Annotated in this window: 55 protein-coding genes (1 of these 55 running past the window's edge); 23 read left to right on the top strand and 32 right to left on the bottom strand. The window is 55.3% G+C overall.

Translation table 11 applies throughout. From position 1 onward, the window contains the following. The 4 genes from RT340_RS02315 to RT340_RS02330 form a co-directional block, all read left to right on the top strand. A partial coding sequence (locus tag RT340_RS02315) for a cytochrome o ubiquinol oxidase subunit III (RefSeq protein WP_313373826.1) occupies positions 1-556 on the top strand: 556 nt, incomplete at its 5' end. Beyond that, positions 556-885 carry a cytochrome o ubiquinol oxidase subunit IV gene (locus RT340_RS02320; protein ID WP_034828092.1) on the top strand — a complete coding sequence of 110 codons (330 nt, stop codon included), beginning with the start codon at positions 556-558 and terminating at the stop codon, positions 883-885. The genes RT340_RS02315 and RT340_RS02320, both read left to right, overlap by 1 nt. Positions 886-898: 13 nt before the next feature. Next, entirely contained in the window at positions 899-1,786 is an 888-nt protein-coding gene (gene cyoE / locus RT340_RS02325) for a heme o synthase (protein ID WP_034828090.1), read from the top strand. 256 nt (positions 1,787-2,042) lie between these two features. Then, complete coding sequence (locus RT340_RS02330; protein WP_034828088.1) at positions 2,043-3,407, top strand: MFS transporter; 1,365 nt, start codon at positions 2,043-2,045, stop codon at positions 3,405-3,407. Positions 3,408-3,468: 61 nt separating this feature from the next. On the opposite strand, the gene adhP is transcribed toward RT340_RS02330, so the two are convergent. Both adhP and RT340_RS02340 read right to left on the bottom strand, forming a co-directional pair. Further along, complete coding sequence (adhP, locus tag RT340_RS02335) at positions 3,469-4,509, bottom strand: alcohol dehydrogenase AdhP (protein ID WP_034831060.1); 1,041 nt, start codon at positions 4,507-4,509, stop codon at positions 3,469-3,471. A gap of 30 nt (positions 4,510-4,539) precedes the next feature. Beyond that, entirely contained in the window at positions 4,540-6,060 is a 1,521-nt protein-coding gene (locus RT340_RS02340; RefSeq protein ID WP_313373830.1) for an aldehyde dehydrogenase family protein, read from the bottom strand. Positions 6,061-6,351: 291 nt separating this feature from the next. On the opposite strand from RT340_RS02340, the gene RT340_RS02345 reads away from it, so the two are divergent. Next, complete coding sequence (locus RT340_RS02345; RefSeq protein ID WP_313373832.1) at positions 6,352-8,124, top strand: sigma-54-dependent Fis family transcriptional regulator; 1,773 nt, start codon at positions 6,352-6,354, stop codon at positions 8,122-8,124. Here RT340_RS02345 and RT340_RS02350 read toward each other — a convergent pair. Further along, positions 8,121-8,612: a YajQ family cyclic di-GMP-binding protein gene (locus tag RT340_RS02350; protein ID WP_034831052.1), complete on the bottom strand. Its 492-nt coding sequence runs from the start codon at positions 8,610-8,612 to the stop codon at positions 8,121-8,123. The two genes, RT340_RS02345 and RT340_RS02350, sit on opposite strands and share 4 nt — an antisense overlap. A gap of 125 nt (positions 8,613-8,737) precedes the next feature. Here RT340_RS02350 and panE point away from each other — a divergent pair, with 125 nt between their 5' ends. After that, on the top strand, positions 8,738-9,658 hold the full coding sequence (panE, locus tag RT340_RS02355; RefSeq protein WP_045833921.1) for a 2-dehydropantoate 2-reductase: 921 nt from the start codon (positions 8,738-8,740) through the stop codon (positions 9,656-9,658). Next, the gene (yajL, locus tag RT340_RS02360) at positions 9,612-10,223 is read left to right on the top strand and encodes a protein deglycase YajL (protein WP_097117495.1); all 612 of its coding nucleotides are present in this window, start codon (positions 9,612-9,614) and stop codon (positions 10,221-10,223) included. Before panE ends, yajL begins: the two co-directional genes overlap by 47 nt. 121 nt (positions 10,224-10,344) lie before the next feature. On the opposite strand, the gene thiI is transcribed toward yajL, so the two are convergent. Then, entirely contained in the window at positions 10,345-11,793 is a 1,449-nt protein-coding gene (gene thiI / locus RT340_RS02365) for a tRNA uracil 4-sulfurtransferase ThiI (protein WP_160832682.1), read from the bottom strand. A gap of 233 nt (positions 11,794-12,026) precedes the next feature. On the opposite strand from thiI, the gene xseB reads away from it, so the two are divergent. The 4 genes from xseB to RT340_RS02385 all read left to right on the top strand — a co-directional run bounded on the left by xseB (position 12,027) and on the right by RT340_RS02385 (position 16,090). Next, a complete protein-coding gene (gene xseB / locus RT340_RS02370) occupies positions 12,027-12,269 on the top strand; it encodes an exodeoxyribonuclease VII small subunit (protein WP_034831045.1) in 243 nt (80 codons plus the stop codon). Next, positions 12,269-13,168 (top strand): (2E,6E)-farnesyl diphosphate synthase, encoded by a 900-nt coding sequence (ispA, locus tag RT340_RS02375; RefSeq protein WP_034831043.1) that lies wholly within the window; start codon positions 12,269-12,271, stop codon positions 13,166-13,168. Before xseB ends, ispA begins: the two co-directional genes overlap by 1 nt. Positions 13,169-13,187: 19 nt before the next feature. Continuing rightward, positions 13,188-15,053, top strand: coding sequence for a 1-deoxy-D-xylulose-5-phosphate synthase (gene dxs / locus RT340_RS02380; RefSeq protein WP_211728030.1), 1,866 nt, complete (start codon positions 13,188-13,190; stop codon positions 15,051-15,053). Positions 15,054-15,115: 62 nt separating this feature from the next. After that, the gene (locus RT340_RS02385) at positions 15,116-16,090 is read left to right on the top strand and encodes an aldo/keto reductase (RefSeq protein WP_097117498.1); all 975 of its coding nucleotides are present in this window, start codon (positions 15,116-15,118) and stop codon (positions 16,088-16,090) included. Between the two features lie 149 nt (positions 16,091-16,239). Here RT340_RS02385 and pgpA read toward each other — a convergent pair whose 3' ends face one another. The 6 genes from pgpA to nrdR form a co-directional block, all read right to left on the bottom strand. Next, positions 16,240-16,728: a phosphatidylglycerophosphatase A gene (gene pgpA, locus RT340_RS02390; protein ID WP_211728028.1), complete on the bottom strand. Its 489-nt coding sequence runs from the start codon at positions 16,726-16,728 to the stop codon at positions 16,240-16,242. Then, a complete protein-coding gene (gene thiL, locus RT340_RS02395) occupies positions 16,718-17,695 on the bottom strand; it encodes a thiamine-phosphate kinase (protein ID WP_034831036.1) in 978 nt (325 codons plus the stop codon). Before thiL ends, pgpA begins: the two co-directional genes overlap by 11 nt. Before the next feature lie 47 nt (positions 17,696-17,742). Continuing rightward, positions 17,743-18,162 (bottom strand): transcription antitermination factor NusB, encoded by a 420-nt coding sequence (gene nusB, locus RT340_RS02400; protein WP_038648596.1) that lies wholly within the window; start codon positions 18,160-18,162, stop codon positions 17,743-17,745. 19 nt (positions 18,163-18,181) lie between these two features. Next, a complete protein-coding gene (gene ribE / locus RT340_RS02405) occupies positions 18,182-18,652 on the bottom strand; it encodes a 6,7-dimethyl-8-ribityllumazine synthase (RefSeq protein WP_160867938.1) in 471 nt (156 codons plus the stop codon). A gap of 93 nt (positions 18,653-18,745) precedes the next feature. Continuing rightward, on the bottom strand, positions 18,746-19,849 hold the full coding sequence (ribD, locus tag RT340_RS02410; protein ID WP_211728027.1) for a bifunctional diaminohydroxyphosphoribosylaminopyrimidine deaminase/5-amino-6-(5-phosphoribosylamino)uracil reductase RibD: 1,104 nt from the start codon (positions 19,847-19,849) through the stop codon (positions 18,746-18,748). A 3-nt stretch (positions 19,850-19,852) separates the two neighbouring features. Further along, positions 19,853-20,302 carry a transcriptional regulator NrdR gene (gene nrdR / locus RT340_RS02415; protein WP_034831027.1) on the bottom strand — a complete coding sequence of 150 codons (450 nt, stop codon included), beginning with the start codon at positions 20,300-20,302 and terminating at the stop codon, positions 19,853-19,855. Between the two features lie 172 nt (positions 20,303-20,474). On the opposite strand from nrdR, the gene lysM reads away from it, so the two are divergent. Then, positions 20,475-20,912 (top strand): peptidoglycan-binding protein LysM, encoded by a 438-nt coding sequence (lysM, locus tag RT340_RS02420; RefSeq protein WP_045833917.1) that lies wholly within the window; start codon positions 20,475-20,477, stop codon positions 20,910-20,912. A gap of 15 nt (positions 20,913-20,927) precedes the next feature. Then, positions 20,928-21,491, top strand: a complete 564-nt coding sequence (locus RT340_RS02425; RefSeq protein WP_313373852.1) for a DUF3251 domain-containing protein — start codon at positions 20,928-20,930, stop codon at positions 21,489-21,491. 59 nt (positions 21,492-21,550) lie between these two features. Here the strand turns inward: RT340_RS02425 and secF are convergent, their stop codons facing one another. Genes secF through queA form a run of 5 tightly spaced genes read right to left on the bottom strand, consistent with a single transcriptional unit; the run spans position 21,551 to position 26,994 of the window. Further along, a complete protein-coding gene (secF, locus tag RT340_RS02430) occupies positions 21,551-22,519 on the bottom strand; it encodes a protein translocase subunit SecF (RefSeq protein WP_038648607.1) in 969 nt (322 codons plus the stop codon). A gap of 10 nt (positions 22,520-22,529) precedes the next feature. Next, on the bottom strand, positions 22,530-24,377 hold the full coding sequence (gene secD, locus RT340_RS02435) for a protein translocase subunit SecD (protein WP_160867942.1): 1,848 nt from the start codon (positions 24,375-24,377) through the stop codon (positions 22,530-22,532). A gap of 25 nt (positions 24,378-24,402) precedes the next feature. Next, positions 24,403-24,735: a preprotein translocase subunit YajC gene (gene yajC, locus RT340_RS02440; RefSeq protein WP_034831018.1), complete on the bottom strand. Its 333-nt coding sequence runs from the start codon at positions 24,733-24,735 to the stop codon at positions 24,403-24,405. A 25-nt stretch (positions 24,736-24,760) separates the two neighbouring features. Continuing rightward, the gene (gene tgt, locus RT340_RS02445) at positions 24,761-25,885 is read right to left on the bottom strand and encodes a tRNA guanosine(34) transglycosylase Tgt (RefSeq protein ID WP_313373855.1); all 1,125 of its coding nucleotides are present in this window, start codon (positions 25,883-25,885) and stop codon (positions 24,761-24,763) included. A 38-nt stretch (positions 25,886-25,923) separates the two neighbouring features. Beyond that, the gene (queA, locus tag RT340_RS02450) at positions 25,924-26,994 is read right to left on the bottom strand and encodes a tRNA preQ1(34) S-adenosylmethionine ribosyltransferase-isomerase QueA (RefSeq protein ID WP_313373857.1); all 1,071 of its coding nucleotides are present in this window, start codon (positions 26,992-26,994) and stop codon (positions 25,924-25,926) included. Positions 26,995-27,099: 105 nt separating this feature from the next. On the opposite strand from queA, the gene RT340_RS02455 reads away from it, so the two are divergent. From RT340_RS02455 to RT340_RS02465, 3 genes are all read left to right on the top strand, one after another. Beyond that, positions 27,100-27,681 carry an ACP phosphodiesterase gene (locus tag RT340_RS02455; RefSeq protein ID WP_097117505.1) on the top strand — a complete coding sequence of 194 codons (582 nt, stop codon included), beginning with the start codon at positions 27,100-27,102 and terminating at the stop codon, positions 27,679-27,681. Between the two features lie 164 nt (positions 27,682-27,845). Beyond that, entirely contained in the window at positions 27,846-28,655 is an 810-nt protein-coding gene (locus RT340_RS02460) for an inositol monophosphatase (RefSeq protein WP_160833999.1), read from the top strand. A gap of 282 nt (positions 28,656-28,937) precedes the next feature. Further along, the gene (locus RT340_RS02465; RefSeq protein WP_313373862.1) at positions 28,938-30,890 is read left to right on the top strand and encodes an acyltransferase family protein; all 1,953 of its coding nucleotides are present in this window, start codon (positions 28,938-28,940) and stop codon (positions 30,888-30,890) included. Positions 30,891-31,017: 127 nt separating this feature from the next. Here the strand turns inward: RT340_RS02465 and proY are convergent, their stop codons facing one another. From proY to phoB, 6 genes are all read right to left on the bottom strand, one after another. Continuing rightward, positions 31,018-32,373 (bottom strand): proline-specific permease ProY, encoded by a 1,356-nt coding sequence (gene proY, locus RT340_RS02470; RefSeq protein ID WP_313373864.1) that lies wholly within the window; start codon positions 32,371-32,373, stop codon positions 31,018-31,020. Positions 32,374-32,440: 67 nt separating this feature from the next. After that, entirely contained in the window at positions 32,441-33,760 is a 1,320-nt protein-coding gene (gene brnQ / locus RT340_RS02475) for a branched-chain amino acid transporter carrier protein BrnQ (protein ID WP_160834002.1), read from the bottom strand. A 402-nt stretch (positions 33,761-34,162) separates the two neighbouring features. Then, on the bottom strand, positions 34,163-35,266 hold the full coding sequence (locus tag RT340_RS02480; protein WP_160834003.1) for a cobalamin-independent methionine synthase II family protein: 1,104 nt from the start codon (positions 35,264-35,266) through the stop codon (positions 34,163-34,165). Positions 35,267-35,439: 173 nt separating this feature from the next. After that, positions 35,440-36,360, bottom strand: a complete 921-nt coding sequence (locus RT340_RS02485) for a phosphate ABC transporter substrate-binding protein PstS family protein (protein ID WP_313373867.1) — start codon at positions 36,358-36,360, stop codon at positions 35,440-35,442. 92 nt (positions 36,361-36,452) lie between these two features. Further along, on the bottom strand, positions 36,453-37,763 hold the full coding sequence (gene phoR / locus RT340_RS02490) for a phosphate regulon sensor histidine kinase PhoR (protein ID WP_313373869.1): 1,311 nt from the start codon (positions 37,761-37,763) through the stop codon (positions 36,453-36,455). 15 nt (positions 37,764-37,778) lie between these two features. Beyond that, complete coding sequence (phoB, locus tag RT340_RS02495; protein WP_034830536.1) at positions 37,779-38,468, bottom strand: phosphate response regulator transcription factor PhoB; 690 nt, start codon at positions 38,466-38,468, stop codon at positions 37,779-37,781. Positions 38,469-38,665: 197 nt separating this feature from the next. Here phoB and sbcD point away from each other — a divergent pair, with 197 nt between their 5' ends. From sbcD to RT340_RS02510, 3 genes are all read left to right on the top strand, one after another. Continuing rightward, the gene (sbcD, locus tag RT340_RS02500) at positions 38,666-39,877 is read left to right on the top strand and encodes an exonuclease subunit SbcD (RefSeq protein ID WP_313373871.1); all 1,212 of its coding nucleotides are present in this window, start codon (positions 38,666-38,668) and stop codon (positions 39,875-39,877) included. Next, on the top strand, positions 39,874-43,551 hold the full coding sequence (locus RT340_RS02505) for an AAA family ATPase (RefSeq protein WP_313373873.1): 3,678 nt from the start codon (positions 39,874-39,876) through the stop codon (positions 43,549-43,551). Before sbcD ends, RT340_RS02505 begins: the two co-directional genes overlap by 4 nt. A gap of 192 nt (positions 43,552-43,743) precedes the next feature. Next, positions 43,744-44,163, top strand: coding sequence for a cell envelope integrity TolA C-terminal domain-containing protein (locus tag RT340_RS02510; protein ID WP_160834007.1), 420 nt, complete (start codon positions 43,744-43,746; stop codon positions 44,161-44,163). Here the strand turns inward: RT340_RS02510 and RT340_RS02515 are convergent. After that, positions 44,123-45,184 (bottom strand): AraC family transcriptional regulator, encoded by a 1,062-nt coding sequence (locus tag RT340_RS02515; protein WP_160834008.1) that lies wholly within the window; start codon positions 45,182-45,184, stop codon positions 44,123-44,125. The genes RT340_RS02510 and RT340_RS02515 overlap by 41 nt on opposite strands. Before the next feature lie 352 nt (positions 45,185-45,536). After that, a complete protein-coding gene (locus RT340_RS02520; protein ID WP_313373876.1) occupies positions 45,537-46,541 on the bottom strand; it encodes a phosphotransferase enzyme family protein in 1,005 nt (334 codons plus the stop codon). A gap of 270 nt (positions 46,542-46,811) precedes the next feature. Between RT340_RS02520 and eat the strand changes: the two genes are divergently transcribed. Next, positions 46,812-48,176 (top strand): ethanolamine permease, encoded by a 1,365-nt coding sequence (gene eat / locus RT340_RS02525; protein WP_034830527.1) that lies wholly within the window; start codon positions 46,812-46,814, stop codon positions 48,174-48,176. A gap of 65 nt (positions 48,177-48,241) precedes the next feature. Here eat and mak read toward each other — a convergent pair whose 3' ends face one another. Continuing rightward, entirely contained in the window at positions 48,242-49,153 is a 912-nt protein-coding gene (gene mak, locus RT340_RS02530) for a fructokinase (RefSeq protein ID WP_058961461.1), read from the bottom strand. A 145-nt stretch (positions 49,154-49,298) separates the two neighbouring features. Here mak and rdgC point away from each other — a divergent pair, with 145 nt between their 5' ends. Continuing rightward, positions 49,299-50,210, top strand: coding sequence for a recombination-associated protein RdgC (gene rdgC, locus RT340_RS02535; protein WP_034830523.1), 912 nt, complete (start codon positions 49,299-49,301; stop codon positions 50,208-50,210). Between the two features lie 105 nt (positions 50,211-50,315). On the opposite strand, the gene ppnP is transcribed toward rdgC, so the two are convergent. The 7 genes from ppnP to aroL form a co-directional block, all read right to left on the bottom strand. Further along, positions 50,316-50,600: a pyrimidine/purine nucleoside phosphorylase gene (gene ppnP, locus RT340_RS02540; protein WP_034830521.1), complete on the bottom strand. Its 285-nt coding sequence runs from the start codon at positions 50,598-50,600 to the stop codon at positions 50,316-50,318. A 104-nt stretch (positions 50,601-50,704) separates the two neighbouring features. Then, positions 50,705-51,382, bottom strand: coding sequence for an AroM family protein (locus RT340_RS02545; protein WP_313373891.1), 678 nt, complete (start codon positions 51,380-51,382; stop codon positions 50,705-50,707). 2 nt (positions 51,383-51,384) lie between these two features. Continuing rightward, positions 51,385-52,317: a DUF1177 domain-containing protein gene (locus RT340_RS02550; RefSeq protein ID WP_313373881.1), complete on the bottom strand. Its 933-nt coding sequence runs from the start codon at positions 52,315-52,317 to the stop codon at positions 51,385-51,387. Positions 52,318-52,332: 15 nt separating this feature from the next. Continuing rightward, entirely contained in the window at positions 52,333-53,892 is a 1,560-nt protein-coding gene (locus tag RT340_RS02555; protein WP_058961463.1) for an OPT/YSL family transporter, read from the bottom strand. A gap of 170 nt (positions 53,893-54,062) precedes the next feature. Further along, on the bottom strand, positions 54,063-54,815 hold the full coding sequence (locus RT340_RS02560) for an IclR family transcriptional regulator (protein WP_034830515.1): 753 nt from the start codon (positions 54,813-54,815) through the stop codon (positions 54,063-54,065). 290 nt (positions 54,816-55,105) lie between these two features. Further along, a complete protein-coding gene (locus RT340_RS02565) occupies positions 55,106-55,297 on the bottom strand; it encodes a YaiA family protein (RefSeq protein ID WP_034830514.1) in 192 nt (63 codons plus the stop codon). 111 nt (positions 55,298-55,408) lie between these two features. Next, positions 55,409-55,933 carry a shikimate kinase AroL gene (aroL, locus tag RT340_RS02570; RefSeq protein ID WP_097117520.1) on the bottom strand — a complete coding sequence of 175 codons (525 nt, stop codon included), beginning with the start codon at positions 55,931-55,933 and terminating at the stop codon, positions 55,409-55,411. A gap of 286 nt (positions 55,934-56,219) precedes the next feature. Here aroL and RT340_RS02575 point away from each other — a divergent pair, with 286 nt between their 5' ends. Further along, positions 56,220-56,924: a DUF2076 domain-containing protein gene (locus RT340_RS02575; RefSeq protein WP_058961466.1), complete on the top strand. Its 705-nt coding sequence runs from the start codon at positions 56,220-56,222 to the stop codon at positions 56,922-56,924. Here the strand turns inward: RT340_RS02575 and RT340_RS02580 are convergent, their stop codons facing one another. After that, positions 56,925-57,368 (bottom strand): YaiI/YqxD family protein, encoded by a 444-nt coding sequence (locus RT340_RS02580; protein ID WP_034830508.1) that lies wholly within the window; start codon positions 57,366-57,368, stop codon positions 56,925-56,927. A gap of 141 nt (positions 57,369-57,509) precedes the next feature. Between RT340_RS02580 and proC the strand changes: the two genes are divergently transcribed. Continuing rightward, on the top strand, positions 57,510-57,671 hold the start of the coding sequence (proC, locus tag RT340_RS02585) for a pyrroline-5-carboxylate reductase (RefSeq protein WP_034830503.1). It continues 651 nt past the right edge of the window; 162 of the gene's 813 nt are visible here — the first part of the coding sequence; it begins with the start codon at positions 57,510-57,512; the stop codon falls past the right edge of the window.

A 57,671-nucleotide genomic window follows, 5' to 3' on the forward strand; every position in this document is an offset into this window, starting at 1 on the left:
TGCAGGAGCCAATAAAGTCTTTGGCTTCTGGATCTACCTGATGAGCGACTGCATTATCTTCGCTACGCTGTTTGCGACCTATGCAGTTATGGTCAATAACACTGCCGTTGTTCAGGCAGGTAAAGACATCTTTGAACTGCCGTTTGTGCTGGTTGAAACCGCGCTGCTGCTGCTCAGCTCCATTACTTATGGAATGGCAGTGATCGCGATGAACAACCAGAACAAGGGTTCAGTCATCAGCTGGTTGGCTCTGACCTTCCTGTTTGGTGCTGGATTCATCGGCATGGAAATCTATGAATTCCATCATCTGATCCTGGAAGGCTTCGGTCCTGACCGCAGTGGTTTCCTGTCCGCGTTCTTTACGCTGGTCGGTACCCACGGTCTGCACGTGACCTCAGGCCTGATCTGGATGGCAGTGATGATGTTCCAGATTTCTAAACGTGGTCTGACTGCAACCAACCGCACCCGCATCATGTGCCTGAGCTTGTTCTGGCACTTCCTGGATGTGGTTTGGATCTGCGTATTCACCGTTGTCTATCTGATGGGAGCCATGTAATGAGTCATTCAGTTAACGAACATGGCGCTTCTCACGGTAGCGTGAAGTCTTACATGATCGGCTTCATCCTCTCTATCATCCTGACCGGTATTCCGTTCTGGATGGTAATGGATGGCGGCGCATCACACGGCACGATTCTGGGTGTGGTTCTGGTGTGTGCGGTGGTTCAGGTGTTAGTGCACCTGGTCTACTTCCTGCACTTAGACAGCAAGTCAGAGGGTGGCTGGAACATGGTGGCGATAGTCTTCTCAGCACTCATCATTCTGATTGTTGTTGTCGGCTCACTGTGGATCATGTGGAACCTCAACTACAACATGATGGCCGACTAAAGAGTCACACGTAATGATTAAGCAATACCTGCAAGTAACAAAACCAGGAATTATTTTCGGCAACTTAATTTCTGTGATCGGTGGATTCTTGCTGGCTTCGAAAGGCAGCATTGATTACCCCCTGTTTCTCTATTCACTGGTGGGCGTTTCGCTGGTTGTCGCATCGGGTTGTGTATTCAACAACGTGATTGACCGCGATATCGATATCAAAATGGAGAGAACGCGGAACCGTGTTCTGGTCAAAGGCCTGATCTCGGCGAAAGTAAGCCTGGTTTATGCAACCGCATTGGGTATTGCTGGCTTTGCGTTGCTGTATTTCGGCGCTAACCCGCTGGCCATGTGGCTGGCGGTGATGGGCTTCGTTGTCTATGTGGGCATTTATAGCCTGTATATGAAACGCAACTCCGTGTATGGCACGCTGATCGGTAGCCTCTCTGGTGCAGCACCGCCAGTGATTGGCTACTGCGCAGTGACCAACCAGTTTGATGCTGGCGCCCTGATCTTATTGGCTATCTTTAGCCTGTGGCAGATGCCGCACTCGTACGCGATTGCGATTTTCCGCTTCAAAGATTATCAGGCGGCTAACATCCCGGTTCTGCCTGTCGTGAAAGGTATCTCGGTAGCCAAAAATCATATTACGCTATACATCCTGGCGTTCATGATTGCTACGCTGATGCTGACACTCGGCGGTTACGCGGGTTACAAGTATCTGGTGGTCGCCGCGGCAGTGAGTGTGTGGTGGTTGGGCATGGCGCTTTCAGGTTACAAAACCTCAAACGATAAAGTTTGGGCGCGTAAACTGTTTGTGTTCTCGATTGTCGCTATCACAGCATTGAGCGTGATGATGTCGGTTGATTTTATGACGCCGGCCTCTAAAGACCTGCTGACTTACGTCTGGTAATACAGCTCCGCAACACCAGAAAGGGCGCGAATTTCGCGCCCTTTCTTTTTGTTACCACTGCTTAACAACAATTGTTTTACCCGCCCTGCCCTGCTCCCTAAAATGAGAGCTAAATGCCCGGAATAATTCGAGATGCAGGAAGGCGGCAAGTGCATGAATCCCTGGGAGCTGACTAAAGTAAGTGACCTGGGTGAACGTGCGCAGCCAACGCATCTGCGGCTTGAAGTATAAAGGGCATAAACTTACAGAGGTTGGAATGAACGACAATAAAATGACGCCAGTAGAGCTTCGGGCTACATGGGGTTTAGGCACAGTTTTTTCCCTGCGCATGCTGGGAATGTTTATGGTCCTGCCGGTACTCACCACGTACGGTATGGCGTTGCAGGGAGCCAGTGAAACCTTAATTGGTCTGGCAATTGGCATCTATGGTCTGGCGCAAGCCGTATTCCAGATTCCGTTTGGTCTGCTGTCCGATCGCGTCGGTCGCAAACCGCTCATTGTTGGCGGGCTGTTAGTGTTCGTGCTGGGCAGTATTATCGCAGCGATGACCACCTCAATCTGGGGCGTGATCCTGGGTCGTGCTTTACAAGGCTCTGGCGCAATTGCCGCTGCCGTGATGGCGCTACTCTCAGATCTCACTCGCGAACAAAACCGCACTAAAGCAATGGCGTTTATTGGCATCAGTTTCGGTGTGACCTTTGCTATTGCGATGGTGGTAGGCCCAATTGTCACCCATGCTCTGGGTTTGCATGCACTGTTCTGGATGATCGCTATTCTGGCCTCGCTGGGCATTGTTATCACGCTATTGGTGGTGCCGAGCGCACCGAATCACGTGCTGAATCGTGAATCCGGCATGGTAAAAGCCAGCATTCGTGAAGTGTTAGCCAACCCTAAACTCCTGAAATTAAACATCGGTATTCTTTGCCTGCATATCCTGCTGATGTCGAGTTTTGTGGCTTTGCCAGGCCAGTTTGAACAAGCGGGCTTCCCGGCATCTGAACACTGGAAAGTCTATCTGGTCACCATGCTGGTCGCTTTCGTTCTGGTGGTGCCTTTCATCATCTATGCCGAAGTGAAACGCCGCATGAAGCGCGTTTTTGTTACCTGCGTGGCACTGATCATTATCGCGGAAATCGTACTGTGGGGTGCGGCTGGTCATTTCTGGACGCTGGTGATTGGCGTGCAGCTATTCTTCCTCGCCTTCAACCTGATGGAAGCCATTCTGCCTTCGCTGATCAGTAAAGAATCACCGCCGGGCTACAAAGGTACAGCGATGGGCATTTACTCCACCAGCCAGTTCATTGGCGTGGCGATTGGCGGCAGCATGGGCGGTTGGATCTTCGGTCACTTTGATGCGCAGACGGTGTTTCTGGTGGGTGCGATTGTCGCGGCAGCCTGGCTGTTTGTGGCGATGTCGATGCAGGAGCCACCTTACGTCAGCAGCCTGCGCATGGTACTCAGTGATGCCGTATTAGCGGTGCCTAACCTTGAGAAGCGTTTAAAAGCGCAGCCGGGTGTCTCTTCAGTATTTATCGTGCCGGAAGAGAAAAGTGCTTACATCAAGATCGACAGTAAAGTGACGAGCCGCGTCGAAATCGAAGCGCTGCTCGCCAGCTGTTAGTTAGTAGTCACACACTCTGTGGCGGCGCGATTAACCGCTCCGCCACAAACCATCACGCTAATTAAAGCGACATATCCACCACGATACGCCCTTCAATTTTTCCCGCATGCATACGCGCAAAAATGTCGTTAATGTTGGTCAACGGTTCAACCGCCACGTTGGCTTTCACTTTGTGACGACCGGCGAAATCCAACGCTTCCTGGAGATCTTTACGCGTGCCCACAATTGAACCGCGCACCGTAATCCCGTCCAGCACCATATCGAAAATCGACAAATCAAATTTGCCCGGTGGCAGACCGTTCAGCACCATGGTGCCGCCACGGCGCATGGTGCCAATCGCCTGCTCAAACGCTTTAGGTGATACGGCCGTAACCAGCACACCATGCGCGCCGCCAAAACTTTCCTGGAACACTTTTGCGGGATCGACGTTCTTCGCATTCGCTACCACACTGGCACCAAGCCGCTTAGCAAACGCCAGCTTCTCATCGTCGATATCAACCGCAGCCACATTCAGTCCCATCGCCACCGCGTACTGCACCGCCATATGACCTAAACCTCCAATACCGGACACCACTACCCAATCGCCTGGCTTGGTATCGGTCATTTTCAGGCCTTTGTACACCGTCACGCCGGCACACAGAATTGGTGCGATTTCGTTGTAATCGATGTTTTCCGGAATGATGCCGACATAATTCGCATCCGCGAGGCAATATTCTGCGAAACTGCCGTTCACCGAATAACCGGCATTCTGCTGTGACAGGCACAGGGTTTCCCAACTATCCAGACAGTGCTCGCAGTGGCCACATGCGGAATAGAGCCACGGCACGCCCACACGATCGCCCAGTTTTAAATGCTTCACACCTTCACCGAGCGCCACTACCTGCCCTACGCCTTCGTGGCCAGGAATAAACGGGGGATTGGGCTTAATCGGCCAGTCGCCTTCGGCGGCATGTAAGTCGGTATGGCACACGCCGGTCGCGGCGATTTTCACCAGAATCTGGCCCGGTCCCACTTGCGGTACTGGCACCTGCTCAATCACTAACGGTTCACCAAAGGCTTTAACAACGGCGGCTTTCATGGTGGTTTTGATTTGCATATTCATCTTTCACTCTCCATTTGATCGGATGCAGACTCAGAACAGGCCCAAAGGCGCGGTGCCATAGCTGACCAGCAGATTTTTGGTTTGTTGGTAGGCGCTAAGCGCCATCTTGTGCGTCTCGCGTCCCACGCCCGATTGCTTGTAGCCACCGAAAGCCGCGTGTGCGGGATAGATGTGATAGCAGTTGGTCCAGACACGACCGGCTTTGATGCCACGTCCCATGCGATACGCCAGATTGGTATCACGCGTCCATACGCCCGCCCCGAGGCCAAACTGGGTTTCGTTGGCAATCGACAAGGCTTCCGCTTCGTCTTTAAAGGTGGTGATGCCGATAACCGGCCCAAAAATCTCTTCCTGGAAACACCGCATCTGGTTGGTGCCTTTAATCAGGGTTGGCTGGATATAGAATCCGTTATCCAGTTCGGCAGCGACGCTGGCGCGATCGCCTCCGGTAAGAATTTGCCCCCCTTCGTCGCGCGCGATGTTGATGTAAGACAGGATTTTGTCGAATTGCTGACGGGAAGCCTGAGCACCGATCATGGTGTCGGTATCCAGCGGATCGCCCCGACGGATGTTTGCCACTTTCTCCATCACCCGCGCCATAAACGGCTCATAGATCGATTCATGGATCAACGCACGTGATGGACAAGTACAGACCTCGCCCTGGTTGAAGAAACCGAGCACCAGCCCTTCCACCGCTTTTTCGATAAAGTCCGATTCACCCTCCATCACATCGGCAAAGTAGATGTTCGGCGACTTGCCGCCCAGCTCGACGGTGCAAGGAATGATGTTTTCAGCCGCGCACGCCATAATATGACGGCCCACTGGCGTAGAACCGGTGAACGCGATTTTGGCGATACGTTTGCTGGTGGCCAGCGCTTCACCGGCTTCACGGCCAAAGCCCTGCACCACGTTAAGCACGCCGGCCGGGAACAGATCGCCGATCAGCTCCATCAGCAAGGTGATTGCCAGCGGGGTTTGCTCAGCCGGTTTCAGCACCACGCAGTTACCCGCCGCCAGCGCCGGAGCCAGTTTCCATGCCGCCATTAACAGCGGGAAGTTCCACGGGATGATCTGCCCGACCACGCCCAGCGGTTCATGGAAGTGATAGGCAACGGTGGTTTCATCAATCTCAGCGGTGCTGCCTTCCTGCGCACGCAGACAACCGGCGAAGTAGCGGAAGTGATCCACCGCCAGCGGTAGATCGGCGTTGAGGGTTTCACGGATCGGCTTGCCGTTGTCCCAGCTCTCCGCCACAGACAACATTTCGAGATTTTGTTCAATGCAGTCGGCCACCTGCAGCAGCAGATTGGCCCGATGTTGCACGCTGGTTTTTCCCCAGGCGTCAGCGGCCTGATGAGCAGCGTCCAGTGCTAAATCGATATCCCGCGCGTCAGAACGCGGAAACTGCGCAATATCGCTGCCATCAACAGGCGAGGTGTTCGTAAAATACTGGCCGCTGAGCGGCTCTGTGAATTTGCCCGCAATAAAATTGCCGTAGGTCGCTTTAAAAGTGACCAAAGCGCCGGGCGTGCCGGGATGTGCATAACGCATCGCAAACTCCTTCGTGTAGGGTCGTTTATTGTTAGCTGGCAGCGGCAACCTGTGGGTCAACAGATTGAACAGCCCGCTGCCGTACATACCTATTGCAGCGGGCGTGCCAGTTTTTTTCAGCTTGCGAATTTTCGAAAAATCGTTTTATCTATCATCAATTTATAAAACCAATAGCCCTTTTAAACGCACGGTTTCTGCCACCAAAATCCTCATCTGTGTTGCGTATCGCAACACCGCAGAAACCAAGCCGCTACAATGCTGCAACACTTTCGCTTAGGCATGAGGTTACCAATGCAGGGAAATTCAGCCGCGTCTGCCGTTAATACCAACCCGCTTTTGAGCGACTCCTGGTTTCGTAGCCAGCTGTATGGTCTCGACCGCACCGCCGATGATTTTCCTCGCGTCCGCCAGGGTGAGCTGGCTGATGTGCTGGCCAGTAATGCCGGGCTGCAACAATTTGCCCAGCCGGTGATCAAACAGCTGGCGCAGAAACTGGCGGAAAAACAATCTGTGGTAATCCTTTCTGATGCCACCGGTTTGGTACTGAACACCTTTGGCGACATGCAATCGATGGAGAAAGCGCAGCGATTCGCCCTCACCCCTGGCAATTTGTGGAGCGAATGCGGGCGCGGCACCAATGCGATTGGCACCGCGCTAGCGATTGACGATGGCTGTGAAATTGAAGGCCAGCAACATTTTCTCACCTTGAATCAGGGGCTCTACTGCGCCGCCATGCCGTTGCAAATGCCCAACGGTCAGATTGCGGGCGTGCTGGATATCTCTGGCCCAGCGCACTTCCCGCATCCGCAAACGTTTCAGTGGGTCAAAGCCGCCGCTAAACAGATCGAGTATTTGTGGGTTAAGCAAAGCCTGCATCCCCAACAATGGTTGATGAGCCTGCACGTTGAGCCGCACGGCATTGATACCAGTGATGAGTTGCTGCTGGTGTTCTCCGATAATGTGCTCACCGCCGCAAACCGCCTGGCGATGCGTGAACTCAATCTCACCACCGGGCAGTTGGGCACCCTGACATTCCAGCAGCTGTTTGATCAGCTCGAACAGCAGGCCAACACCATTCCTTTACCGATTCATTTTGCACAACAGCGCTACTACTTCCGCCTGCGCGCTCCGCACCGCACCCACTTTGCTACGCCAAGTGAACCCAGCGTGGATCTTCCCTTCTCACTGGGTCGCGATGGTGAGAAAATGGTGCGTCTGATGAATGCCGGTGTGTCGTTGTGCATTCACGGTGAAACCGGCAGCGGTAAAGAGTATGTCAGCCGTGCGCTGCATCAGCAGAGTCGCTGGCGTGATGGGAAGTTTGTCGCCATCAACTGTGCTGCCATTCCGGAAGCGTTGATTGAATCCGAGCTATTTGGTTATCAGCCTGGTGCCTTTACCGGAGCCAGCAAAAATGGCTACATCGGTAAAATCCGCGAGGCGGATGGTGGCGTGCTGTTTCTTGATGAAATTGGAGATATGCCGCTGGCGCTACAAACCCGTTTGCTGCGCGTGCTGCAAGAAAAAGAGGTCGCGCCGCTCGGTTCCAGTCGCAGCTGGTCGGTGAATTTTGCCGTGATCTGCGCCACGCACCGTGATTTGGCGCAGCGTGTGGCCGAGGGCGAGTTCCGCGAGGATCTTCTCTATCGCTTGCAGGAATTTTCCATGACCATCCCGCCGTTGCGTGCCTGGCCAGATATCGAAGACTTTATTGGTCGGTTGTGGATTGAGCTGGGCGGCGCAGATCGCGATATCCAGCTTTCTCCCGCCTTGCTGGCATCGCTGGCACAATTGCCATGGCCGGGCAACGTGCGGCAATTACGCAGTCTGTTGCGCGTGCTGCTGGCGTTGGCGGACGAAGGGGAAGAAGTCACTGATGTGCATTTGCCAGCCGAATATCGTCGAGCAGAGGCGGTGCCAGCGGAAGATAAGCAGAGCCATGATGAGCGGCTGATTAGCGAAACGCTCCAACGCTTCAATGGCAATATCAGTAAAACGGCGGAGGCATTAGGTGTCGCGCGCAGCACGCTCTATCGTCGTGCCGCACGCGACAAACGCGATTAGTCGCGGAAGTTCTTGAACTGGAAGGGCTGACCAAGGTTGCCACCGCGCACCAGCGCCATTGCACCCTGCAAATCGTCGCGTGATTTACCGGTCACGCGCAGCTCTTCACCCTGAATCTGCGTTTGCACTTTCAGCTTGCTGTCTTTAATCAGCTTCACCAGCTTTTTAGCGATATCGCTTTCGATACCCTTTTTCAGCTTGGCTTCTACGCTCCAGCTTTTACCGCTGTGAATGATCTCTTCTGGCACTTCAATCGCTGCGCCTTCAATGCCGCGTTTCAGCAGCTTTTCACGCAAAATATCCACCAGCTGTTTAACCTGGAAATCAGATTCGCTGGTGATTTTGATGGTCTCATTCTTTTCGTTAAGCTCAATGCTGGCGCTCACGTTGCGGAAATCGAAACGGGTTGAGATTTCACGGCTGGCATTCTCCACCGCATTACGCACTTCCGGCAGTTCGACTTCGGAAACGATATCGAAAGATGGCATCTTTTCTTCTCCTGATACTAAAGTGACATGCATAATACGCGTCTTATGGCGCTAATTAAACACGATACGCGGAAAGCTATACTTAACGATGTCGTGAAATTGAGAACCCGTCAGCGGGAGGCAAAATGAAAATTACCGTGTTGGGTTGTGGCGCCCTGGGTCAAATTTGGCTCGCCGCGCTCGCACGTCAGGGACATGAGGTTCAGGGCTGGTTGCGCGTGCCGCAGCCCTATTGCTCGGTGAACGTCATTGATCCGCAAGGACAAGTCAGCAATCACACGTTTATCGCCAACGATCCGCTGTTTCTTGCCGAAAGCCAGCTGTTGCTGGTGACACTTAAAGCGCCACAGGTTTCCCCGGCGGTCAAAAACCTGCAAAGCATCCTGCCTGCTCATGCTGCCATTTTGTTATTGCACAATGGCATGGGCACGCTGGAAGAGCTGAAGGAGTTGCAGCAACCGCTGCTGCGCGGCATTACCACCCACGCGGCGATGCGCGATGGCACGGTGATCAAACACGTTGCGCAGGGCATCACACATATCGGTCCCACCGGACGTGAAAGTGCCGCGATGAGCGATATCGCCGATATCCTGCATCAGGCGCTGCCGGACGTGGCCTGGCATGACAACATTGCTTCTGCCAGCTGGCGCAAACTGGCGGTGAACTGCGTGATTAATCCGCTTACCGTTGAACACGATTGCCAGAACGGTGCCCTGCGTGCCTGGCCGCAGCAGATTGCCACGCTGTGTGAAGAGATTGCCTGGGTGATGGAGCGTGAAGGCCAGCACATTGCGGTCGATAACCTGCGCGACATCATTTATGACGTCATCGACAGCACCGCAGCGAATACCTCCTCAATGTTGCAGGATGTGCGCGCCCAGCGCCTGACAGAAATTGACTACATCACCGGCTACCTGCTGCGCCGCGCTCGCGCGCAGGGCATTGCGCTGCCGGAGAACACCCGTTTGTACGATCTGATTAAACGCAAGGAGTCCCAATATGAGCGCGACCGCATCGGTTCTGGTTTGCCTGGCACATGGCAGTGAAGAGATTGAAGCTGTCACCACTATCGACCTGCTAGTCCGCGCGGGCTTAAGCGTCACCACCGCCAGTGTCGAAAGCGATGGCACGCGCGAGATCGTCTGCTCACGCGGCGTGCGCCTGCTGGCCGATGCGCCACTGGTTGAGGTGGCGGATAACGATTATGACGCCGTGGTGCTGCCCGGCGGCCTCAAGGGCGCAGAGACCTTCCGTGACAGCCCACTGCTGGTGGAAACCGTACGCCAGTTTCATCTGGCAGGGAAAATCGTTGCCGCGATTTGTGCCGCACCTGGCACGGTGCTGATTCCGCACGATCTGTTCCCGGTAGGCAATATGACCGGCTTTCCTGGCTTGCGCGACACTATCCCTGACAAACACTGGATGGATCGCCGTGTGGTATGGGATCCGCGCGTCAACCTGCTATCCAGCCAGGGTCCAGGCACTTCGATTGATTTTGCACTGAAGCTGATTGATCTGCTGGTGGATAAAGAGAAAGCGCGTGAAGTGGCGTCACAGTTGGTATTAGCGGCGGGGATTTATAACTATCAGGAATTTGAAGAGCGTGAATAACCGCATTGTAATGCAGTAAAAAGCACTTAACGGTAGCGGCGCAATGTATTGCGCATGTCACAGTGGCAAGGTGCCGAGTGTGACACGCGCGATGAATCACGCCGTTACCAGGTTATCACCGTTACGGACGATAGACCTTCACGTTTTTAAAGCCTTGCTCATGCAGATACAACGCCTGTAAACGGCTCATCACGCCGCGATCGCAATACAGCAGCCAGGTTTTGTTCTGATCCAAATCGCCGAACTGTGTGCTCAATTTGTAGAACGGCAGAGATTTCACATCCACGCCTTCCAGCGCCAGCGGTGATGCCTCTTGCTCATCCACAGAACGGATATCCAGCACCACATCCTCTGCGGTGAACGAGACCACCGTCTCCACTTCCACCACTTCTTCCTGTGCCTTCTCCGCAATCTCGCGGATATCGACGTTGCTGGCTTCCTGCACCATGCGATTGAGGATCTCGAAATCGAAGTTTTGCTCTTCCGCTTCGATCTTCGCCTTCACCGCTTTCACCGTTGGGCTTTTCGAAATCACACCGCAGTATTCCGGCATGGTTTTGGCGAAATCTTCGGTGCCGATATGGCGCGCCAAATCGATGATGTGCTCTTTATCATGCGAGATCAGTGGACGCAGGATCAGGGTATCCGAGGCGTTATCAATCAGACGCAGGTTGGTCAGTGTCTGGCTCGATACCTGGCCCAGCGCTTCACCGGTCACCAGCGCCTGCACGCCGTAACGCTCAGCGACCATCGATGCCGCACGCACCATCATGCGCTTCAGCACCACGCCCATCTGGCCGTCATCCACTTTCTCAAGAATCTCGCCTACCACCGGCTCGAAGTTGATCGCCACGAAGCGCACGCGATGCGAACGACCATAACGCTGCCACAGATAATGCGCGACCTGACGCACGCCGATTTCATGCGCGGCACCGCCGAGATTGAAGAAGCAGTAGTGCACGCGGCAACCACGACGCATCAGCATATAGCTGGAAACGCCGGAGTCGAAGCCACCTGAAATCAGCGACAGCACATCTTCTTGCGTCCCGATCGGGAAACCACCCAGCCCTTCATAACGGCCGGTGATCAGCAGCAGACGATCGTCTTCGATCTCGAGATTGACCGTCACATCGGGATTTTTCAACTGCACGCGTGCAGTCTCAATGTGCTGATTGAGACCGCCACCCACGTAACGCTCAACCTCAATCGAGCTGAAGCTGTGTTTGCCACGACGCTTCACGCGCACGCAGAAAGTTTTCCCTTCCAGACGTTCGCGATTCAGTGCCAGCGTCTGCTCGAAGATATCGTGCATATCGGTGTAAGGCTGATCCTCAACCTCCAGTACATGGTGAATACCGGGGATGCGCGTCAGTTCATCAATAACGACGGTACGCAGCGCTTCTTTCTTAGCGCGCACTTCAATATGGTCCCAGTGGCGCACCACGGCGATTTCGTCGTCGACAGTACGCAGGGTATTGCGGATGTTACCGGTCAGGATCTTGATAAAGCGCAAACGCACCGACTGACTTTTGATGGTGATTTCAGGGAAGAGCTTAATGATAAACTTCATGGCGACACAGCTTCGTTGGGCAAATAAGTGCTAAAACCATCGGCACTTAACTGGTAAAATCATATAATTACGGGTAACGCAGAGGCGCCCGCATCCGAGGCGCAAAAGTATACCACCTTTGTCAGATGACCGCTTCTGCAACCGCAATCACATTCATTATTTTGCTAATTAATCCTCGTCGGCTACCATGACCGATTGCAAGATGATTCCTAAACTGTGAGTCGACACTGATTATGCCGAAAAAAGCCGAAGCGCCAGCCAGTTTTGAAAGCGCATTACAGCAGCTGGAACAAATCGTCAGCCGTCTGGAAAGTGGTGAACTGCCGCTGGAAGAAGCACTGAACGAATTTGAACGCGGCGTACAGCTGGCACGCACCGGTCAGCAAACCCTGCAGCAGGCTGAACAGCGCGTGCAGATCCTGCTCAGCGATGACAAAGATGCCGCGCTCGCGCCGTTCACGCCGGAAAATGACTGATGGATTTCGCCAAATTACTCAACGCGTATCACGAACGCGTCAATCTGGCGTTGACACGCTTAATAGATCCACTTCCTTTTCAGAGTTCTCCTCTGGTGCAATCCATGCAATATGGGGCACTATTAGGCGGTAAGCGTCTGCGTCCATTTTTGGTTTACGCCACGGGCGAGATGTTAAAGGCCGATGCGGCCAGCCTGGATGCCCCGGCCGCTGCCGTTGAGTGCATTCATGCTTACTCTCTGATTCATGATGATCTGCCCGCGATGGATGACGATGCGTTACGTCGCGGACAGCCAACCTGCCATATAAAATATGGTGAAGATACAGCAATTCTCGCTGGTGATGCGTTGCAAACCCTAGCGTTTTCGATTCTGGCCGATGAGCCGATGCCCGGCGTCAGCCCGCAAGATCGCATTGCGATGATCTCCGAACTGGCTCAGGCCAGCGGTGTGGCAGGCATGTGCGGTGGCCAGGCGCTGGATCTCGCCGCAGAAGGCAAGCACATTGACCTCGCCCAGCTCGAGCAGATTCATCGTCATAAAACTGGCGCTTTGATTCGCGCTGCAGTGCGTCTTGGCGCATTGACGGCGGGTGAACGTGGCCGTGCGGCACTTCCGGTCCTGGATACCTACGCCAACGCCATCGGACTGGCGTTCCAGGTGCAGGATGACATTCTTGATGTGGTGGGCGATACCGCGGTGCTGGGCAAAACTCAGGGCGCGGATCAGGCATTGGGTAAGAGCACTTATCCGGCGCTGATGGGACTGGATAATGCCCGCAGTAAAGCGTGGGATCTTTATCAGGAAGCACTGGGCGCGTTAGAGATTCTGGCGGCGCAGTCCTACAACACCACCGCATTACAAGCACTGGCAAGCTTCATAATTGAACGCGATAAATAACTTTCATAATGAGTCTCTGATGAGTTTTGATATTGCAAAATACCCGACACTGGCATTAGCGAGCACGGTTCAGGAATTACGTTTACTACCGAAAGAAAAACTTCCGGTACTGTGTGACGAGCTGCGTCAGTATCTGCTGGATAGCGTGAGCCGGTCTTCCGGCCACTTTGCTTCGGGTCTGGGCGTCGTCGAACTAACAGTCGCGCTGCATTATGTTTACAACACCCCGTTTGACCATCTGGTGTGGGACGTTGGTCATCAGGCCTATCCGCACAAAATTCTGACCGGACGCCGCGATCGTATCGGCACTATCCGCCAGAAAAATGGCCTGCATCCGTTCCCGTGGCGCGGCGAAAGTGAATACGACGTATTGAGCGTCGGTCATTCATCGACCTCGATCAGTGCCGGATTGGGCATGGCGGTTGCCGCTGAGCGCGAAGGCAAAGGACGTCGTACTGCCTGTATTATTGGCGATGGCGCCATCACCGCAGGTATGGCGTTCGAAGCCATGAACCACGCTGGCGACATCAAACCTGACATGCTGGTGATCCTTAACGACAACGAGATGTCGATCTCGGAAAACGTTGGCGCACTCAACAATCGTCTGGCCCAGATTCTCTCCGGTAAAACCTACTCACGTCTGCGCGAAGGCGGCAAGCGTGTGTTGGGCGGCCTACCTCCGATCAAAGAGCTGGTGAAGCGCACCGAAGAGCACCTGAAAGGCATGGTGGTGCCGGGCACGCTGTTTGAAGAGCTGGGCTTTAATTACATCGGTCCGGTTGATGGCCACGATGTGCTGACGCTGGTGAGCACGCTGAAGAATATGCGTGACCTGAAAGGCCCGCAGTTCCTGCACATCATGACCAAAAAGGGCAAAGGCTACGCGCCTGCCGAGCAAGACCCTATCGCCTGGCATGCGGTACCGAAGTTCGATCCGGCCAGCGGTTCTCTGCCGAAAAGCGCGCCAGGCCTGCCGAGCTACTCGAAAATTTTCGGTAGCTGGCTGAGCGAAATGGCGGCGGACGATCCGCGTTTAATGGCGGTGACGCCGGCGATGCGTGAAGGTTCTGGCATGGTCAGCTACTCTCGTGACTATCCGCAACAGTACTTTGACGTGGCGATTGCTGAACAGCATGCGGTGACCTTTGCTGCAGGTATGGCGATTGGCGGTTACAAGCCGGTGGTGGCGATTTACTCCACCTTCCTGCAGCGCGCTTACGATCAGCTGATTCACGATGTGGCGATCCAGAAACTGCCGGTGCTGTTCGCTATCGATCGCGGCGGCATCGTTGGCGCCGATGGGCAAACGCATCAGGGCGCATTCGATATCGCCTTCCTGCGCTGTGTGCCCGAAATGGTGATCATGACGCCAAGCGATGAGAACGAATGTCGCCAGATGCTTTACACCGGCTATCACTATCAGGCGGGGCCAAGTGCAGTGCGCTATCCGCGCGGCACGGGCACCGGTGCCACGCTGGAGCCGTTGGCCAGCCTGCCGCTGGGCAAAGGCATTGTGAAGCGCCGTGGTGAAAAGCTGGCGATCCTCAACTTCGGCACGCTGTTGCCTGAAGCACAGGCTGCCGCTGAAGCGCTGAACGCCACGCTGGTAGATATGCGTTTTGTGAAGCCCCTGGATGAAGCCTTGATTGCCGAACTGTCCACCAGCCATGATTCGCTGGTGACGCTGGAAGAAGGCGCGATCAAAGGCGGAGCCGGTAGCGGCGTCAACGAATACGTGATGGCTAAACGCCTGCGTGTGCACGTGCTGAACCTCGGCCTGCCAGATGAATTTATTCCACAGGGCACGCAGGAAGAAGTTCGTCAGGATTATCAGCTGGATGCCGACGGTATTCAGCAGCAAATCACTGACTGGCTGGCGCAGTAATCCCCTCCCCGCTCCTGCTGCTATGCTTAGGGCATTCCTAACGCATAAGAGCAGGAGCTCCCATGAAAACCATTCGTTTAGGCCAAACCGACTTACAGGTTTCGCGTCTCTGTTTAGGCTGCATGACTTACGGCGATCCGATGCGCGGAAATCACGCATGGACCCTGCCCGAAGAGAGCAGTCGACCGCTGATCAAGCAAGCGCTGGACGCTGGCATTAACTTTTTCGACACCGCCAACAGCTACTCCGATGGCAGCAGTGAAGAGATTGTCGGGCGTGCGCTGAAAGATTTCGCCCAGCGCGATCAGGTTGTTGTCGCCACCAAAGTCTATTTCCCGCTCAGCAACCTTTCTCAGGGACTGTCACGCAAGAACATTCTGCAATCCATCGACGATAGCCTGACGCGTCTCGGCATGGAGTATGTCGACCTGCTGCAGATTCACCGCTGGGATTACGACACGCCGATCGAAGAGACGCTTGAGGCGCTGAATGAGGTGGTGAAATCGGGTAAAGCGCGCTACATCGGCGCTTCTTCGATGCATGCTGCGCAGTTCGCTCAGGCGCTGGATCTGCAAAAGCAGAATGGCTGGGCGCGTTTTGTCAGCATGCAGGATCAGTACAACCTGATTCAGCGCGAGGAAGAAAACGAAATGCACCCGCTGTGTGAACGTGAAGGCATCGCGGTGCTGCCGTGGAGCCCGCTGGCACGCGGCAAATTGACACGTCCATGGGGCGAAACCACCGCACGTTCGGTATCGGATAACGTGATGGAAAAACTCTATACCGGCACCGAAGAGAACGATGCGGCGATTGCAGAGCGTCTGGCGACCATTGCCGCCGATAAAGGCGTGACGCGTGCACAGGTGGCACTGGCGTGGCTGCTGCATAAACCGGTGGTCACAGCCCCGATTATCGGTGCATCGCGCGAGCAGCAGTTTGCAGAGTTGGTTAAAGCAGTGGATGTGGAGCTGAGTTCAACGGATATCGCCGAGCTGGAGACGGTATATCAACCGCATCCGGTTGTAGGATTCGAGTAATGATTTAATAGCCCGCGTCCTGCGGGCTATCCTGGCAGACTCATTCCGTTTAGCGCTGCGGATTGCCAGCCCCTGAACGGCACCAGCTTGCTCTGAATCTTTCGTACGCGTTGTGACAGAGGGCACGTGAGTTAGGCGCACCTGCCGAATTAAAGCACCAGCCCAAATCCATACAAAATTGCCGCTGATATCACGCCTGCGATAATGTCATCGACCATAATGCCCATGCCGCCATGCACGTTCTGATCGAACCAGCGAATCGGCCAGGGTTTCCACATATCGAAGATGCGGAAGATGACAAACCCGGCCAGCACCCACTGCCAGCTCATCGCTGGGATCGCCATCAGCGTAATCCACATGCCGATAAACTCATCCCAGACGATGCTGCCGTGGTCGTGCACACCCATGTCTTTCGCCGTGCGATGGCAGAGATAAACGCCCACGCTAATGCCAATCAGCACCAGCAGAGAGTAAATCTGCAACGGCAGAAAGGTCATCAACCACCAAAAGGGAATCGCGGCAATCGAACCGGCGGTGCCTGGCATGATCGGGCTCAGGCCACTGCCAAAACCGGTTGCCAACAGATGCCAGGGATTGCTCAGGCGCAGGCGGCTTTTCGCTACATCTTTACTTCGCATTAAAGTGATCAAATCCCTTGTGATTAAAACGACGTGGCTTGCCATTTTCCAGCAGCGTCAACCCGTCGGCTTCAGGCGCAATCTGCCCGATGCAGGTATAAGGCACACCAAGATGACCCAGCGCCACGTCCAGCGCACCACGATTGACTTCCGGCACGGTAAAGCACAGCTCGTAATCTTCGCCGCCACTTAACGCCCAGGTCAGCACCTGTTCCGGCTCAAAATGATCGCGCAACGCAGCGGACAGCGGCAACGCTTCCAGATTGAGACGCGCACCGACGCGGCTCGCCGTGAGAATATGGCCGAGATCGGCAATCAAACCATCGGAGATATCAATCGCCGAGGTCGCCAGATTGCGCAGTGCCTGGCCCTGCAACACGCGTGGCATCGGGCGCAGATGGCGCTTGATCAACACTTCATGGACAGCCGGATCGTTCAGGCGATGACGATGTTGTAGCAGCGACAGGCCAGCCGCGCTGTCACCCAGCGTACCGGTGACAAAGATCCAGTCGCCAGGTTTGGCACCCGAACGCTTTAATGCGCGTCCTGTCGGCACCAGACCGTGAATCCCCAACGTCAGGCTCAGCGGTCCGCGCGTGGTATCACCGCCAATCAGCTGCATATCATAGTAATCCAGCAGCTCAAACAGGCTGTCGCTAAATGCGGCCAGCCAGCTTTCATTCACTTCAGGCAAGGTAATCGCCAGCGTCAACCACGCCGGATCGGCACCCATTGCCGCCAAATCACTGAGATTCACGGCCAGCGCTTTGTAACCCAGATCGGCAGGATGGATATCACGCAGGAAGTGCACGCCCGCCACCAACGTATCGGTGCTAATGGCCAGCGTCTGTTTTTCGGGCACGTTCAGTAACGCACAGTCGTCACCAATTCCCTTCTCCACATCGCGGCGGGAGCTGGTAACGCGGTTAAAATAACGTGCGATCAGTTCGAATTCACCACAGGACATAAGTCAGGTCTCAATGAGAAAAAGGCCGGTAAACCGGCCTTTCGCATTTATTTTTTATTGGGTCGAATTTGTGGGGCTGCTTTATCCAGTACGCCGTTGACAAACTTGTGGCTGTCTTCGGCGCCAAACACTTTGGCCAGTTCGATGCCTTCGTTGATGGCCACTTTATAAGGCACATCAGAACGTTTGCTCAGCTCATACAGCGAAAGACGCAGAATGGCTTTTTCTACCTGACCCAGCTCTTCCAGCTGACGTGACAGGTAAGGCTTCATCAGACCGTCCAGGTACGCGCTGTTAGTCGCCACACCGGCCAGCAATTCGCGGAAATAGCTAATATCGACGTCTTTGACGTCTTGTTCCGCCAGAAACTGGTATTCCACATCGGCAATGTCGTTGTTCGACAGCTGCCAGGAGTAAAGCGCCTGGACAGCGCACTCACGGGCGCGACGACGAGCAGCAGGTTTCACAAAATTCCCCTTCCAAAAATCAGGCTTTGATGGCTTTCAATACGTTAATCATTTCGAGTGCAGTCAGGGCCGCTTCGGCGCCTTTATTACCTGCTTTGGTGCCGGCGCGTTCAATCGCCTGCTCGATGTTTTCGGTGGTTAACACGCCGAAAGTCACCGGAATTTCGCTGGTCATCGCCACGTTGGCAATGCCAGAGCTGGCTTCACCTGCCACATATTCGAAGTGGGCGGTGCCGCCACGGATCACGGTTCCCAGAGCCACGATTGCATCGTGCTTACCGGCTTTTGCCAGTGCGCGCGCTGCCAGAGGCAGTTCGTAAGCGCCTGGAACCCAGACCACAGTGATGTTTTCTGCTTTGACCTGGCCAATACGCTTCAGCGCATCCACCGCGCCATCCAGCAGGCTGTCATTAATGAAGTTGTTAAAACGCGCAATGACGATGGCAATGTGAGCATCAGGCGCGGCAACAGGAGCTTCGATAACTTTCATACATATCCTTTGGGTGTTTGATTTATGGCCCCGCAGAAGGGGGCGGATTCTATCATACTCTTCGACAACGCGCTCAGGCTTTTCAGTCGGTGCTTAAGCGGGCGTCAGGGTCAGTCGCAGGTCCGCGCCAACCTTGCGTACGTCACTAAACTTCAGCTCTGGCGCATCGGACAATCGTTCCAGCCCAGGCAGTTCACACAGGCCGCGTGCCGCATTGCCCAGTAGTTTCGGTGCCACATAGACAATCAGTTCATCGACCAGTCCAGCCTGTAACAGTGCCCCCGCCAGACTGGCGCCAGCTTCAACCCACACCGAGTTAATCTGACGCTGGCCGAGTATCATCATCATCGCCACCAGATCCAGTTGTTCTCCGCGCAGCGGCACCGCAATCTGGCTGACGCTGTCTGGCCAGGTTTGCTGATCGATTGCACTGCGCATCAGCCAGGTTTCGCCCGGCTGACTCATCAGTCGATGTTGCGGCGTCACACGCTGCTGGCTATCAATCACCACGCGAATCGGCTGACGCAGCGTGGCTTCATCCAGCTGCTGGCGTGCATCTTCATTCAGTTCGCCCCAGCGCACGGTTAATGACGGATCGTCTGCCAACACGGTGGCACTCGAGGTAAGAATAGCCGAACTCTGGGCACGTAATTGTTGCACATCGCGCCTTGCCGCCGCCGAGGTGATCCATTGACTTTCGCCACTGGCCATCGCGGTGCGCCCATCAAGGGATGCGCCGAGTTTGAGCTGAATCCACGGGAAGCCAGTGCGCATACGTTTCAGAAAACCACGATTCAATGCTTCAGCTTCGCTCATCATTAAGCCGTGGCTGACTTCAATCCCGGCCTGCTGCAAACGATACAAGCCGCGTCCCGCCACTTGCGGATTGGGATCCTGCATTGCCGCCACCACGCGACTGACGCCCGCAGCGATCAACGCATCGCAACACGGCGGCGTGCGGCCATGATGGCTGCAGGGCTCCAGCGTGACATAAGCGGTCGCACCTTTAGCTTTTTCACCCGCCATGCGCAGCGCGTGCACTTCAGCATGCGGCTCGCCCGCACGGTGATGCCAGCCTTCGCCGACAATCTCGCCGTCGCGTACAATCACGCAGCCAACATTAGGATTAGGTGTGGTGGTAAAACGTCCGCGACGCGCCAGTTCCAGCGCACGCGCCATGTAGCGTTCGTCAGTCATGGCTTAGTCCTGTAAGCGGGCGATCTCTTCGCCAAAATCACGGATATCTTCGAAGCTGCGGTACACCGAAGCAAAGCGGATGTAAGCGACCTTATCGAGTTTCTTCAGCTCTTCCATCACCAGATTACCGACCAGCTTGCTGGGAATTTCGCGCTCGCCAGTGGCACGCAGTTGCGTTTTAATGTGGTTGACGGCGTTATCCACCGCATCGGCGCTCACCGGGCGCTTCTCCAGCGCCTTCATCATGCCGCTGGCGAGCTTATCTTCGTTAAAGGGTTCACGCACATCGTTGCTTTTCACCACGCGCGGCATCACCAGCTCAGCCACTTCAAAGGTGGTAAAACGCTCATGGCACACCAGACACTGGCGGCGGCGACGCACCGATGAACCTTCACTGACCAGGCGAGAATCAATCACTTTGGTATCCACAGCGGAGCAGAAGGGGCAATGCATGACGTTTCCTGTCGCGAGATAAATAGGCCACACAGTGTAGCGCGATCTTCAAAGCAACTGAATACACGCGACCGAATCACCGCCTGGCTCACAGATGCAGGATGTCACGCTCTGTAAACAAGAAAAGCCACTAAGCTTAAACAGCCAATCCGGCACATTTGCAGGAGGTCACATGGGTCTGTTCAATTTCGTGAAAGAAGCAGGTGAAAAGTTATGGGATGCCGTCACTGGCGCTGACGATCCCAGCAAAAAACTACAGGATCATATTAATCAACTCGGCTTACCTGACAGCGATAAAGTCAAAGTCGATGTGCAAGGCGACACCGTTACCGTGAGCGGTGATGGCATTTCACAGGAGCTGAAGGAGAAAATCCTGGTGGCCGCCGGTAACGTGGCAGGGATTACCAAGGTCGATGACAAGGTCACCGTCACCGACAGTGCGCCAGAAGCCGATTTCTATACGGTGAAAAAAGGCGACACCCTGAGTGCGATTTCCAAACAGGTCTACGGGAATCCCAATGAATACAACAAGATTTTCGCAGCAAACAAGCCAATGCTGACGCATCCTGATAAGATCTACCCCGGCCAGGTATTACGTATTCCAAAATAACAGAAAGGACAATGCATGACGATCAGGACGTTTTGGGCGCCCGCCGCACTTTCGCTGCTGGTGCTCAGTGGTTGTAGTTCAACGCCGACTTCACCGCAGGTCAAAGAGTTACATCAGGAAGTCAGCCAGCTTAACCAGCAGATGCGCAAGCTCACCAATCAGGCAACGGCGCTGGAAATTCAGGGTCAACTCAATGGGCAATCAACCCAGGGGGCATGGCTGTTGCCGCAAGCCAACACTCCCGTCGAGTTACAGACGCAGGTGGGCAAATTGCGCCTGTCACTGTCTCGCGTCGAGGGGGAAGCCAGTGGTAGTCGCGCCAACCTGAATATCCGTTCCACCGATGACCAGCCGATCCCCGCGCTGAGCGCCACCGTGGTATGGGGTAAGCTGGATCCAGCCAGTGGCAAACCGCTGAATGCGGAGAGTCTGAGCCAGACCATTCAGGTTGAGGCGAGTCTGATGCCACGCAGTTCGGTAACAGTGCCGCTGCGCCTGAGCGGACTGACGCCGGAGCAACTCGGCTTTGTGCGCGTGCATGATGTGCAGAGCACAGCAGCCACCAAAACCGCGCCCTGATCAGCAGGCATAAAAAAACGGGCTGCCCTTAGGCAGCCCGTTTCATTTCATCAGCAGAATTAAGGCAGGATAGAAGGCTGATCTGCGCCCTCTTTCTCCACTTTCTGCACCAGCATGTGTTCACGCTTCATACCCAGTTTCAATGCCAGAGCAGAAGAAACATAGATCGATGAAACGGTACCGATGGTGACACCGATCAGCATGGTCAGCGAGAAGCCTTTCAGCAGCGCACCACCAAAGATGAACAGAATCAGAATCATCGCCAGCGTGGTCAGCGAGGTGATCAGGGTACGGCTCAACGTCTGGGTCAGCGACACGTTAGTAATATCGTAGGAAGAACCGCGACGAATTTTGCGGAAGTTCTCACGAATACGGTCGGAAACCACGATTTTATCGTTAAGCGAGTAACCAATCACCGACATCAGTGACGCGACAATCGTCAGGTCGATCTCGATGTGTGACAACGCCAGAATGCCGCAGGTGATAATGACGTCATGCGCCAGTGCCAGCACGGTACCCAGCGCCAGACGCCACTCAAAGCGGAAGCCGATATAGATCAGAATCGCAATCAGTGCCGACAGCAGCGCCATCGCACCGGCTTGCGCCAGATCGCTACCCACGCTTGGGCCGACGAACTCAATGCGCTTCACGGTCGCGTTCTGCTGCGTCGTCTCATTGATGGAGGTCACGACTTTGTTGCCGAGCTCCTGACCTGCTGCACCGGTGGCTGGCGGCATACGCACCATCACGTCACGGCTGCTGCCAAAGTTCTGCACCAGCGGCTCCTGGAAGCCCGCTTTCACCAAACCTTCACGCAGTGCGTCCAGATCGGCCGGTTTTTCCAGGTTAATCTCAATCACCGTTCCGCCGGTAAAGTCGAGGCCCCAGTTGAAGCCTCGCACACCGATAATGGCGATAGACGCCACAATCAGCAGACCGGAGATGATGAATGCCAGCGTATCCCAGCGCATAAAGTCGACGACCTTACGCCCGTGGTTTAGCTGCTCAATACTATATTCCTGTGCCACAACGCACTCCTCAGATGGACAGCTTGTTGATGCGTTTGCCGCCGTAAACCAGGTTAACGATGGCACGGGTGCCGACGATAGCGGTGAACATTGAGGTCGCGATACCGATAGCGGTGGTGATCGCAAAGCCTTTAATGGAGCCGGTACCGACCGCATAAAGAATGATAACTTTGATCAGCGTAGTGACGTTGGCATCGACGATACTGGAGAAGGCGCCTTTGTAGCCTTCGTGAATCGCCTGCTGTACCGAGCGTCCGTTACGCAGTTCTTCTTTAATACGTTCGTTAATCAACACGTTGGCATCGACAGCAACCGCCAGCGTCAACACGATACCGGCAATCCCCGGCATGGTGAGGGTCGCACCCGGCAGCAGTGACATGATGCCGACAATCAGCACCAGGTTGCACAGCAGCGCGCTGGTCGCAATCAAACCAAATTTCTTATAGAACACCACCATAAACAGAATGGACGCGATCAGACCCCACAAGCAGGCTTCGAGACCCTGAGTGATGTTCTGCTGGCCCATTGTTGGACCAATGGTACGCTCTTCCACAATCTGAATTGGCGCGATCAACGCACCGGCACGCAGCAGCAGCGACAGCTGACGCGCTTCGTTCGGGTTGTTGATACCGGTGATGCGGAAGCTGTTACCGAGGCGCGACTGAATGTTCGCCACGTTAATCACCTGCTCCTGTTTCACCAGGATTGCACGACCGTTGGCGTCTTTCTTACCGCTGTCCTTGTACTCCACAAACAGGGTCGCCATCGCTTTACCGATGTTGTCCTTGGTGAAGTTCGACATCATGTTACCGCCCGCGCCATCCAGTGAAATGTTCACCTGCGGCTGGTTGTACTCGTCCATGCTGGACGTCGAATCGGTAATATGGTCACCGGTCAGAATCACACGCTTGTACAGCACCACTGGCTGGCCTTCACGCGTCTCTTTCACTTCCGAATCACCCGGCACACGGCCACTCGCCGCGGCAGTTGGATCAACGGTGGTGTTTACCAGACGGAATTCCAGGGTCGCAGTGGCACCCAGAATCTCTTTGGCACGCGCCGTGTCCTGAATACCCGGCAGTTCCACCACGATGCGGTCAGAACCCTGACGCTGCACCAGTGGCTCGGCAACGCCAAGCTGGTTCACACGGTTACGTAGGATATTGATGTTCTGCTGAACCGCATACTCACGGGCTTCGCTCAGACGCGCATCGGTCATCACCGCACGCAGCGTATCGCTGCCGACGCTGGAGATCACCAGATCGCGATGACGCGGTGACAGGTAGCTGATCGCCGCATCACGGCTGGCGCCGTCGCGGAAACGCACTTCTACACCGTAGTTAGCGATTTTATTGACGTTGGTATACGGGATGCTTTTGTCGCGCAGGTCACTGCGCAGGCCATCGGCATTCTGCTCTTGCAGCTTGCCCAGAGCGGTATCCATATCCACTTCCATCAGGAAGTGTACGCCGCCACGCAGATCAAGACCGAGTTTCATCGGCTGTGCAGCCAGCATGGTCAGCCAGCGCGGGGTTGCTGGCGCGAGGTTGAGTGCCACAACATAGTTGTCGCCCAACGCGGTAGTGATGGCATCACGCGCGCGCAGCTGCGCATCCTGATTGTCAAAACGGGCCAGAATGGCGCCATTTTCCAGAGCGAGGGATTTGCTCTGGATATTATCTTGTTTTAATAAAGTCTGGACCTGATCCAACGTCTGTTCACTGGCGGCGCCACCGCGCGCACCAGTGATCTGAACGGCCGGATCCTCTCCATAAAGGTTAGGAAGCGCATAGAGCAGGCCGACGAGAATCACGACGACCAGCATGATGTACTTCCACAAAGGATAACGGTTTAACACGGCAGTTCCCTTCGGGAAGAAAAAATTACAGCGCCTTCATAGTACCTTTCGGCAGAACGGCGGCCACGAAATCACGTTTTACAACTACTTCAGTGGTGTCGTTCAGGGCGATAGAAACGTAGCCGTTGTCAGCCACTTTGGTCACACGACCTACCAGGCCACCGCTGGTTAACACTTCATCACCTTTAGAGATGGAATCCATCAGCTTCTTGTGATCTTTAGAACGTTTCTGCTGCGGGCGCAGAATCATGAAATAGAAGATCAGACCAAACACCACCAGCATGATCACCAGAGAATAAGGACTTCCCTGAGACGGAGCGCCTGCTGCGGCAACGGCGTCAGAAATGAAAAAGCTCATTAAATTTCCCTCATTGATAGAATTATCAGACGTTTAACGGTGGAACCGCTTTACCCGTCCGTTGGTAGAACTCGCTAACAAAGTGCTCTAATTTACCCTCTTCGATGGCCTTACGTAAACCCGCCATCAGACGCTGGTAATAGCGCAGATTGTGAATCGTATTCAGACGTGCGCCCAGTATTTCGTTACAACGATCAAGATGATACAAGTAGGCGCGGCTATAATTGCGACAGGTGTAACAATCACACTCCGCATCCAGCGTTGCCGTGTCATCTTTATACCTGGCGTTACGGATTTTCACCACGCCATCGGTCACAAACAGGTGACCATTACGCGCATTACGCGTTGGCATGACGCAGTCAAACATATCGATACCGCGGCGAACGCCTTCCACCAGATCTTCTGGCTTGCCGACGCCCATCAAATAACGCGGTTTATCTTGCGGAATTTGTGGACAGACGTGTTCCAGGATACGGTGCATGTCCTCTTTAGGTTCACCCACCGCCAGGCCGCCCACAGCGTACCCATCAAAGCCGATATCTACCAGACCTTTAACCGAGACATCTCGTAAATCTTCGTAAACACCGCCCTGAATAATGCCGAACAGCGCATTTTTATTCCCGAGTGAATCAAAGCGATCGCGGCTACGCTGCGCCCAGCGCAGTGACATCTCCATCGAACGTTTGGCGTAATCCCAGTCAGCTGGATACGGCGTACACTCGTCGAAAATCATTACCACGTCTGAACCGAGGTCGTACTGAATTTCCATCGATTTTTCCGGATCGAGGAAAATCGGATCGCCATTGATCGGGTTACGGAAATGCACACCCGCTTCGGTGACCTTACGGATGTCGCCAAGGCTGAACACCTGGAAGCCGCCGGAATCGGTGAGGATCGGACCCTGCCAGTTCATGAAATCGTGCAGGTCACCGTGCAGTTTCATGATCTCCTGACCTGGACGCAGCCACAGGTGGAAGGTGTTGCCGAGCAGGATCTGCGCGCCGGTGTCTTTCACTTCTTCCGGCGTCATGCCCTTCACGGTGCCGTAGGTGCCCACAGGCATGAATGCCGGGGTTTCCACCACACCACGATCGAACACCAAACGGCCACGGCGCGCGCGCCCGTCGGTGGTATCTAATTCAAATTTCACATTGACCTCATTAGATAATCAGAGAAACAGTCTGATTATTAAGCTCCAACCACTTCGTCAGGAGCCTGTGGATTACGGGTGATGTACATGGCATCCCCGTAGCTAAAGAAACGGTACTGCTCTGCCACCGCGCTTTGGTAAGCCGCCATGGTATTTTTGTAACCGGCAAATGCTGACACCAGCATGATCAGCGTCGATTCCGGCAGATGGAAGTTGGTGATCAGCGCATCAATCACCTGATAGTGATAGCCCGGATAGATGAAGATCTGCGTGTCGTCGAAGAAGGGTGCAATCAGCGCATCCTGAGCCGCCTGCGCCGCGCTCTCCAGAGAACGCACGGAGGTGGTGCCCACCGCGACCACTTTGTTGCCACGCGCTTTACACGCCAGCACCGCATCCACCACATCCTGCGGCACTTCGGCATACTCAGAGTGCATGATGTGGTCATTGATGTTCTCGACGCGCACCGGCTGGAAGGTACCTGCGCCAACGTGCAGCGTGACAAATGCCATTTCGATGCCTTTCGCGCGCAGCGCGTCCAGCAACGGTTCATCAAAATGCAAACCGGCGGTCGGGGCGGCTACCGCACCCGGACGCGCGCTGTAAACGGTTTGATAAAGTGCACGGTCTGCTTCTTCATCCGGACGATCAATATACGGCGGCAACGGCATATGGCCGACGCTGTTAAGGATATCCAGCACTGCGCGGTCATCGGCAAATTCGATTTCAAACAGCGTATCGTGGCGCGCGACCATGGTGGCTTTGACGCTTTCGTCATCGCCCAGCAGCAGCTCTGCACCCGGCTTCGGCGCTTTCGAGGCACGCACATGCGCCAGCACGCGTTTGTCATCCAGCATGCGCTCCACCAGCATCTCGATTTTGCCGCCACTGGCTTTTCGGCCGAAGACACGCGCCGGAATAACGCGGGTATTGTTAAACACCAGCAGGTCGCCCGGATTGAGTTTATCCAGTACGTCGGTAAACACTTCATGGCTTAACGCCCCACTTGGGCCATCCAGCGCCAGCAAGCGGCAACCGCTGCGCTGCGCCTGCGGATAGTGGGCGATCAAAGATTCTGGCAACTCAAAAGCAAAATCGGCTACACGCATGCATCACTTCTTTCAGGACTCAAAAAACAGGCGGCATAGTTTAGCGGAAAAGCGGCAAATTCTGAACAACTGGCTGCATATCTGTGATTCTGCCTATAATGCGCCATGAACTTTCTCGCTCACCTTCACCTTGCACAGCTGGCAGACAGCTCCCTGCTGGGCAATCTGATGGCCGACTTCGTGCGCGGCAATGTGCAATCGCAATGGCCGGAACCGGTTGTGGCGGGCATCGCTATGCATCGCCGACTGGATGTTTTGACGGATAACCTGCCGGAAGTGCGTGAAGCGCGGCAATTCTTTCGCGCTGAAACTCGTCGCGTTGCGCCCATCACTTTGGATGTCATCTGGGATCACTTCCTCGCGCTGCACTGGGACCAGCTGCACCCTTCCCAATCGCTGGTCGCGTTCACGGCGGCAGCCGAGCGTGAAATCATGCCGCAACTGCCCGGCACGCCAGAAGGATTCATCGAACTCAATTCGGTGATGTGGCGCGAGCGCTGGTTTGAGCACTATGCCGAACCAACGCGGCTGGCCCGCGTATTGAGCGGTATGGCACATCGCCGCCCGCGTCTGGCAGCACTGCGCGACTCCTATCAGGATTTTGTCGATCATTATCAGCAACTTGAACCGCTGTTCTTCCAGTTCTATCCGCGCCTGATGGACGCTGCGCGCCACCAGCAACTCTAAACCCGCTTTTTTTCACAATCCCAGCATTTACGCCTCTTGCCAGCCGCACTCATCTGCGGCTTAATGAAACCTTTCTTAACTTTTGTTAAGTAGGTCACACCGCCAGGTCGCCTGTTTCGGCGTTTTTTGTCACTTCGTTTGTCAGAAAATGATAAGAGGGAAAGATGTCATCAGCTACGCTAACCGAACTTGACGCGCGTTATCACTTTGCCTGTGATGTCGCTAAAACTGCAGCCAGCCGCGCTTTATCCTGGTATCAGCAGCGTCATCAACTGGTGATTGAGCATAAAAAGGATTTACAGGATGTGGTTAGCGAAGCCGACCGCAACGTGGAAGAATTGGTCAAGCACCTGATTTACGAACGCTTTCCCGATGACGCCGTGCTGGGTGAAGAGAGCGGTGGTGAAACTACAGGTGCGCGCTTTGTCTGGGTGATTGACCCGATTGATGGCACCAGTAACTTCCTGAATGGATTACATAACTGGTGCGTGTCACTGGCGATTGTCTGTGAAAATGAGCCGGTAATTGGCGTGGTCTGCGATCCCAACCATCATGAAACCTTCCACGCCTGCCGTGGTAAAGGCGCATGGGTTAACGAAAAACGTATTCAGGCGCACAGCGCTCAGCATCTCAATCAGGGCGTGCTCGGCATTAGTAGTTCCAACAGCCAACCGGTGGAACCGTTGACGACCTTTATTGGTGGCTTGCTGTCACAGGGCGGGATGTTCATCCGTAATGGCTCTGGCGCATTAATGAGTGCCTGGGCCGCCGCTGGTCGTTTAATTGGTTATTACGAAGCGCATATGAATCCGTGGGACGGTTTACCTGGGATTGTATTGATGCGTGAGGCCGGCGGCATAACCAATGATTACCTTGGTCACAACGGTCTGCAGCAGGGCAATCCTGTGCTGCTCGCCAATAGCGTTATCTACCCTCAGCTCAAAGCACTGTTACCCGCGCATATCAGCCTGTAGCCGATTCACCACATCATGAAAGATAAGCCTGAAGGATAATCCGGGCTTATCTTTTCGCTATTTATGCTTCAGCGGTGTAAATACAAATACCACCTTAATCTGCGATTATTCTAATTTTCTTCCGCCCTGATATTTAGCGGCTAAAAGCGCGTATTCTGTCAGCGTCAATCATCCCTTGTAATACCCATTTTTCTCCTTTGTAACTTTTTTCGGCGACAGGATGCGCCGATTTATTTTTTCTGGAACGCATAACCATTCTTATCCTAACTTCTGGGTTAAATTATGACTGCGAATGCCTCTCACCGTTATCGGGCGGATATTGACGGCCTGCGCGCCGTCGCCATCATTCTGGTGGTACTCTTTCACTCCGGCGTCACCTCGCTGCAGGGTGGCTTTATTGGTGTCGACCTCTTCTTTGTTATTTCCGGCTTTCTGATCGGCGGCATTATCAGCAAGGAAATATCCGAGGATCACTTCTCATTTTATCAATTTTATTTACGCCGCATTAAACGTATCGCTCCCGCGTTATTTTTCATGATGACGATATTGCTGCTACTGGGCTTCATCCTGCTCTCACCGCTAGAGTTCAGCCAGCTGGCCAAATACAGCCTGGCGGTATTTATCACCGTACCCAATATGCTGCTACTCAAGAGCGGTGACTATTTCAGTACCGATTCCGATTTAAATCCCCTGCTCATGACCTGGTCATTGGGAATAGAAGAACAGTTCTATATTGTGCTGCCATTCATTCTGCTTTTGGCCGTACGACTCAAACGTTCGATGCGCTCTGTGGTACTGATACTGAGTGTGATCTCTTTGGTGGCCTGTATCGGGATCACACCGTTTGCCACCACCCACGCCTTTTATCTGTTGCCAACCCGCGCCTGGGAACTCGGTGCCGGTGTGCTGCTGGCGCTGTGGAAACCACAACCCCTCACCGGCCGAGCGGCCAGCCTGCTCAATCTGTTGGGTTGGATGATGATTATCTCCGCCAGCCTGTTGCTTAGTAGCCATAGCCAATTTCCGGGCTGGTTGGCGATCATTCCCGTGCTGGCGGGTTGCCTGATGATCGGTGCGCGCAGCGAGCTTAACCAGTTACTGTTAGAAAATCCGCTGATGCGCTTTATCGGCAAGATCTCTTATTCCTGGTACCTGTGGCACTGGCCGCTGCTAAGTCTGGCGCGCATCTGTAGCGATCACCCCCTTACCGTCTGGCAAGGTTTGATGATCTGCGGCGCAGCGCTGGGTCTGGCCTGGTTTTCTTGGCGCTTTGTCGAGCAGCCCTTCCGCCAGACGCGCATGGGCACGCGTTGGGTGATCCCCGGCTACTGTGCCTCTTCCCTGATTGCGGCGGGTGCGATGCTGCTGTTGTGGCAAACCGGGGGCATGAAATCGCGGGTTAGTGAACTCGTCGTGAATGCGGACAGCTGGAAAATTTCGGCGCAGCGTAATCCGTGCTTGCTTGATTACGGGGCAAACCTGCCCTCGGGGCATGAGGAGTGTCATCCAAACACCGATCGCCCCGGTATCGCCTTAATTGGCGACAGTCACGCTGCCGCACTGCGTGCTTCGGTGTCGGGCTATGCACAACGTCAGCATAAACCGCTGTATCAACTCACCAAAGCCTCCTGCCCGTTTCTAATTGGTACCACGCGCGTGGTGAACCAAATGCCGCATCATGCGCAGCAATGCATTACCTTTAATCAGGAAGTGCTGAAGATGGTGCTGAGCGACAAGGTGGACGAAGTGGTGATCAGCGCCTATTGGGCATCGGGTATGAGCCTGTTGCCCGGTGCCGGTTTCCGCGAAACCGATCATCCTGAAAAGAGTAATCTTGAGGCGCTGCAAGCGGGTATGGATCGCGTGGTGGCTCAGCTGACTCAGGCGGGCAAAAAGGTCACGGTAATAGAGGATGCGCCTTCAGTGGACGTTGACCCGCTGCGCTACAGCAATAACCGTAACATTCCGATTCGTCGCGAACTGAGCGCCTGGCTGAGCAAGTGGGAAGCTCCGCCGCTGCTCTCTGAGCGCACCAGATTGTTCCAGTTCCCGGAAGAGGCCGTGGAGAAATTATTGCAGCGCTATAAGCAACAAGGCGTACGCGTGTTATCGCTGCGAGAGAATCTGTGTAATGAGCAGGGCTGTTTGATCACCAGCGGAGGATTGCCGCTCTATTATGATGACAATCACCTGAGCCCGGCGGGCGGAGAGATTGCGTTGGGTAGCAACTGGTAGTCGTGCTTCGGCCTGCGCTTTTCATCATACTTAAAAGCTCAGGGCGGGAATCTCTCCCGCCCTGAACACTACCTATCCTTCCACGCTTAACGGGCAAACATCCCACCCGTTATGCGCATCAGAATGATCAGGCTTTCCGCTTTTTCGCCAGCGGCCAGGCCAGCAACAGCAGCACAATCCACGCGAAGCCAACATACAGCGACACGCGCGTGTCAGGGAAATAACCGATCAAGGCAATGATGAACACCAGAAAAGCCACGCCAAACCAGGCGGTTTTGCTGCCGCCAGGCAGGGCGAATTGCAGTTTACCCGCCTGCTCTTTGCCAATTTTGCGGCGAAACGCGATTTGCGACAGCAGAATCATGATCCACACCCACACCGTGGCGAAGGTCGCCAGCGACGCGATCACCAGGAACACCTTTTCCGGCATCAGGTAGTTGAGATACACGGCGATCAGCATCGCCACCATCATCACCTGCACGGTGACCCACGGAATCCCACGATCCGAGACCTTCTGGAACATCTTCGGCGCATGGCCCTGCTGCGCCATGCCGTGCAGCATACGCCCGACGCCAAACACGTCGCTGTTGATCGCCGACAGTGACGCCGTCAGCACCACGAAGTTAAGAATCGATGCCGCCGCCGCGATGCCCAGATGCTGGAAAGTCAGCACAAAGGGACTGCCGGAGGTGCCGACCTGGTTCCACGGATAGATCGACATGATGACAAACAGCGTGCCGACATAGAACACCAGAATACGCAGCGGAACGGAGTTAATGGCGCGTGGAATCGACTTCTCAGGCTCTTCCGCTTCACCGGCGGTGATACCGATAATTTCAATGCCGCCATAGGCAAACATCACCATCTGCAGTGACAGCAGCATACCGACAATGCCGTGAGCGAAGAAGCCACCGTTGGTCCACAGGTTATGGATACCCGTAGGCTGACCGCCGTTGCCGATGCCCCAGAAAATCATGCCAAAACCGGCGATGATCATGATGATAATGGTGGCGACTTTGAAGAAGGAGAACCAGAACTCGACTTCACCAAACACCTTCACGCTCATCAGGTTAATGGCACCGATAATCAGCACCACCGACAGCACCCAAATCCAGTGCGGTACTTCCGGGAACCACACGCCCATGTAGATACCAAAAGCCGTCACGTCGGCAATCGCCACAATCAGGATTTCAAAACAGTAGGTCCAGCCGGTGATGTAACCTGCTAACGGCCCCAGATAGTCCTGCGCGTAGCGCGAAAACGAGCTGGCCTGCGGGTTATTCACTGACATCTCACCCAAGGCACGCATGATGATGTACGCCACCGCACCGCCGATGATGTACGCCAGCAGCACGCTGGGGCCTGCCATTTTGATCGCATCCGCCGAGCCGTAAAACAGCCCGGTACCGATTGCCGATCCCAGCGCCATAAAACGGATGTGGCGCGTGCTCAGTCCGCGTTTGAGCTTGTTGGTTTCTTGCATAACACCAATACCTTGTAAATGAAAAAACCACGGGCAAGCCCGTGGTTGAAATTAACAGCAATGTCGATTACGAGTGGGCAGCGACCTGTTCGCGTCCTTTTGCCCGATCGACCACCGCGGCAATCACCAGCATCACCAGCGATGGCGGCAACCAGGAGAGTCCCTGATCGGCCAGTGGCAGATGCTGGCTAAACAGCGGCAGCACATCTTTAAAATTGGTGGTTTTGATGGCATCAACGATGCCAAACAACAGGCTCACCAGCATGGTTGGCGCGATAATACGCGTGCTCTTATTCCACCATTTCAGGGTGAAGCTCAGCACCACCAGCACGATGCACGGTGGATAAATCGCCGTCAGCACCGGAATCGAGATCTGAATCAGGTGGCTCAGGCCTAGATTCGACACCACCATCGAGAACAGACCCAGAATAAACACCAGCGCTTTATACGACAACGGCAGGTATTGCGCAAAGAATTCCGCACAGGCGCAGGTCAGGCCAACCGCCGTCACCATGCAGGCCACGAAGATCAGTGCTGCCAGGAAGAAGCTGCCCATGCCGCCAAAGGTCTGCTGCACATACGCATGCAGAATCGCTGCACCATTGGCATTCTGATCAACCAGGCCAGCACTGCCAGAACCGAGTTTGAACAGGCTCAGATACACCAGCGTCAAGCCAACACCGGCAATCACGCCCGCCAGCATGGTGTAACGGGTCAGCAGTTTCGCATCTTCAACGCCGCGAGAACGTGCCGCATTGACGATAACAATACCAAACACCAGCGCACCCAGCGTATCCATGGTCAGATAGCCGTTAACGAAGCCGCTGGAGAAGGCCGCACGCTGGTAATCAGCCGTAGCAGGCGCGATACCACCGGCCGGCCACAGCAGTGCTGCCAGACCGAGAATGGTCAGCGCCACGATTTTCAGCGGAGCGAGGAAGTGGCCGACAGTGTCCAGCAATTTGCCAGGATACAGGGAAATGCCAATCACCAGCGCAAAATAAATCAGGCTGTAGATAAACAGCGGCAGCGCGCCATCACCAGTCAGCGGAGCAATCCCCACTTCAAACGACACGGTCGCCGTACGCGGCGTAGCAAACAGCGGACCGACCGCCAGGTAGCAAACCGTTGCCAGCAACAGACCTGCGGCTTTACCAATTGGCGAGCTGAGGGCATCAATGCCGCCGCCCACGCGCGCCAGGGCGATAACGGTCATCACCGGCAAGCCAACGGCCGTAATCAGAAAGCCGAAAGCGGCAACCCAGACGTGTTCGCCAGACTGAATCCCCACCATCGGTGGAAAGATAATGTTTCCTGCACCTACGAACAGGGCAAACGTCATGAAGCCCAGCGCCAGGATATCCTTGGAGGTTAAACGATGTGTCATAAACTTCTGTACTGCCTGTAGCTGATGTTGCGGTGGAAGTTGAGTGCGTGTTGTCCTCTGCATGCACAAAAACAAAGGCTTATCTGATGAGTTCAGAGCGTTATGCGGGCCTAATCGTTAAAGCGCAGGTGATTTAATCTACTTTTCTTCTGTTCGCAGAGGGATTAATCGACAACGGCGCAAATTAAAACGTTTATAGCGAAGAAAGGCAATACGGGATCGGAAAACCAGAAGGATATAACAAGAAAGTGACGCAAAGCAGTTTATCAGCGTGGAATAGCGTGAAAACACCTCAGATGATTTGCTTAAAGTTTCCGCATCACGGGAGATCTCCTCGCAAAACCGGGCTCTTAAATGCACAAAAGGCGCGATTTACGCGCCTGTTTGCACAAGTTTACAGCATCACCACACCTGATTGGCGATATCGACCACCAGACGAATCTTCTGCCACTGCTGCGCTTCCGTCAGGCTGTTGCCCTCTTCTGTCGAGGCAAAGCCACATTGTGGGCTGAGGCAAATCTGGTTCAGGCTCACAAACTGAGAAGCTTCCTGCAGGCGCGCTTTCACCTGCTCCGGATCTTCCAGTTCACCGTTCTTAGTCGTGATCAGACCCAATACCACTTGCTGATGGCCGGGTTTGATAAAGCGCAGCGGCTCAAAACCCCCGGAACGCTCGTTGTCATATTCGAGGAAGTAAGCATCGATATTCACCTGACCAAACAGAATCTCGGCCACCGGCTCATAGCCACCTTCGGAAATCCAGGTTGAGCGGAAGTTGCCGCGGCACACATGCAGACCAATGGTCAGGTCAGCTGGTTTATCTTCCAGCGCTTTGTTCAGCACCTCAGCGTAAATACGCGCCAGTTCCTGCGGATCTTCACCGCGCTCACGGATCTGCTGCTGCTGATCCGAAGAGCACAGGTAAGCCCAAACAGTGTCATCCAGCTGCAGAAAACGGCAGCCCGCCGCGTAGAAAGCCGCGATCGCATCTTTGTATGTCTGCGCCAGGTCAGCAAAGTACGCTTTCAGATCGGGATAGACGGTGGCATCGATCACTTTACGGCCACCACGGAAGTGCAGCACGCTTGGGCTTGGGATGGTCATTTTCGCCACGGCGTCGCCCGCAATGCTTTTCAGGAAGCGGAAGTGATCCAGCATCGGGTGATGTGGATTAAAGGCCACCTTGCCGGTGACTTTCACGCCGTGCGCTTTGGTTTGCACGCCGTTGAACTGGATGCCCTGCTCCGCTTCAAATAGCTCAACGCCTTGCAGATCGCCAAAGAAGTCAAAGTGCCACCAGGCGCGACGGAACTCGCCGTCGGTGACCACTTGCAGGCCGTTGGCGCGCTGCTGCTCGACCACGTGGCGGATTTCTTTATCTTCTACCTGACGCAGCTGCTCAGCCGTGATCTCGCCATTGGCAAACTGCACGCGCGCTTGCTTGATCGCCGCAGGACGCAGAAAACTGCCGACGGTATCGGCACGGAACGGTTGTTGTTGTGGCATGTTCACTCCTGGCTAAACGCATAATTGCGTCAGGGTATAATTTCACCCGGTTATTTATAGCCATCTGGATGGCTAAATGTCCAGAAAGAGTGACATGCTGAAACAAATTGGGCAATGGAAGAAAATTCAGGTGACGTGAATAAAATTCATGATCGGGTGCTCGTTCTTCCATTTTACTCAATGGCGGCACGTGCCTGGGCCATCTGGCTTTCGGAAAGTGGCAAATAACCGGCTTCAGTTACCCGGCGCTGCCCTTCAGGTGATAACACCTGATGCAGGAACGCATTCACCAGCGGCGGCAGCGGTTTGCCCGGCGCTTTATTGACGTAAATATAGAGCGGACGCGACCACGGATAGCGGCCGCTGCGAATGGTTTCGGCGTCCGGCATCACGCTATCGCCGCTGGCAGTGACGATGGGCACCATCTTCACGCCGCTTAAGTGAAAACCAAAACTGGCATAACCAATGCTGTTGGGTGTTGCCGCAACGGCCTGCACCACCGCCGCCGAGCCGGGAAACTCCGCGACGTCCGAGCGGAAATCCCCTTTACACAGCGCCTGCTGTTTGAAGAAGCCCCAGGTACCTGATGCCGAATTACGGCCAAAACGCTGAATACTGCGTCGCGCCCAATCTCCCTGGTTGAGGCCAAGATCGCCCCAGTGCTGCGGCACCAAGTGCGCACCACACAGACGAGTGACAGAGAAAAGGGCATCGAGTTGCGGTTGATCGATACGCGTTAGCGGGTTGTCCTGATTGACCACCACCACCAGCGCATCCATCGCCACCGGCACCGCCAGCGGGGGATAGCCGTAGCGCGTGGTAAACAGTTGGCGTTCATCAATTTGCATCGGGCGGCTCATCGCCCCGAGCTGGGCAGCGCCTGCCGCCAGCGCGGTGGGTGCGGTTGAGGATCCAGCCGCCTGTACCTGAACGTTAACGCCCGGTGACTGGCGGCTGAAATCCTCGCCCCATAAGGTCATCAGATAGCCGAGAGTATCGGAACCGACGCTGCTAAGATTGCCGGTGAGCATGGTTTGTTGGCTTTGTGCCAGCGTAGAGCACAGCAGCAACGTGAACAGCAACAGCGATCTCATCAGGTCTTCCGCAAATCAGGTCAGGAACATTGAACTGCACATTCTGTCGCGCCGCGATTCATCACGCAATCAATTGCGCCACTTCATCGTGCTTAACTGACCTTACTGTGCACGCTCTTCGCCACAATCAAACGTGGCGGCAGCACGAACCTAAAACAGGTTTCCTGATGCGGAATACTGGTGATTTCCAGCCGTGCATTATGGTGACTCAATGCATGCTTAACGATCGCCAGCCCTAAGCCACTGCCGCCGGTGGCGCGCGATCGGGCTTTATCCACCCGATAGAAACGCTCGGTGAGGCGCGGTAAATGCTCCTCGCTGATCCCCGGTCCGTTATCGCACACTTTGAACTCCGCGCCCTCTTTGGTGCGCAGCCAGCTGATATCCAGGCGCGTCCCTTCCGGCGTGTGATTCACCGCGTTGTACACCAGATTAGAAATGGCGCTGCGCAGCTGTTCATCATTACCGAAGACTTTGAGGTGCGGATCCGTGCGGAAATGGATGCTGTGTCGCCCCTGGCTGAGCGTTTCCGCCTCGCGCTGCAACAGTTGCAGCATGCCCGGAACATCCACCGTCTCTTTGAGATCGATAGCCGGTGCGGCCTCGATACGCGACAAGGTCAGCAACTGTTTCACCAGGCTATCCATGCGGCGCGTTTGCTCCTGCATGGTATGCAACGCCTTGCCGCGCGTGCGCTCGTTCATCGTCGCATCGTCCATCATCTCCAGATAGCCCTGCAGCACCGTTAACGGCGTACGCAGTTCATGACTGACGTTGGCAAAGAAGTTACGCCGCGCCCCTTCCAGCTGGTGCATTTGGGTGACATCGCGCGCCACCATCAACCACTGCCCTTCGCTGTAGGGCATCACACGGAATTCCATATGATGTTGATTGTTCAGCACCAGCGTCAGCGGCTTGTCAAAATCGCGTTGGCGGATATAGCGGGAAAACTCAGGATAGCGTAGTAAATTGAGGATGTTCTGGCCATTATCTTCCGGCCAGCGCAGCCCAAGATGCTGTTGTGCCAGCCCGTTGCACCAGAAAATGGTGCCCTCTTCGGTGGTCAGGATCACTGCATCGGGCAGGGATTCGGCGCCGCTACGAAAGCGCTTAATCAGGTTACCCAACTCACGACGACGACGGCGGTTACGCAGTTGCATCTGGTACAAGCCGTAGAACAAGGGCTCCCAGCTACCGCGCCCGGCGGGTGGCGTCATAGAATGATCGACCCACAGCCAGTGCGACAGACGCATCAGATTTCTAAAGTGCCAAAACATCACACCTGACACCGCGATCAGCAGTAGCCAGGGCAGATAACCGAACAACAGACCAAGCACCAGCGCGGGCAAACAGACCAGCGCCAGCTCAGTCAATAATCTCTTCCAGGAGAGTCGTTCCAGCACGGTAAAAGACTCCGTTTAGTAGCGGGCAGAGAAACGATACCCTGTTCCGCGTACGGTTTGAACCATGCGATCGTGGCCAGATACTTCCAGTGCTTTACGTAAACGACGGATATGCACATCAACGGTACGATCTTCAACGTAGACGTTGGTGCCCCATACGTGGTTCAGCAGTTGTTCACGGCTGTAAACACGCTCCGGATGCGTCATAAAGAAGTGCAGCAATTTATATTCGGTGGGTCCCATTTCCAGCGGGGTACTTTCCGACATCACGCGATGCGAGGAAGGATCGAGGCTCAGACCCTGCATCTCAATCACCTCTTCCACCGCCATCGGTGAAATACGGCGCATTACCGCTTTGATACGTGCCATCAGCTCTTTCGGTGAGAAAGGCTTGGTGATGTAGTCATCGGCGCCGACTTCCAGACCGCGTACGCGATCTTCTTCTTCACCGCGTGCCGTCAGCATCATCACCGGGATGTCGCGCGTCATGGCTTCACGTTTCAAATGTTTAATAAACTGAATACCGCTGCCGCCAGGCAACATCCAATCCAGCAGAATTAAATCAGGCCAGGGTTCGATCAGCTTACCAATCGCGCTGTCATAGTCTTCTGCCTCAATAGGCTGGTAATCATTCTGTTCCAGCACGAAACATAACATTTCACGGATGGGAGCTTCGTCTTCCACAACCAAAATGCGCTTAGCCATTATAACTCCTGCTTTTGTGACAATAGGTCACTGGGATTTGCGGCGCCATTATGCGTCAGTTTTATGACACTTTTATGAAAAACCCTCCCTATGATAGATAGTGATAAAACAGAAATGTGACAACGATTATCGCTTTTTTTTCTTTGCGATCTGAAGAGGTTATAATTCGCCTTCGCTTAACGAAGCAGGGAGTATTCATGCGCATCATTCACACCGCGGATTGGCATCTTGGTCAGTTCTTTTACAGCAAAAGCCGGGCGGCCGAGCATCAAGCCTTCCTCGACTGGCTGCTGGCACAGATTACGCAGCATCAGGTGGATGCCTTAATCATCGCGGGAGACCTGTTTGATACCGGTTCGCCACCGAGCTATGCGCGTGAAATGTTTAACCGCTTCGTGGTGGCGCTACAGCCAACGCACTGTGAATTGATTGTGCTGGCGGGCAACCATGATTCTGTCGCTACCCTGAATGAATCACGCGAGTTACTCGCCTGTTTAAATACGCGAGTGATCACCAGCGCCACACCACAGGGCGAACAGCAGGTGCTGACGCTGCATCAACGCGATGGCACGCCGGGCGCACTGCTGTGCGCGATTCCCTATTTACGTCCGCGCGATATTTTGCGCAGCCAGGCGGGACAATCCGGGCGCGAGAAGCAGATCTCACTGCTGGAAGCGATTGAGCAGCATTATCAACAGTGTTATGCCGCAGCGCTGGCCGAGCGGGCAGATCGCGCACTTCCCATCATTGCCACCGGTCATCTCACCACCGTTGGCGTGACCAAAAGCGACTCGGTGCGCGATATCTATATCGGCACGCTGGATGCCTTCCCGGCGCAGGCGTTTCCCGCCGCGGATTACATTGCCCTGGGCCATATTCACCGTGCCCAGCGCATTGCTGATAGCGATCATATTCGCTACAGCGGTTCACCGATTCCGCTCAGCTTTGATGAATTAGGTCGCGAGAAAAGCGTGTTCCTGCTGGAGTTCAGCGCTCAGCTGGAAAGCGTCACTCCCCTCCCGATCCCGCAGTTCCAGCCAATGCAGATGCTAAAAGGCTCAATGGCGGAGATCGAACAACAGCTGAGCGAATTTAGCGAGGGAGATCGCGAGCAGCCCGTCTGGCTTGATATTGAAATCACCACGCAAGAATATCTCAGCGATTTGCAGCGCCGCGTTGAGCAACTGACCGAAGCCCTGCCGGTGGAAGTGCTACTGGTACGCCGCAGCCGCGAACAGCGTCAGCGCAGCCTGGCACGCATGGATAATGAAACGCTAAGCGAATTGAAAGTCGAAGAAGTGTTCGCCCGCCGTCTGGCGCAGGAAGATCAGTTAGATGCCGAACAAGCCGAGCAACTCACCCAACTGTTCCGCACCACCCTCGCCGCGCTGGAGAACCCGTCCACATGAAAATCCTGACGTTACGCTTTAAAAACCTCAATGCGCTGCGCGGTGAATGGTTTATCGATTTCCGCCGTGAACCCTTTGCCAGCAACGGCTTATTTGCCATAACCGGCGCGACCGGCGCGGGGAAAACCACCTTGCTGGATGCCATTTGCCTGGCGCTTTATCACCAGACGCCGCGCCTTGGCGTGCTATCCCAGACGCAAAACGAACTGATCACCCGTGACACCGCCGAATGTCTGGCAGAAGTGGAATTTGAGATCAAAGGCGAAGCCTGGCGCGCCTTCTGGAGCCAGAACCGCGCACGCGGCCAGGCGGATGGCAAATTGCAGGCACCGCGTGTCGAGCTGGCGCGCGTGGCGGATAACCAGATTGTGGCCGATAAGGTGGGTGACAAACTCAAGCTCATCGAAACCCTTTCTGGCCTCGATTTTGACCGTTTCACCCGTTCAATGATGCTGTCGCAAGGCCAGTTCGCTGCCTTCCTCAACGCCAAGCCGGGCGAACGCGCCGAACTGCTGGAAGAACTCACCGGCACCGAAATTTACGGCCAAATCTCGATGCAGATTTACGAGCGCTGGCGCACCGCACGCAGCGATCTGGAGACACTGCGCGCCCGCGCTGGCGGCATGATGCTGCTGGATGAGACGCGTCGCACAGAGCTGATGCAGCAGGTTGAAGCCTTAACGGCGCAGGAAAAAACGCTGAGCGAGCAGCTTGAGCAAGCGCAACAGCAACAACAGTGGCTGACGCACTCGCAACAGCTGGCGCAGGAGCAGCAGCAAGTCGAACAGGCGAACCTGGATGCCGAACAGGCATGGCAGCGGGCGGAAAGCGATCGCCAACGCCTGGCACGCGCGGAACCGGCTGAAAAGCTGCGAGAAAAACTTCAGCAGCGTGAGCAGTTGCAACAAGATTACCAGCTCGCAACCCAGCAGGCGCAGCAGCTCCACACGCAGCAGCAAAATGCGCAAACCGCGCTGCAGCAGGGTGAAAAAAGTTATCAGACGGCACAGCAAGCGCGTGAGCAGGCACTCGCCGATCAGCAGCAGCTGGAAACCTTGCTTACCGAACAGGTGATTCCGCTCGACCAACAGCTCGCCAGCCTCGCACAGCAGTTGGCGGAGCAGCAGCGCCTGCATGCGCAACAGTCACAGACAGTGCAGCAAAGCCAGATCGCGCTCAGTCAGCATCTGCTAACACGTGAGCGCTTACAACAGCAGCTGGCAGAACAGCAGACATTTCGCAGCCGTGAAGCGGCGGTAGCAGACTGGGGGCCAGAACTGACGCGCTGGCAAGCTGATATCGCCCGTTTCGATGAACGCGAGCAGGCGCTGACACAACTTCGTGCGCAACAGCAGCAGCAAAACGCGCAGCTGACCCAGCAGCAGCAGGCGATTGCCGAAGGTGATCGCAGGTTAGAACCTCTGCAGCAGGCTGAGACGCAGGCCAGCCAGCAACGTCAGCAAGCGGAGCAGGTACTCACTTCACTTGAGACTGAAATCAGCAGCACCTCACTGCGTGACGCGCTGACACAGCATCAACAGCAGCGCGCGGCACGCCACCAGCTCAGCTTACTGGCGGCGCGCTGGCAATCGTTGCAGCCGCAGTTGCAACAGCGGCAACAAAAACTCACGCTGTTACAGCAACAGCATCAGCAAGACGAACGCGCTTTGCAGGCACTGCGCGACGATTACAAACGTGAGAACCAGACGCTGCTCGATCTGCGCAAAATCTGCGAGCTGGAGCGCACCATTGCACAGTTGGCTGATGAACGCGCCCGGCTGCAGCCCGATCAGCCCTGCCCGCTGTGCGGTTCGTGCCAGCATCCGGCTATTGCGCAGTATCAGCAATTACAACCAGGTGAAAACCAACAGCGGCTGGCGGCACAGGAAACGCGGGTTAACAAGCTCAAAGAATCAGGCACGGCGAAAAGTGAACAGCACAAGCTGTCGCTGCAGCAGCAGCAGGTGCTGCAACAGGAGATTGCCGAATTCGAACAGCAACTCGCGGTGGCGCGCGAGCAGTGGCAAGCTTTCAGCGGTGAGCTGGCACTTACCTGCACGTTAGATCAGCAGGAAGTCTTTACGGCGTGGCAACAGCAGCAGGATGCGCAGGAAGCCACGCAGCAGCAGCAACTGCAGCAGCGCGAAAATGCGGCGCGAGCGTTACAACAGGCCAAAGACGCGCATCTGGTACAGCAACAACAGTGGCAGCAGCAGCATAGCGCACAACTGCTGGCACAACAGCAACTGAACAACCTGCAGCAAACGCTGGATGAACTTAATCAGCGGGAAACTCAGGAACATAGCGCCTGGCAGCAGTTAGCGCAGCAACTGGAACAGCAGCTTACGGCACATCAGTTTGCGCTGCCCGAACGCGATGCCCGTGCCAGTTGGCTGGCTACGTTGCAGCAGCGCTGGCAAGCCTGGCAGCAGAGTGAGCGCTTGCTGGCTGAGTTACAGCCGCAACTGGCTAAAGCCGACAGCGAGCAGAACAACCTGCAAAGCAACCTGACGCGCGAGCAGCAGCAGCTGGAGACATTGCAGCACGCGCTCAGCAGCCTGCAACAGCAGCACGCAGAACAGCAGCAGCAGCGTCAGCAACTGTTTGGCGATCGTCAGGTGAGCGTTGCGCGTCAGCAGCAGCAGGCCTTGCTGCAACAGTGCGAACAGGCGCTGGCGCAGCAGTTACAACTGTGGCAGCAGGCACAAAGTCAGCTGCACAGCCTGAATGGTCAGTGTGAGCAAATTGATAGCCAACTTCAGGCCATGCATCTGCGTATGCAGGCGGCAGAAACGGCGTTTAACAGCGCACTCCAGCAGAGCGACTTCGCCGACGAGCAGGCATTGCGCAGCGCGTTGCTGGACGAACAGGACATTCAGCATCTGCGCCAGCATCTGCAAGCCCTGGAGCAACAGCGTCAGCAGCAGATTACCCTGCACCAACAGCTGGCGCAGCGCGTCACTGCCCATCAGCAACAGCGCCCTGCCACGCTAAGTGACGAAGTGGCGGCGGGTATTGCTGAACAGCTGGAATCCCTGCGTCTGGCCCTGCGCGACAATGCCCGTCAGCAGGGTGAAGCGCAGCAGCAGTTGCACAGTGATGCCCAACAGCGTCAGCAGCAGCAATCATTACTGACGCAGATTGCCAATGACGAGGTGGAGCTGACGCAACTGGGTCGCCTGAATGATTTAATCGGTTCAGCCAAAGGCGATAAATTCCGCCGCTTCGCCCAGGGATTAACGCTCGATCATCTGGTATGGCTGGCGAACCGTCAGCTGGATCGCTTACACGGACGCTACCTGTTGCAACGCCGTGTCACCGATGAGCTGGAGCTGGAAGTGGTCGATACCTGGCAGGCCGATGCCACGCGCGATACCCGCACGCTGTCCGGCGGCGAAAGCTTCCTGGTGAGTCTGGCACTGGCGCTGGCGCTGTCTGATTTGGTCAGCCACAAAACGCGCATCGAATCGCTGTTCCTTGATGAAGGCTTCGGCACGCTGGACGCCGAAACACTCGACACCGCGCTGGATGCCCTCGACGCATTGAACGCCAGCGGTAAAACCATCGGCGTGATCAGTCACGTTGAAGCGATGAAAGAACGTATTCCGGTGCAGATCAGGGTGCGGAAGATGAATGGACTGGGTTACAGCAAGCTGGAGTTGCCGGGGGAATAAACGTCCGTCCCGCCATCAAATGAGCCTCTTTTCACAGGGTGCGGCTGTCTGGCCGCACCTGACATTCAGCTGTGCGTCGTGCGAGCCATTGAGCGAAAAATTCTGGATCTAATCAGAGTCAGAGAAATGCCATAGCAATCCCCTTACTGCTCGGTAAACTGGCCACCATGTTTTGCAAATCCGGGCAAATTGATGAACGTATTTCGCCGTATTGCTGGCACATTGTTGTTGAGTACCCTACTCAGCGCCTGCCAGCATGCCCCATCGCATCCCATGGAAAGTATGACCAACCTGTGCCAGCCACAGAGCGAACCGGGCAGCGCATCCTGCAAATGGACTGATGAGATGCAGCGACAGCTCAACCGGCAATTTTCCGATGCGGCACATTACGCGGGACAGCAATGTATGGTGCGACTGGAGTGGCAAAACAGCGGGCGCTATGCAGTCACGCAGACGCAAGGTGATGAAACCCTGTGCCTGCGCGCCTGGCAGTTGATTGGTCAGTCGAAAGGATTACCGCCGCCACCGGATCGCACCCAACCCGCGTGGTTCGGCTTTGCGCCGCATCAGGCTAACTCGCCAGCCCATCCTGTCGCCACTGGCGCGGGCTAATGCCAAACCAGCGCCGGAAGGCGCGTGAAAACGCACTGACTTCGGAATAGCCCAGCAGCAGCGCCATCTCCGAGATCGGCAACTGCTTTTGTTGCAGGTAGTGCGTGGCCATTTCGCAACGCACTTTATCCACCAGCGCGGTGAAGCTGATGCCCTCTTCGCGCAGCCGCCGTTGCAACGACCAGCTCGACAGCCCCATTTTATCCGCGATCTCTTCCAGCACCGGTTCGCCCTGCATCAACGATAAGTTGACCTGCGAACGTGCCTGCTCCACCACGCTTTGCAGTGAAGCGCTGCTATTCAGACGACGGATGGCATCCTGCATCACCATTAACAACATCGGATCCTGCTCTGGCATGGTGCGCAGCAGATCGCGTTTGGGGATCAGCAGTGAGTTGAACGGTTGATCGAACCACACCGGCGCATCAAACACTTTGCAGTGCTCGTGCCACTGCTCCGGACGTGGATGCTCAAAATGCACCTCGCGCGGCGCCCAGTTTTTGCCGGCCACGTGACGGATCAGATTGAGGAACATGCCGAGCGTCAATTCCGCATCCTGCCGACGTGAGAGGATCGCCCCGTGTCGCACCTGATAATCCAGCCGCCAGCAGTCGCCTTTATCGACCAGGCGCGTCAGCGTATCGTGCTGATGCCAGGGGAAAGCATTCACCACGTTGTGCAGCGCCTGCTCCAGCGTCGGTGAGCATAAGCCGATATAGCCAATCAGCCCTAATGACTGCGGTTTGAACTGCTTGCCGTAATGCAAACCGAAGTTATCAAAACCAGAGTGGCGCGCCGCTTCTTCCATCACTCGGCAATAGTTGACCAGACCAAGGCTGAGCGTCGGGCTGGCCAGCAGTTCGGAATCAATGCCGCTGATACCAAAAATACGATCAACATCGCCGCCTTTGTCGGTGATAAAGGTGCTTAAGCCGGTTGCAGCTGCTGCCAGCACGCCACGGTTGTTGGCTTGTGCCGAGAGCGAGCTGTACGCTTCAGAAGGAGTCATCAGTGATTGCATCGGAACCTCACAGGGATCGCGCGAGTGAAACTAATGGTGGGATCCAGCAAGATTCGTACCATGACGCTTGAAGAGGCCGCCATCAATGATGACCCGACTAGATTCGGTATCCTTTATCAGCGTGCGCGTTGATGCGCACCTTGCTAAAGGTCCGGTGTCATGCCGAAGCCTGTGCAGTGATGCGCATCTGGCTAAGCGCAGCTCAAGGATACGGAGGCATTCCGTTGCGCCCCGCTCACGCTCAGCACACAACATCAAGGAGCGATTTATGGCGCAACGGCGTGAAAGTCACCCCCAGAGATCGCAATAAATTGCGCCACTACGACGCACTGCTGCCCGCTACTGGTGCAACTCAAACGCCAACCGGCAGCTGATTGGTTTCCAGATAGCGACGGCATAGACGCACCGAGTGATCGGCCCAACGCGGCCCCAGGCTCAGCGCCATCTCGGTGTCTGCATGGGTGCCCATCCATGCGGTCATCTGGATACGACGTTGAATCAACAGCGTCGGCACCAGCGCCATCTCCTCATCAGTGATGTGCGCCACACGCTCGTAGCCCTGGATCCAGTTATCCACCCATTCGGCGGCACGCGGATGATGCTCAACAAAACTGATCGCCGCCGCCAGATCGTGCAGATACCAGCCCATGCCGCAGTCATCAAAATCGATCACCCGGGTTTCACCTTTGTGCAGCAGCAAATTGGTGAGGCGCAGATCAGCGTGGATCAAGCCATAACGATCCTGTCCTTTACCAAAGCCCTGCAACTCTTGCCCGACCCGCGCCACTGCTTCAGCGACAATGCCATGATCGGCAGGATTGAGATTGGGCGCATCCTGCCAGCGGCCCCAGTGGCTGTGATCGCTGACCATGGTGTGATGATCCCAAATGATACGCTGGAAGCCAGCCGGTTTTTGCCAGCTGCGACTGTGCTGATGCAGGCGCGCAGTGATGTGCCCGAGCTGCTGGAACGCTTTGGGATCGACCTCGGTGGTGGGCATCTCGCCCTCGATCCAGTGGAACAGTACTGCGTGTCGCACGCCGCCATCGGGCATGCCTATTGTCAGCACCGTTTCGCCATCACTGGCCGGGATCGCCTGCGGCACCATAATGCCAATCTCACGCAGCGCGTCGAGCCACAGCAGCTCGCTCTGGATATCCGCTTTGCTGTGATAGTCAGGTCGATGCAGGCGCAACGCATAACGTTTACCGCCCGCCAGCAACAGAAAGGTGGCGTTCTCCGAGCGACAAAGTAGCTTTAGCTCGCCGTGGAATGGCGCGGGGTAACAGGCCAGCGCCTGCTGTGCCAATAGCGTCATTGCAGCATCGGTCAGGGAATCGGATTGTTTCGCGCTCATTCATCTTTCTCCAGCATCAATCTTATGGGTAGCAAGTGTTATCAGCATGGGATGACAGCGTTCTGACTGCTTGACCGCAGATAACCCAAAGTTGACCGCAGCGTACATCTGGCACTTTTCTTGCCTCAGAGTTGACCGTGGAGGACAAAACTCACTGCGCCTGCGTCAAGTTTTCCCGCTGCAGGCGGCGGCATTATCACTTCACTGTAGTGCATAGAACAAAACAGCGCGGTGCAGCCGCCGCACAACAATCACGACGGGGAGACGATTATGACGAGTAAGCTCAAACCCACGCTGGGCACTCTGCATTTGTGGGGTATCGCGGTTGGACTGGTAATTTCCGGGGAGTATTTTGGCTGGAGTTATGGCTGGGGCGTGGCGGGCACGTTGGGGTTCCTGATCACTACCGCACTGATCGCCACCATGTACACCTGCTTTATTTTTAGCTTTACCGAACTGACCACCGCCATTCCACACGCCGGTGGCCCGTTTGCTTACAGTCGCCGCGCCTTTGGTGAAACCGGTGGTTTGATTGCCGGTCTGGCGACGTTGATTGAGTTTGTGTTCGCCCCACCGGCGATTGCCATGGCGATTGGTGCTTATCTCAACGTGCAGTACCCGGATCTCAACCCGAAAACCGCTGCGGTCGGCGCTTATCTGGTTTTCATGACCCTCAATATCCTCGGCGTGAAGCTGGCGGCGATGTTTGAACTGGTGGTGACGGTGCTGGCGGTGCTGGAACTGCTGGTGTTTATGGGCGTAGTGTCGCCGGGCTTCAGTATCGCCAATTTTGCCGCTAACGGTTGGGCGGGAAGCGATCATTTCGGTATGCCAGCCCTTTCCGGCATCTTCGCGGCTATTCCTTTTGCCATCTGGTTCTTCCTCGCCATTGAAGGCGCCGCCATGGCCGCCGAAGAGGCCAAAGATCCGAAGCGCACCATTCCCAAAGCTTACATCACCGGGATTCTGACGCTGGTGGTACTGGCGATTGGCGTGATGCTGCTGGCGGGCGGCGCAGGCGACTGGCGTAAACTGTCTGACATCAACGATCCGTTGCCGCAGGCGATGAAGATGATCGTCGGCGAGCATTCAAACTGGATGCATATGCTGGTGTGGATTGGCTTATTCGGACTGGTCGCCAGCTTCCACGGCATTATCCTCGGCTATTCACGTCAATTCTTTGCCCTGGCGCGCGCCGGTTATCTGCCGCAGGGTCTGGCGAAACTGTCACGTTTCCAGACGCCGCATCGCGCCATTATTGCCGGTGGCGTAATTGGTATCGCGGCAATCTACAGTGATGGTCTGATCAACCTGCAGGGCATGACGCTGACGGCGGCGATGATCACCATGGCAGTATTTGGCGCCATCGTGATGTACCTGATGAGTATGCTGAGCCTGTTCAAATTGCGCCGCACCGCACCCGACATGGAACGCAGCTTCCGCGCGCCGGGTTATCCGATTATTCCCGGTATCGCGCTGGTGCTGTCACTGGTGTGTCTGATTGCCATGCTGTGGTTCAACCCGGTGATTGGCGGCCTGTTCGTGGGGATTATGGTGGTGGGATATATTTACTTCCTCGCGACCAAAACTCAGCGTCAGAATGCGCCGCAGGATGCGATGTTGATGGGTGAGTAATCGCGGGACCAGAGGGCGCAAAACTGCGCCCCTGTCCAAAGGTCGCTATTGAGGCGACCTTTTTTCTAGGATTTCAGCGGCCACAACCATGCCGCACCGCGCACACCGCTTGAATCGCCGTGCACCGCTTTCAGCACTGGCGTTTCGCACTCGCGGCCAAACACCCACTGCTTCATCAGGGCTGGCACTGTCTGATACAGGCGATCGTTATTACTCATCCCGCCGCCCAGCACGATCACATCCGGATCGAGCAAATTCACTACCTGCGCCAGCGACTTAGCTAAGCGCATTTCGTAACGGCTCATCGCCAGCTCTGCTACCGGATCCTGCTGCTCAATCAGTTTGATGATCTCTGCGCCCTTCAATGCTTTACCGCTCAAACGCTGATAATCGATGGCAAAGCCGGTACCCGATACAAAGGTTTCAATACAGCCCTGCAAACCGCAATAGCAAGGTACTTCTTCGCGATGGCGAAGTTCATCTTCATCCATCCACGGCAAAGGATTGTGGCCCCACTCGCCCGCATTACCATTGCCGCCAATGCGCGATTCACCGCCAATCGCCACGCCCGCGCCCGAACCGGTGCCGATGATCACCGCGAACACCAACGGCTGACCCGCGCCTGCACCATCCACCGCTTCGGAAACCGCTAAACAATTCGCGTCATTGGCGATGCGCACGTCACGATTCAGCGCCTGCGCCAAATCCTTGTCCAGCGGCTGTCCATTCAGCCAGGTGGAGTTGGCGTTTTTTACCCGCTGGGTGTACGGCGAAATCGTGCCGGGAATGCCAATGCCCACCGTGCCTTTTTCCCCGGTTTTCTCCTCTGCCAGCAGCACTAAATCCACAATCGCCTGGACTGTGGCGGCATAGTCATCGCGCGGGGTATTGACGCGGTGACGGAACAGCTCTTGCCCCTGATCGGAGAGCGCAATCACTTCAATCTTGGTACCGCCTAAATCAATCCCAATACGCACGATTTATTCCTCATTATTCGTTCAGGTGACAGATACAGTAGAAGGCTGAATCGGGAAAGGCAATGAAACCAATCCGATGTTTCGCTATCATGCGCGCTGACTTTGAGACTTGTGCGCCCGATCGCACCCACGGTAAGGAATCCCGATGTTGTGGTTTAAAAATATGATGGTTTATCGTCTGAATCGTGACATCCCGCTGTCCGCAGACGATCTGGAAAAACAGCTCGACGCCTTCACGTTTTCGCCGTGCGGCAGCCAGGATATGGCGAAAACCGGCTGGGTGTCACCGATGGGCAACCGCGGCGAAGCGCTGACGCATGAAATCAACGGCCAGATCGTGATTTGCGCCCGCACTGAGCAGAAGATCCTGCCTTCGCCGGTGGTGAAGCAGGCGCTGGAAGCGAAGATCGACAAGCTGGAAGCGGAACAGAGCCGCAAGCTGAAGAAGACCGAGAAAGACTCGCTTAAAGATGAAGTGCTGCATAGCCTGCTGCCACGCGCGTTTAGCCGTTTCAGTCAGACGTTTATGTGGATCGACACCGTGAACAACCTGATCATTGTCGATTGCGCCAGCGCTAAAAAAGCAGAAGACACCCTGGCGCTGTTGCGTAAAAGCATCGGTTCGCTGCCGGTGGTGCCGCTAACGCTGGAAACCCCGATTGAGCTGACGCTGACCGAATGGGTGCGTTCTGGTGAATTGCCGGCCGGTTTCGCGCTGATGGATGAAGCAGAGCTGAAAGCGATTCTGGAAGACGGTGGCGTGATCCGGTGTAAGAAACAGGATCTGATCTCCGATGAGATCGCCACCCACATCGAAGCTGGCAAAGTGGTGACCAAACTGGCTCTGGACTGGCAGGAGCGTATTCAGCTGGTGATTGCCGACGATGCCTCGATCAAGCGTCTGAAGTTCAGCGACACGTTGCGTGAGCAGAATGACGACATCGACCGCGATGATTTTGCCCAGCGTTTTGATGCCGATTTCACCCTGATGACCGGCGAACTGGCCGCGTTGATCAGTAATCTGGTGGAAGCGTTAGGCGGCGAAGCCAAGCGCTGAAGCCTGAATCGTTTACCCCCCACCTGGCTACGCTGAAGCCAAAAAGAAACCGGGAATGCTAAAAGCATTCCCGGTTTAATGATGACTCATGCTGAAAGTCCGCGTTTACAGATAGCGGCAGAGATAAGACGTTGGCTCAGCCACCTGCAAGTGGAATTCGCTGTGGCCCGGCACGTTGAAAACCGAACCGGCTTCGTACCATTTCCACTCGGTTTCACCTGGCAGCAGCACTTTCAGTGCGCCACTCACGACCGTCATCTCTTCCGGCTGTCCTGTACCGAAGGTGTACTCACCTTCTGCCATCACGCCAACGCTGGCACGGCCAATGGTTACGCTGTCGAAACCAATGGATTTCACTTTTCCGTCGAAATACTCACTTACGTTGAGCATGTTACTTCCTCACAGCACATTATGGTGTCTGGCAGATTACAAGGGAACTCGCTGATCTGTCACGCGAAAAAGCAATACAGATCGCGACTTGTGATCGGCCTCAGTCAGACGATCAACTCTGACGCTAACTTCGCCACCAGCACGTTGGATAACAGTACCGGAATGCCCAGCATTTTCTGCAGGAAATCCCGGTGCTTCTGGTGATAGCCAATACAGTCGAGCACCACCACATCTGCCCCCTGCTCTTGCAGCGACAGGCCCGCCTCGATCAAATCATTCTGCTGTGCCAGATAAGGGCTGGCGACGGCAAAGCATGGCGCGCTGTTCAGATTCCGCCATTTACTGGCCTGCTCAGCGATCTGCTCTTCTACCGGCACGACAATCCCCACTTTATGTTCCTGCACGATGGCCTTGACCAACGGTGGGATAATGCGGTCCGGCTCCAGCAACAGCGCCTTTTCGGTTTTCAGCGTGCCAAATTCACCGGTGCACAGCAGCAAAATCGTATCGTAGCCCTGCTGTTCCAGCGCCGTAATCTTGCGTTGCAGTCCCTGCTCAACTTTTGGCCCCGACAGGCGCACCTGCTCGCCGGTGGTCATACGCGAAACCAGCACTTTCTCACCCGCTTCAGGCGAGAAGAACTGCTCCACCTCAGCGAGTGTCAGGCCGTCGAGTAATCCGGCGTGAGCGACTTGCTCTTCCGGTAAGTGATCCTGCAGCAGCGGCAGAATATCGCTACGCGGGGATTGACCAATCGTTAAGGTAACCAGGGACTGTTTCATCATTAAGCTTTCCGCGTACGCAGGTGACTGAGACTACCATACAAAGAGTGTAGTAATGCGTACTCTTGTTTGTCATAGAACTGACAGGTTTCACGGCCAAACTCTTTCGCCACTTCCACCGCAAACTTCACGGTCGCCGCGATATCCACTTCATGGCTGGCACCGGTGCCGCAACCTGGCACGACCGATTCCGCGCAAATCGCTACACCAACCACTGGCACATCGGTGGCGGTTGACGGCTGCAGGATGCTGTTAAGATGATACACACCGTTGCCATATGGCGTGATGTCCTGCGTAGTGATCGGGAAGGTCACAGCAGGAAGACCGCTGGTCATCTCCATAATGCGCAGCAGATCTTCTGATACGCGCAGGATGTAACCCTCTTTCACTGTCGGCGAGATCGCGTAGCCTTTATGATTCAGGATACGGTTACCTTTGGTGGTATCGATGGAGAGAATCGCGTCCACGCCGTCGATCACTTCGTTGTCATTCATGGTGATGTCATCGCATGGCGAGTCCATGAAATCCACCGGCTCATGCGGACGGGTTGGCGCATCCGGGCAGATGTGAGTAGTGATAATCACGTCACCCGCCAGCACATCGCCTTTGGTCTGCATCTGTGCCAGCTTCAGCGCACTGCTCACCGCCGCCACTGCGCCATCTGCATCCGACACCATACCGATACGCGTTGGACGCGCACCGATGCCGCCTAAACGACCGACAATGCCCAGCGTGGGTGCGGTGCCGCCTTTGCTCTTGCCCTGCGCACCAGGAATATCAATGCGCACGAAATCAGTACGCCCTTTCGGGCCGGTGACGCGCTTGAAGCTGGCGGTCACGCCTGGGTAGCCGGCAAAAAGATCCACCACCTGCTGGCCATCCACGTAGGCGCTATCGAGTAACTCAAAAACCTGCAGTGTCTGCTGTAAACTCATATTGAATTCCCTGGGTTATTTCTTGGTGCTACTGGCAAAAAGAGAATGGAAGAAGCTGTACAGCGCGTCGCCCGCAATAAACCCTGCGGCCATCACCTCCATCGGTGAACGTCCACGCTCGCCCCACACTCGAATGATCAGGATACGCAGTGCGATCCCCACCATCACCGCCCAACCTGCTGCGGCGTTGTTGATTAACAAACCGGTCGCCAGCAATACGCCTAACTGACGCTTCGGCCCACCGATAAACTGAATAATCGCACCCGGAATCGCCCACATCAGCAAGCTTCCGGCAATGCCTGGCTCGGCACCGGCCTGAATGGTTTTGGCGTAAACGCGTGCCACTGGTGGCAGCAGGTTTTCGGCGAAGAACAGGTTGTGTGCGTACCACACCACTGGAATACAGATCACAAAGGCGATCATCGCGGCGATTAACTGGATACGGCGGCCCCACAGCTCTTGCTGTAGATCGGCACCGTTACCGCGCAGGATAAAGCCGGCTTTCAGGTCGTAGCCCATATCGGCAAAGGCCGGTCCTGTTGCGGCGGTGAAGCCACACAACAGACAGAGCGCCAGCGGCGGGAAGCCGAGCAAAATACCGAGGATCAGGGTTATCAGCGCTACGGCAAAGGCCGGGAACCAGCCTGAGTGCATCGCGGCGATGCCGACAATCAATTCATGCACGAAGGCAGCAAACGCGGCATACACGATAAACAGCACCAGCATCGGCAAGCCCATCTGGCTCCACAAACCGCCCGCCAGTGCCAGCAGCGTGGAGATGATGATGTAGCCAACGGTGCCGAAGCCGAGAGAACGCTTCACTTCGCTGTCGCTGCGGCTGACATTCAGCTGATCGTTGCGACGGCTGACAATCACCTGCACGACCTGAATCAGCGCCACCAATCCTGCGCCGACCATCATGCCGTGTGGGATATACAACGCATTGATATCGATACCAGCAACCGGTTGCGCATAAGCACGCAACAGAAAACCAATACCCAACATGCTCAGCGCCCAGATATTGCCAATAAAAGCAGTACCGAAGGCTGACATGGGGATTTTCAACATCGAACCGGCAATGCCGCCGACAATACCCACCACCAGCAACCACGCCTGACGGCCGCCTTTATCGCCGGCTTTGATCGCTTCCGCGGCTGCCACGCCCGGTGGCCACGCATTGCTGGCCGGGAACACGCGGGTATCGAACAGGCGGTATAGCAGATAGGCATCCAGCAGCATCGCCGCACTGACACCGACAAACAGCGGCAGTACCAGCTGCGGTTCACCCAGCGCCCACGGCACGGCAATCGGCATCAGCAGACTGTTCGCCGCACCAAAGGTGGCAGAAGAGATGGCGGTTTGCGCAAGGTTCTGTACTTCGATGGAGCGATAACGACGGAACCATTGCAGAGGAATGCGCGCCAGCAACATGGCAAACAGCGCACCGATAATAGAGGTATTGGGTGTCACCCCAATGGTGGTAATCAGCTGAACCCCGATGATGGCACCTGCTACAGACAGCAGAACCAGCATTAAGCCCACGCCGATACTTTTTATTGGATTATGTTGACGCATATTATCCCCGTATTTTCACCCTGTAGAAAACGCGTAATACGTTTTATGCCCGACACGCGGGACATCAACGCTTTTAATAAATCGTTCCCTGATTTTTGAAATAGGCAGGTCCGAAGACCTGCTATTTCCCTGGTGTGGCGCGAATAAACGCCTTTAAATCGAAAATAAGGTTATGCGCCGTATTTCTCGGCCATCAATGCAGCCGTTGCGCGCAGTTCGCTGAGCAGCGCGTCCGGATAACCCGGGGCCGCTTCTTGCGAGAGAAACGAGAGACACAGTGCGGCACTTTCGCCGCGATGTTTATTGGTGACCGCCACCGCCAGTGAGCTGATGCCCGGCAACGTCTCATTGCGTGCCAGTGCCCAGCCCTGCTGGCGAATCACCGCTAATTCTTTACAGAGTGCATCAATGTTCAGAGGCGAGTTTGCGGATGCGGCTTGCCAGTCATCGGCAAAACGCGCACGCACTTCGTCATCACTCAATTGTGCCAGCAGCACGCGCCCGGTAGAGGTACCGGAAAGGGAAACACGCGTACCTGGCGGCGTGACGAGTTGGGTGAAAAAACGGCCGTGATACATGCGCATCACCAGAACGTCTTGCCCATCCAGCACGGAGATGTACCCCATACAACCACTGCTGGCCGCCAACTGCGCCATCGGCGCAGAAGCACTATCAACCAACGGCGTTGATAAGTAGTGCCCCGCAACTGAAAGCAACACACGACCAATCTGGAAACAGCGACTATCGGGATCACGCTCAAGCAATCCTTCACTTTCCATGGTCGCCAGCAGGCGAGAAACGGTACTTTTCGGCAATCCCAACGCGTCAACCACCTCGGTGAAGGTCAGGCCCGGATGGCCCTGCGTCACGCCAAAGCGCTGGAAAAGCTTAAGTACGGCAGCGGCGTTTTCGAGTGTGGTCATGGCGTCGGTTTCACTATGTGGAACTGAGTTCCTATATCAATACAGTGAAAGTAATTCGCTCTGCTGATCGGGTCAAGCGCAAATTTTGAACCGGCTATATTTGCGTCGATTTAACGCAGCATAAAATACGGCGCAAACTGAAAATAAAGTGACGTCATCAGGCAAGCAGGAATAACAGCAGAAAAGGATGGCGGTTCTGGCGGGCATATTAGTCATTTTAAGGCAGTTGAAAATAACTGTTTAGCCACGGAAAGTAATCACTGATTAACAGGCGTCCCTGCCCGCGAGATTTACTCTTTATCCGCGTCTTCATAACGCGCTTTGGCATCCTGCGCTTCGGCTTCAGTTTTGTGCTCACTGATCAGTGAATCGGGCTTCGGATGGTCAGCGCGTAACTCATACCACGTCACAGTATTGCCTGCCGCGCCTTTCTCAACGGCAACGATGCGCGCTTCTCGCGGGTACGGTGGTTTGGTTGGCATAGATTTCCCTCTTATGTCTGGTTTCCACACAGACAGCGGCGATCCCCCTGTCTCTAATAAAGTATAGACAATGGAGGATCGCGAGAAAAAAGAGGGATAAATCTGAAGGGGTTAGCTGGCGCGGGCGAGCGAGAGGGATTGCAGAATTTGATCAACAACCTGTTCTGGCGCCTGCATGGCATTCACTTCATGGTGCGCGGTCTGGCGGTAAAGATGCGCGCGCTCGCGCAGAATATCGCTCATCTCCTCGCCAATCGGACGACCGGTTAGCGTCGGGCGCTGTGCGGCTTCGGGCTGACGTTCAAGACGATCGGCCAGTACCGTTGACGGGGCATTTAACCAAATCACCTGCCCATGTTCGCGCATAAAGCGACGATTCACCTCAGCCAACACCATCCCGCCGCCGGTGGCAATCACCGTTGCCGGCGCTGTGACCGCCCGCAGCGATTCAGTTTCGCGCGCACGGAAGCTGTCCCAGCCTTCAGCCGCGACGATTTCCGCCACGGTGCGCTGCGTCGTGAGCTGCAGGTTATGATCGGTATCGCTAAAGGCATAACCAAGCGCCTGAGAAAGGGCCTGGCCGATAGTGGTTTTACCGCAACCGCGTGCGCCGATCAGATAGATGGGTAATGACATCCGGGCTCATCCTCCGCCGTATTTATGCCGCACGGGCAAGGTCATCAGGTCAATATTGCGTCGCATGATACCTGGATTTTATTTTATCAGCCACCCGCGAAGCACGATTTACGCGTATTTACGGCCATGAATTCACTATCAACATGATTAATAAAGATAAAATGATGCGTATTTCGTGCATCAACCTATTTGTAAGCACGGGCAACATTTCCTTACCAGGCCATTGATTTACTTTCTGTCACGTTGACCACATATAAGAAGGTACGAATCATTGGAGGTTCACACCATGCAGAATGAAGAACAACAGTTAATTGATAATCTCTTTAGCCGACTGAAACAGGCTGAAACCCAGAGCGGACCGCGTGATGCCGGTGCCGAACAGCTGATTAAACAGCACTTGCAGAGCCAGCCTGGTGCGCCTTATTACATGTCACAGGCAATCCTGATTCAGGAAGCAGCGCTGAAAAAACTCAACGCTCAGGTGGCCGACCTGGAGAATCGCCTGGCACAGGCTCAGCAACAACAACAGCAAGCACCGCAGCAAAGCAGCGGTGGTTTCCTGTCGAGTCTGTTTGGCGGCGGTTCTCGCCAGTCTGCACCGCAGCAGCAACAGCCAGTGTGGGGCAGCGCGCCGCAGCAGCCTCAGCAGCAATACGCGCAGCCCCAACAGCAATATGCGGCTCCGCCTGCGCGCGGCACGGGTTTCCTCGGTGGTGCATTACAGACAGCTGTAGGTGTGGCCGGGGGCGTGGTGATGGCCGATATGCTCACCAGCATGTTCCATCATTCTCAGCCGGAAGAGATTGTGAATATCATCAACGAACCGGCGCTGCCGCAGGTGGATAACAGCCTCGATACCTTTAACGGTAATGACAGCAACAATGCCTTCCTGAACGACAACGCCAGCTGGGATAACAACAGCTTTGCGGATAACAACGACTTCAGTGACTTTGGTGGCGGCGACTACGACGACGATGACAGCTTCGTCTGATTAGCGCTGGCGTAACCACTTATCCAATTCGTTAGCAAACAGCTGGCGGTCACGTTGGTTTAGCGCCGACGGGCCGCCACTTTGCACGCCACTCGCTCGCATTGTTTCCATAAAATCACGCATGGTCAGACGCTGACGAATGGTATCCGGTGAGTAGCGCTCGCCGCGCGGATTCAACGCCGCAGCGCCCTTCTCCAGCACTTCTGCCGCTAAGGGAATATCCCCGGTGATCACCAGCTCGCCCGGCTGCACACGCTTCACAATCTCGTTATCAGCCACATCAAATCCCGCCGCGACCTGCAGCGTTTTCAGCCACGGTGATGGCGGTACGCGCAGCGGCTGATTCGCCACGAAAGTCACGGTGATTTTGGCGCGTTCGGCGGCTCGGTACAGCACTTCTTTGATGACATTGGGGCAGGCATCGGCATCAACCCAAATCGACATGTGTTTTCCTTTTTCCTACAGAATTGCAAGCGATCTTGCCCGCTTGCGGCAGAATGGCAAATATTTTTACGCGGCTTGTTATTCAGCACAGCTGTCGTAAGCTAACTCGCACGAGAAAATGAACACTTAAAGGATAGAGCGATGCTGGAGAAGAAAATCGGGTTTATCGGCTGCGGCAATATGGCGAAGGCCATTATCAGCGGACTGGTCAACAGCGGGCTGATTGCCCCGGCTAACATCTGGGTTTGCGACCGCAAACCGGCCACCAATCAGGCGATGGCAGAGCAATATGGCGTGACAGCG

The sequence above is a fragment of the Pantoea sp. CTOTU50773 genome, from assembly GCF_032082325.1.
GTDB lineage: Bacteria > Pseudomonadota > Gammaproteobacteria > Enterobacterales > Enterobacteriaceae > Pantoea > Pantoea communis.

Bases quoted from the DNA above. Each gene is read 5' to 3' on its own strand.
- RT340_RS02320 (WP_034828092.1), top strand. From the start codon at position 556: ATGAGTCATTCAGTTAACGAACATGGCGCTTCTCACGGTAGCGTGAAG.
- cyoE (WP_034828090.1), top strand. From the start codon at position 899: ATGATTAAGCAATACCTGCAAGTAACAAAACCAGGAATTATTTTCGGC.
- RT340_RS02330 (WP_034828088.1), top strand. From the start codon at position 2,043: ATGAACGACAATAAAATGACGCCAGTAGAGCTTCGGGCTACATGGGGT.
- adhP (WP_034831060.1), bottom strand. From the start codon at position 4,509: ATGAATATGCAAATCAAAACCACCATGAAAGCCGCCGTTGTTAAAGCC.
- RT340_RS02340 (WP_313373830.1), bottom strand. From the start codon at position 6,060: ATGCGTTATGCACATCCCGGCACGCCCGGCGCTTTGGTCACTTTTAAA.
- RT340_RS02345 (WP_313373832.1), top strand. From the start codon at position 6,352: ATGCAGGGAAATTCAGCCGCGTCTGCCGTTAATACCAACCCGCTTTTG.
- RT340_RS02350 (WP_034831052.1), bottom strand. From the start codon at position 8,612: ATGCCATCTTTCGATATCGTTTCCGAAGTCGAACTGCCGGAAGTGCGT.
- panE (WP_045833921.1), top strand. From the start codon at position 8,738: ATGAAAATTACCGTGTTGGGTTGTGGCGCCCTGGGTCAAATTTGGCTC.
- yajL (WP_097117495.1), top strand. From the start codon at position 9,612: ATGAGCGCGACCGCATCGGTTCTGGTTTGCCTGGCACATGGCAGTGAA.
- thiI (WP_160832682.1), bottom strand. From the start codon at position 11,793: ATGAAGTTTATCATTAAGCTCTTCCCTGAAATCACCATCAAAAGTCAG.
- xseB (WP_034831045.1), top strand. From the start codon at position 12,027: ATGCCGAAAAAAGCCGAAGCGCCAGCCAGTTTTGAAAGCGCATTACAG.
- ispA (WP_034831043.1), top strand. From the start codon at position 12,269: ATGGATTTCGCCAAATTACTCAACGCGTATCACGAACGCGTCAATCTG.
- dxs (WP_211728030.1), top strand. From the start codon at position 13,188: ATGAGTTTTGATATTGCAAAATACCCGACACTGGCATTAGCGAGCACG.
- RT340_RS02385 (WP_097117498.1), top strand. From the start codon at position 15,116: ATGAAAACCATTCGTTTAGGCCAAACCGACTTACAGGTTTCGCGTCTC.
- pgpA (WP_211728028.1), bottom strand. From the start codon at position 16,728: ATGCGAAGTAAAGATGTAGCGAAAAGCCGCCTGCGCCTGAGCAATCCC.
- thiL (WP_034831036.1), bottom strand. From the start codon at position 17,695: ATGTCCTGTGGTGAATTCGAACTGATCGCACGTTATTTTAACCGCGTT.
- ribE (WP_160867938.1), bottom strand. From the start codon at position 18,652: ATGAAAGTTATCGAAGCTCCTGTTGCCGCGCCTGATGCTCACATTGCC.
- ribD (WP_211728027.1), bottom strand. From the start codon at position 19,849: ATGACTGACGAACGCTACATGGCGCGTGCGCTGGAACTGGCGCGTCGC.
- nrdR (WP_034831027.1), bottom strand. From the start codon at position 20,302: ATGCATTGCCCCTTCTGCTCCGCTGTGGATACCAAAGTGATTGATTCT.
- lysM (WP_045833917.1), top strand. From the start codon at position 20,475: ATGGGTCTGTTCAATTTCGTGAAAGAAGCAGGTGAAAAGTTATGGGAT.
- RT340_RS02425 (WP_313373852.1), top strand. From the start codon at position 20,928: ATGACGATCAGGACGTTTTGGGCGCCCGCCGCACTTTCGCTGCTGGTG.
- yajC (WP_034831018.1), bottom strand. From the start codon at position 24,735: ATGAGCTTTTTCATTTCTGACGCCGTTGCCGCAGCAGGCGCTCCGTCT.
- queA (WP_313373857.1), bottom strand. From the start codon at position 26,994: ATGCGTGTAGCCGATTTTGCTTTTGAGTTGCCAGAATCTTTGATCGCC.
- RT340_RS02455 (WP_097117505.1), top strand. From the start codon at position 27,100: ATGAACTTTCTCGCTCACCTTCACCTTGCACAGCTGGCAGACAGCTCC.
- RT340_RS02460 (WP_160833999.1), top strand. From the start codon at position 27,846: ATGTCATCAGCTACGCTAACCGAACTTGACGCGCGTTATCACTTTGCC.
- RT340_RS02465 (WP_313373862.1), top strand. From the start codon at position 28,938: ATGACTGCGAATGCCTCTCACCGTTATCGGGCGGATATTGACGGCCTG.
- proY (WP_313373864.1), bottom strand. From the start codon at position 32,373: ATGCAAGAAACCAACAAGCTCAAACGCGGACTGAGCACGCGCCACATC.
- brnQ (WP_160834002.1), bottom strand. From the start codon at position 33,760: ATGACACATCGTTTAACCTCCAAGGATATCCTGGCGCTGGGCTTCATG.
- RT340_RS02480 (WP_160834003.1), bottom strand. From the start codon at position 35,266: ATGCCACAACAACAACCGTTCCGTGCCGATACCGTCGGCAGTTTTCTG.
- RT340_RS02485 (WP_313373867.1), bottom strand. From the start codon at position 36,360: ATGAGATCGCTGTTGCTGTTCACGTTGCTGCTGTGCTCTACGCTGGCA.
- phoB (WP_034830536.1), bottom strand. From the start codon at position 38,468: ATGGCTAAGCGCATTTTGGTTGTGGAAGACGAAGCTCCCATCCGTGAA.
- sbcD (WP_313373871.1), top strand. From the start codon at position 38,666: ATGCGCATCATTCACACCGCGGATTGGCATCTTGGTCAGTTCTTTTAC.
- RT340_RS02505 (WP_313373873.1), top strand. From the start codon at position 39,874: ATGAAAATCCTGACGTTACGCTTTAAAAACCTCAATGCGCTGCGCGGT.
- RT340_RS02510 (WP_160834007.1), top strand. From the start codon at position 43,744: ATGAACGTATTTCGCCGTATTGCTGGCACATTGTTGTTGAGTACCCTA.
- RT340_RS02515 (WP_160834008.1), bottom strand. From the start codon at position 45,184: ATGCAATCACTGATGACTCCTTCTGAAGCGTACAGCTCGCTCTCGGCA.
- RT340_RS02520 (WP_313373876.1), bottom strand. From the start codon at position 46,541: ATGAGCGCGAAACAATCCGATTCCCTGACCGATGCTGCAATGACGCTA.
- eat (WP_034830527.1), top strand. From the start codon at position 46,812: ATGACGAGTAAGCTCAAACCCACGCTGGGCACTCTGCATTTGTGGGGT.
- rdgC (WP_034830523.1), top strand. From the start codon at position 49,299: ATGTTGTGGTTTAAAAATATGATGGTTTATCGTCTGAATCGTGACATC.
- ppnP (WP_034830521.1), bottom strand. From the start codon at position 50,600: ATGCTCAACGTAAGTGAGTATTTCGACGGAAAAGTGAAATCCATTGGT.
- RT340_RS02545 (WP_313373891.1), bottom strand. From the start codon at position 51,382: ATGAAACAGTCCCTGGTTACCTTAACGATTGGTCAATCCCCGCGTAGC.
- RT340_RS02550 (WP_313373881.1), bottom strand. From the start codon at position 52,317: ATGAGTTTACAGCAGACACTGCAGGTTTTTGAGTTACTCGATAGCGCC.
- RT340_RS02555 (WP_058961463.1), bottom strand. From the start codon at position 53,892: ATGCGTCAACATAATCCAATAAAAAGTATCGGCGTGGGCTTAATGCTG.
- RT340_RS02560 (WP_034830515.1), bottom strand. From the start codon at position 54,815: ATGACCACACTCGAAAACGCCGCTGCCGTACTTAAGCTTTTCCAGCGC.
- RT340_RS02565 (WP_034830514.1), bottom strand. From the start codon at position 55,297: ATGCCAACCAAACCACCGTACCCGCGAGAAGCGCGCATCGTTGCCGTT.
- aroL (WP_097117520.1), bottom strand. From the start codon at position 55,933: ATGTCATTACCCATCTATCTGATCGGCGCACGCGGTTGCGGTAAAACC.
- RT340_RS02575 (WP_058961466.1), top strand. From the start codon at position 56,220: ATGCAGAATGAAGAACAACAGTTAATTGATAATCTCTTTAGCCGACTG.
- RT340_RS02580 (WP_034830508.1), bottom strand. From the start codon at position 57,368: ATGTCGATTTGGGTTGATGCCGATGCCTGCCCCAATGTCATCAAAGAA.